Source organism: Marinobacterium arenosum (assembly GCF_019795155.1).
Lineage (GTDB): Bacteria > Pseudomonadota > Gammaproteobacteria > Pseudomonadales > Balneatricaceae > Marinobacterium_C > Marinobacterium_C arenosum.
In genome coordinates this window covers 1-57671 of the sequence record NZ_JAILYN010000007.1, presented here as the reverse complement: position 1 = coordinate 57671, position 57671 = coordinate 1, and the positions used below count along the sequence as shown (strand labels likewise).

Annotated in this window: 51 protein-coding genes and 2 tRNA genes (1 of these 53 running past the window's edge); 25 read left to right on the top strand and 28 right to left on the bottom strand. The window is 58.4% G+C overall.

Annotated features, from left to right (window positions below):
• Positions 1–3174: the 3' portion of a hybrid sensor histidine kinase/response regulator gene (locus tag K6T12_RS04990; protein WP_222220082.1), read on the top strand. It extends 753 nt beyond the left edge of the window; 3174 of the gene's 3927 nt are visible here — the last part of the coding sequence; its start codon lies off the left edge, out of view; it ends in the stop codon at positions 3172–3174.
• Between the two features lie 778 nt (positions 3175–3952).
• Here K6T12_RS04990 and K6T12_RS04985 read toward each other — a convergent pair.
• The 9 genes from K6T12_RS04985 to K6T12_RS04945 all read right to left on the bottom strand — a co-directional run bounded on the left by K6T12_RS04985 (position 3953) and on the right by K6T12_RS04945 (position 16824).
• The gene (locus K6T12_RS04985) at positions 3953–4621 is read right to left on the bottom strand and encodes a response regulator transcription factor (protein ID WP_222220079.1); all 669 of its coding nucleotides are present in this window, start codon (positions 4619–4621) and stop codon (positions 3953–3955) included.
• A 345-nt stretch (positions 4622–4966) separates the two neighbouring features.
• The gene (acs, locus tag K6T12_RS04980; protein WP_222220077.1) at positions 4967–6922 is read right to left on the bottom strand and encodes an acetate--CoA ligase; all 1956 of its coding nucleotides are present in this window, start codon (positions 6920–6922) and stop codon (positions 4967–4969) included.
• A gap of 179 nt (positions 6923–7101) precedes the next feature.
• Entirely contained in the window at positions 7102–8499 is a 1398-nt protein-coding gene (locus K6T12_RS04975) for a sigma-54-dependent transcriptional regulator (RefSeq protein WP_222220075.1), read from the bottom strand.
• Positions 8496–9614, bottom strand: a complete 1119-nt coding sequence (locus tag K6T12_RS04970) for a sensor histidine kinase (protein ID WP_222220073.1) — start codon at positions 9612–9614, stop codon at positions 8496–8498. The genes K6T12_RS04975 and K6T12_RS04970 overlap by 4 nt, the downstream gene beginning before the upstream one ends.
• 184 nt (positions 9615–9798) lie before the next feature.
• The gene (locus tag K6T12_RS04965) at positions 9799–11247 is read right to left on the bottom strand and encodes a sigma-54 dependent transcriptional regulator (RefSeq protein ID WP_222220071.1); all 1449 of its coding nucleotides are present in this window, start codon (positions 11245–11247) and stop codon (positions 9799–9801) included.
• Between the two features lie 278 nt (positions 11248–11525).
• On the bottom strand, positions 11526–11921 hold the full coding sequence (fliS, locus tag K6T12_RS04960) for a flagellar export chaperone FliS (RefSeq protein WP_222220069.1): 396 nt from the start codon (positions 11919–11921) through the stop codon (positions 11526–11528).
• A 22-nt stretch (positions 11922–11943) separates the two neighbouring features.
• Complete coding sequence (gene fliD / locus K6T12_RS04955) at positions 11944–14019, bottom strand: flagellar filament capping protein FliD (RefSeq protein WP_222220067.1); 2076 nt, start codon at positions 14017–14019, stop codon at positions 11944–11946.
• Positions 14020–14068: 49 nt separating this feature from the next.
• The gene (locus K6T12_RS04950) at positions 14069–14437 is read right to left on the bottom strand and encodes a flagellar protein FlaG (protein ID WP_222220065.1); all 369 of its coding nucleotides are present in this window, start codon (positions 14435–14437) and stop codon (positions 14069–14071) included.
• 95 nt (positions 14438–14532) lie between these two features.
• Positions 14533–16824, bottom strand: a complete 2292-nt coding sequence (locus tag K6T12_RS04945) for a flagellin N-terminal helical domain-containing protein (protein ID WP_222220063.1) — start codon at positions 16822–16824, stop codon at positions 14533–14535.
• A 273-nt stretch (positions 16825–17097) separates the two neighbouring features.
• Between K6T12_RS04945 and fliT the strand changes: the two genes are divergently transcribed.
• A complete protein-coding gene (fliT, locus tag K6T12_RS04940; protein WP_222220061.1) occupies positions 17098–17400 on the top strand; it encodes a flagellar protein FliT in 303 nt (100 codons plus the stop codon).
• Between the two features lie 438 nt (positions 17401–17838).
• On the opposite strand, the gene flgL is transcribed toward fliT, so the two are convergent.
• The 13 genes from flgL to K6T12_RS04875 form a co-directional block, all read right to left on the bottom strand.
• Positions 17839–19713, bottom strand: coding sequence for a flagellar hook-associated protein FlgL (gene flgL, locus K6T12_RS04935; RefSeq protein WP_222220059.1), 1875 nt, complete (start codon positions 19711–19713; stop codon positions 17839–17841).
• An 11-nt stretch (positions 19714–19724) separates the two neighbouring features.
• Positions 19725–21740 (bottom strand): flagellar hook-associated protein FlgK, encoded by a 2016-nt coding sequence (gene flgK / locus K6T12_RS04930; protein WP_222220057.1) that lies wholly within the window; start codon positions 21738–21740, stop codon positions 19725–19727.
• A 75-nt stretch (positions 21741–21815) separates the two neighbouring features.
• The gene (gene flgJ / locus K6T12_RS04925) at positions 21816–22901 is read right to left on the bottom strand and encodes a flagellar assembly peptidoglycan hydrolase FlgJ (protein WP_222220055.1); all 1086 of its coding nucleotides are present in this window, start codon (positions 22899–22901) and stop codon (positions 21816–21818) included.
• Between the two features lies 1 nt (position 22902).
• Positions 22903–23991: a flagellar basal body P-ring protein FlgI gene (locus tag K6T12_RS04920; protein ID WP_222220053.1), complete on the bottom strand. Its 1089-nt coding sequence runs from the start codon at positions 23989–23991 to the stop codon at positions 22903–22905.
• A 17-nt stretch (positions 23992–24008) separates the two neighbouring features.
• Complete coding sequence (flgH, locus tag K6T12_RS04915) at positions 24009–24683, bottom strand: flagellar basal body L-ring protein FlgH (RefSeq protein WP_222220051.1); 675 nt, start codon at positions 24681–24683, stop codon at positions 24009–24011.
• 21 nt (positions 24684–24704) lie between these two features.
• Positions 24705–25490: a flagellar basal-body rod protein FlgG gene (flgG, locus tag K6T12_RS04910; protein ID WP_222220049.1), complete on the bottom strand. Its 786-nt coding sequence runs from the start codon at positions 25488–25490 to the stop codon at positions 24705–24707.
• 27 nt (positions 25491–25517) lie between these two features.
• On the bottom strand, positions 25518–26261 hold the full coding sequence (gene flgF / locus K6T12_RS04905; RefSeq protein ID WP_222220047.1) for a flagellar basal-body rod protein FlgF: 744 nt from the start codon (positions 26259–26261) through the stop codon (positions 25518–25520).
• Between the two features lie 437 nt (positions 26262–26698).
• The gene (locus K6T12_RS04900) at positions 26699–28801 is read right to left on the bottom strand and encodes a flagellar hook-basal body complex protein (RefSeq protein WP_222220045.1); all 2103 of its coding nucleotides are present in this window, start codon (positions 28799–28801) and stop codon (positions 26699–26701) included.
• A gap of 10 nt (positions 28802–28811) precedes the next feature.
• Positions 28812–29558 (bottom strand): flagellar hook assembly protein FlgD, encoded by a 747-nt coding sequence (locus K6T12_RS04895; protein ID WP_222220043.1) that lies wholly within the window; start codon positions 29556–29558, stop codon positions 28812–28814.
• A 14-nt stretch (positions 29559–29572) separates the two neighbouring features.
• Entirely contained in the window at positions 29573–30007 is a 435-nt protein-coding gene (flgC, locus tag K6T12_RS04890) for a flagellar basal body rod protein FlgC (protein ID WP_222220041.1), read from the bottom strand.
• Between the two features lie 2 nt (positions 30008–30009).
• On the bottom strand, positions 30010–30411 hold the full coding sequence (flgB, locus tag K6T12_RS04885; RefSeq protein ID WP_222220039.1) for a flagellar basal body rod protein FlgB: 402 nt from the start codon (positions 30409–30411) through the stop codon (positions 30010–30012).
• 145 nt (positions 30412–30556) lie between these two features.
• Positions 30557–31408 (bottom strand): CheR family methyltransferase, encoded by an 852-nt coding sequence (locus tag K6T12_RS04880; protein ID WP_222220037.1) that lies wholly within the window; start codon positions 31406–31408, stop codon positions 30557–30559.
• An 18-nt stretch (positions 31409–31426) separates the two neighbouring features.
• Positions 31427–32365 carry a chemotaxis protein CheV gene (locus K6T12_RS04875; protein ID WP_222220035.1) on the bottom strand — a complete coding sequence of 313 codons (939 nt, stop codon included), beginning with the start codon at positions 32363–32365 and terminating at the stop codon, positions 31427–31429.
• A gap of 132 nt (positions 32366–32497) precedes the next feature.
• Here K6T12_RS04875 and flgA point away from each other — a divergent pair, with 132 nt between their 5' ends.
• The 4 genes from flgA to K6T12_RS04855 all read left to right on the top strand — a co-directional run bounded on the left by flgA (position 32498) and on the right by K6T12_RS04855 (position 34142).
• Positions 32498–33139, top strand: a complete 642-nt coding sequence (gene flgA, locus K6T12_RS04870; RefSeq protein WP_222220033.1) for a flagellar basal body P-ring formation chaperone FlgA — start codon at positions 32498–32500, stop codon at positions 33137–33139.
• Positions 33140–33245: 106 nt separating this feature from the next.
• Positions 33246–33560 carry a flagellar biosynthesis anti-sigma factor FlgM gene (gene flgM / locus K6T12_RS04865; RefSeq protein ID WP_222220032.1) on the top strand — a complete coding sequence of 105 codons (315 nt, stop codon included), beginning with the start codon at positions 33246–33248 and terminating at the stop codon, positions 33558–33560.
• Positions 33561–33569: 9 nt separating this feature from the next.
• Positions 33570–34046: a flagella synthesis protein FlgN gene (locus K6T12_RS04860; protein WP_222220030.1), complete on the top strand. Its 477-nt coding sequence runs from the start codon at positions 33570–33572 to the stop codon at positions 34044–34046.
• 19 nt (positions 34047–34065) lie between these two features.
• Positions 34066–34142: transfer RNA gene (locus K6T12_RS04855), tRNA-Arg, on the top strand.
• A 53-nt stretch (positions 34143–34195) separates the two neighbouring features.
• Here the strand turns inward: K6T12_RS04855 and K6T12_RS04850 are convergent.
• The 3 genes from K6T12_RS04850 to imuA are packed head-to-tail and all read right to left on the bottom strand — an operon-like array spanning position 34196 to position 39592.
• Positions 34196–37417: an error-prone DNA polymerase gene (locus tag K6T12_RS04850; protein ID WP_222220028.1), complete on the bottom strand. Its 3222-nt coding sequence runs from the start codon at positions 37415–37417 to the stop codon at positions 34196–34198.
• A gap of 23 nt (positions 37418–37440) precedes the next feature.
• Positions 37441–38889, bottom strand: a complete 1449-nt coding sequence (locus tag K6T12_RS04845) for a Y-family DNA polymerase (protein WP_222220026.1) — start codon at positions 38887–38889, stop codon at positions 37441–37443.
• A 1-nt stretch (position 38890) separates the two neighbouring features.
• The gene (gene imuA, locus K6T12_RS04840; protein WP_222220024.1) at positions 38891–39592 is read right to left on the bottom strand and encodes a translesion DNA synthesis-associated protein ImuA; all 702 of its coding nucleotides are present in this window, start codon (positions 39590–39592) and stop codon (positions 38891–38893) included.
• Between the two features lie 547 nt (positions 39593–40139).
• Between imuA and K6T12_RS04835 the strand changes: the two genes are divergently transcribed.
• The 4 genes from K6T12_RS04835 to K6T12_RS04820 all read left to right on the top strand — a co-directional run bounded on the left by K6T12_RS04835 (position 40140) and on the right by K6T12_RS04820 (position 43964).
• Positions 40140–41126: a phage integrase gene (locus tag K6T12_RS04835; protein WP_222220022.1), complete on the top strand. Its 987-nt coding sequence runs from the start codon at positions 40140–40142 to the stop codon at positions 41124–41126.
• 45 nt (positions 41127–41171) lie between these two features.
• Entirely contained in the window at positions 41172–41357 is a 186-nt protein-coding gene (locus K6T12_RS04830; protein ID WP_222220020.1) for a hypothetical protein, read from the top strand.
• Positions 41347–42405: an LPO_1073/Vpar_1526 family protein gene (locus tag K6T12_RS04825; RefSeq protein WP_222220018.1), complete on the top strand. Its 1059-nt coding sequence runs from the start codon at positions 41347–41349 to the stop codon at positions 42403–42405. The genes K6T12_RS04830 and K6T12_RS04825 overlap by 11 nt, the downstream gene beginning before the upstream one ends.
• 68 nt (positions 42406–42473) lie before the next feature.
• Positions 42474–43964, top strand: coding sequence for a YecA family protein (locus tag K6T12_RS04820; RefSeq protein ID WP_390879077.1), 1491 nt, complete (start codon positions 42474–42476; stop codon positions 43962–43964).
• A gap of 67 nt (positions 43965–44031) precedes the next feature.
• Here K6T12_RS04820 and K6T12_RS21815 read toward each other — a convergent pair whose 3' ends face one another.
• Positions 44032–44316 carry a helix-turn-helix transcriptional regulator gene (locus K6T12_RS21815; protein ID WP_390879076.1) on the bottom strand — a complete coding sequence of 95 codons (285 nt, stop codon included), beginning with the start codon at positions 44314–44316 and terminating at the stop codon, positions 44032–44034.
• Positions 44317–44469: 153 nt separating this feature from the next.
• Here K6T12_RS21815 and K6T12_RS04810 point away from each other — a divergent pair, with 153 nt between their 5' ends.
• The 10 genes from K6T12_RS04810 (at position 44470) to K6T12_RS04765 (ending at position 50828) form a co-directional block, all read left to right on the top strand.
• A complete protein-coding gene (locus K6T12_RS04810) occupies positions 44470–44712 on the top strand; it encodes a hypothetical protein (protein WP_222220221.1) in 243 nt (80 codons plus the stop codon).
• A gap of 28 nt (positions 44713–44740) precedes the next feature.
• Positions 44741–45250, top strand: a complete 510-nt coding sequence (locus tag K6T12_RS04805) for a hypothetical protein (protein WP_222220012.1) — start codon at positions 44741–44743, stop codon at positions 45248–45250.
• Between the two features lie 25 nt (positions 45251–45275).
• Complete coding sequence (locus tag K6T12_RS04800; protein WP_222220011.1) at positions 45276–45890, top strand: hypothetical protein; 615 nt, start codon at positions 45276–45278, stop codon at positions 45888–45890.
• 22 nt (positions 45891–45912) lie between these two features.
• Positions 45913–46227 (top strand): hypothetical protein, encoded by a 315-nt coding sequence (locus tag K6T12_RS04795; RefSeq protein ID WP_222220009.1) that lies wholly within the window; start codon positions 45913–45915, stop codon positions 46225–46227.
• 13 nt (positions 46228–46240) lie between these two features.
• Positions 46241–46453, top strand: a complete 213-nt coding sequence (locus K6T12_RS04790; protein ID WP_222220007.1) for a hypothetical protein — start codon at positions 46241–46243, stop codon at positions 46451–46453.
• A gap of 152 nt (positions 46454–46605) precedes the next feature.
• Positions 46606–46887 carry a major coat protein gene (locus K6T12_RS04785; RefSeq protein ID WP_222220005.1) on the top strand — a complete coding sequence of 94 codons (282 nt, stop codon included), beginning with the start codon at positions 46606–46608 and terminating at the stop codon, positions 46885–46887.
• Positions 46888–46903: 16 nt separating this feature from the next.
• Positions 46904–48124, top strand: a complete 1221-nt coding sequence (locus K6T12_RS04780; protein WP_222220003.1) for a hypothetical protein — start codon at positions 46904–46906, stop codon at positions 48122–48124.
• Positions 48117–48431 (top strand): DUF5455 family protein, encoded by a 315-nt coding sequence (locus K6T12_RS04775; RefSeq protein WP_222220001.1) that lies wholly within the window; start codon positions 48117–48119, stop codon positions 48429–48431. The genes K6T12_RS04780 and K6T12_RS04775 overlap by 8 nt, the downstream gene beginning before the upstream one ends.
• A gap of 4 nt (positions 48432–48435) precedes the next feature.
• Positions 48436–49326, top strand: a complete 891-nt coding sequence (locus K6T12_RS04770) for a zonular occludens toxin domain-containing protein (protein WP_222219999.1) — start codon at positions 48436–48438, stop codon at positions 49324–49326.
• 221 nt (positions 49327–49547) lie between these two features.
• On the top strand, positions 49548–50828 hold the full coding sequence (locus K6T12_RS04765) for a hypothetical protein (protein WP_222219997.1): 1281 nt from the start codon (positions 49548–49550) through the stop codon (positions 50826–50828).
• A gap of 106 nt (positions 50829–50934) precedes the next feature.
• Here the strand turns inward: K6T12_RS04765 and K6T12_RS04760 are convergent.
• Positions 50935–51021: transfer RNA gene (locus K6T12_RS04760), tRNA-Leu, on the bottom strand.
• A gap of 124 nt (positions 51022–51145) precedes the next feature.
• Between K6T12_RS04760 and queA the strand changes: the two genes are divergently transcribed.
• From queA to secF, 5 genes are all read left to right on the top strand, one after another.
• Positions 51146–52192, top strand: coding sequence for a tRNA preQ1(34) S-adenosylmethionine ribosyltransferase-isomerase QueA (gene queA / locus K6T12_RS04755; protein ID WP_222219996.1), 1047 nt, complete (start codon positions 51146–51148; stop codon positions 52190–52192).
• A gap of 14 nt (positions 52193–52206) precedes the next feature.
• A complete protein-coding gene (gene tgt, locus K6T12_RS04750) occupies positions 52207–53325 on the top strand; it encodes a tRNA guanosine(34) transglycosylase Tgt (RefSeq protein WP_222220210.1) in 1119 nt (372 codons plus the stop codon).
• 42 nt (positions 53326–53367) lie between these two features.
• Positions 53368–53697, top strand: coding sequence for a preprotein translocase subunit YajC (gene yajC / locus K6T12_RS04745; protein ID WP_222219994.1), 330 nt, complete (start codon positions 53368–53370; stop codon positions 53695–53697).
• Between the two features lie 75 nt (positions 53698–53772).
• Complete coding sequence (secD, locus tag K6T12_RS04740) at positions 53773–55626, top strand: protein translocase subunit SecD (protein ID WP_222219992.1); 1854 nt, start codon at positions 53773–53775, stop codon at positions 55624–55626.
• Positions 55627–55639: 13 nt separating this feature from the next.
• Positions 55640–56560: a protein translocase subunit SecF gene (secF, locus tag K6T12_RS04735; RefSeq protein ID WP_222219991.1), complete on the top strand. Its 921-nt coding sequence runs from the start codon at positions 55640–55642 to the stop codon at positions 56558–56560.
• 654 nt (positions 56561–57214) lie between these two features.
• Here the strand turns inward: secF and K6T12_RS04730 are convergent.
• On the bottom strand, positions 57215–57671 hold a 457-nt coding region (locus K6T12_RS04730; protein WP_222219990.1), incomplete at its 5' end, for an ATP-binding protein.

Sequence of the window (57671 nt, the reverse complement as noted above, 5' to 3'; positions counted from 1 at the left end):
GCGGTGATCTGCCTGCCGCGTCAATTTCACGTCACTATCGTCGAAAACACCCAGGCCAGCGACCTGAAATTGGCCCGCTGGCTGTTCCCGCTCTACCTGATCCTGATCTCGCTGTTCGTGCTGCCGATCTCCGCCGCCGGCAGCCTGCAGTTCGACAGCAATCAGGTCGACGCCGACACCTTCGTGTTGATGCTGCCGCTGGCCAACGCCTCGCCGGACCTGGCCACCTTCGCCTTTATCGGTGGTCTGTCGGCGGCCACCAGCATGGTGATCGTCGCCAGCATCACCCTGGCGACCATGGTCTGTAACGATATCGTGATGCCGCTGCTGCTGCGCATCTCGCGGCTGCGGCTGTCGGAAAATCGCGATCTGGGTGGCCTGCTGCTGAAAGTCCGCCGAATCACCATCTTCTGCCTGATGCTGCTGGCCTACTTCTACTACCGGATTCTCGGCGATCAGGGCAACCTGGCCTCGTTTGGCCTGCTGGCCTTCGCCGCGGTGGCCCAGTTCCTGCCGGCGATCATCGGCGGCATCTTCTGGAAAGCCGGCTCACGCCAGGGGGTACTGGCCGGCCTGATCGGCGGTTTCAGCCTGTGGCTCTATACCCTGTTGATCCCGACCATGACCGAGGCCGGACTGATCGCCGGCGCCCTGCCGCTGGATGACCGCCCCGGCTGGCTGATGCCAACCGCGCTGTTCGGTTTCGACCAGCTCGACCCACTAAGCCACGGCGTGTTCTGGAGTCTGAGCGTCAATATTCTGCTGTACCTGCTGGTCTCCCACTACACCAGTCTGCGGCTGGTCGACCGGATCCAGGCCAGCGCCTTCGTCGACGTCTACGATCAGAACCTGACCGAAACCCTGCGCCAGTACAACAATGTCACCGTCGGCGACCTGCAGGTGCTGGCCGAGCGTTTCCTCGGCCAGAGCCGAACCCAGCACGCCTTCTCCAGCTTCGCGCTGCAGCGCGGCGAAGAGCCGCCAATCTCCGGCGACCGGGCCACCCCGGAACTGATCCAGTTCGCCGAACGCCTGCTGGCCGGGGTGATCGGCGCCTCCTCGGCCCGGATCGTACTGGCTTCGACCCTGCGCGGCCGCGACATGCATATCGGCGACGTGGTGACTATCGTCGACGAGGCCTCCCAGGCGCTGCGCTTCAACCGCTCGCTGCTGCAATCCACCATTGAGAACATCAGCCTGGGGATCAGCGTGGTCGACCAGCAGATGCGGCTGGTCGCCTGGAACCGCCGCTATGTCACCATGTTCGACTACCCGGAGGGGCTGATCTGCGTCGGTCGTCCAATCGAGGAGATCTTCCGCTACAACGCCATCAAGGGCGAGTACGGTCCCGGCAACCTGGACAACCAGGTACAGCGCCGGATGCAGATCATGAGTTCCGGCAAGCCACACAGCTACGAGCGTCAACGTCCTGACGGTACCGTACTGGAAGTGCGCGGCAACGAGATGCCGAATGGCGGCTACGTCAACACCTACATGGATATCACCGACCACAAGAAGGTCCAGCAGGCGTTACGTGAGAGCGAGCAGAACATCCGTATCTACACCGATAACGTACCGGTGCTGATCGCTTACCTGGACAGCGAGCAGCGCTTCATGTTCGTCAACCGGGCCTACGCCGAGGCCTTTGAACTGGACCGCCACAATATCGCCGGCGTGCCCTGCTATGAGCAGTTCAGCGCCGCCGACTACGCGATCCGCCGCCCCTATATCCTGGAGGCGCTGAAAGGCCGTCGCCAGCGTTTCGAACTGGCGCTGCCGGTACGCGACGGCGAACGACGCTACGCCGAGGTCACCTATATTCCGCACATCGGCGAATATGGCGACGTACTCGGCTACTTCACCCTGTACCAGGACATCACCGAACGACGCAAGGCGGAAGAGGCGCTGCAGGAGACCAACGAGAACCTGGAACTGCGCGTCAAAGAGCGCACCCATGCGCTGTCGGTGGTCAACAAGGAGCTGCGCAAGGAAAACACCATCCGCGCGCTGATGGAGGACGAATTGCGTCAGGCCAAATCCGATGCGGAAGCCGCCAACCTCGGCAAGACCCGCTTCCTGGCCGCCGCCAGCCACGACCTGTTGCAGCCGCTTAACGCGGCCCGGCTGTTCACCTCGGCGCTGGCCCAGCAGAGCCACAGCGACGAGACCCGCCAGCTGGTCGACAACCTGGACGGCTCTTTGAAGGCGGCAGAGGAACTGATCACCGCGCTGCTGGATATCTCCAAGCTGGATGCCGGCGCGCTGGAGCCGTCGATCAGCGATTTCGCCATTGGCGACCTGATGACTCAGCTGAGTTCCGATTTCGACGCCCTGGCCAAGGACAAGCAACTCAAGTTCCGCTGCGTCGATTGCAAACTGGTGGTCCGCTCCGACCAGCAAATGCTGCGCCGCATCCTGCAGAACTTCCTGTCCAACGCCATCCGTTATACCCAGCACGGCGGCGTGTTGCTCGGCTGCCGCCGGCGCGGCGACCAGCTGCGCATCGAGGTCTGGGACACCGGCGTCGGCATCCCGCACAGTAAACTGCGCGAGGTGTTCGAGGAGTTCAAACGGATCGACAACCCGAAGCACAGCCAGGTGCAGGGGCTTGGCCTGGGGCTGGCGATCACCGAGCGGATCGCCCGTATGCTCGACCACCGTCTCGATGTGCGCTCCTGGCCGACCAAGGGCACGGTGTTCAGTATCGACGTGCCGCTGGGCGACCCGGCACTGGCCGCCAAGGCCCGGCCGGAGAAGCGCGGCTGGATCCGCAGTAAGGGATTGCACGGCATCCGGGTATTGGTGATCGACAACGAGCCGAAGATCCTGGAAGGGATGTCTGCACTGCTGCAGGGCTGGTCGTGCGAGGTGATCACCGCACTGTCGGGCGAGGAAGCGCGCGAGCTGTGCCAGGTGTCGCCGTTCGAGCCGGATATCATCCTGGCCGACTACCACCTCAGCGCCACCCATACCGGCATCATGGCATTGCGCGACCTGGCCGACCTCTGGTCGACGCCGGTCCCGGCGATCGTGATCACCGCCGACCGCACCGACGAGGTGAAAAGCGAAATCAACGACTACGGCGCCCAGCTGCTGACCAAGCCGATCCGGCCGGCGGCATTGCGGGCGATGATCAACAAGGTGATCGCCAGCGCCCGGGCGGTGGCTTCCTGACCCCTTGGGGCGCTGCTACAGAGCCCGTGCCGTAACAGCCCGCTCCGAGGGCGACCGATCATGGCACCAATACCGATGTAGCCTCCGACGGTCGCGGCTAAAGCCGCTGCTACAGGGCTCGTACCGTAGCAGCCCGCTCCGAGGGCGACACCCACCGGAATCGGCCAACCCCGTCGCGGTCGGTACCCAAAGGGCATGCCAAGCCCGCTGCTACAGGGTTCCGTGATCCGTAGCAGCCCGCTCCGCGGGCGACACCCACCGGAATCGGCCAACCCCATCGCGGTCGGTACCCAAAGGGCATGCCAAGCCCGCTGCTACAGGGGTCCATGATCCGTAGCAGCCCGTTCCGCGGGCGACACCCACCGGAATCGGCCAACCCCATCGCGGTCGGTACCCAAAGGGCATGCCAAGCCCGCTGCTACAGGGTTCCGTGATCCGTAGCAGCCCGCTCCGCGGGCGACACCCACCGGAATCGGCCAACCCCATCGCGGTCGGTACCCAAAGGGCATGCCAAGCCCGCTGCTACAGGGTTCCGTGATCCGTAGCAGCCCGTTCCGAGGGCGACCAATCATGGCTCCAATACCGATGTAGCCACCGACGGTCGCGGCTGAAGCCGCTGCGACGGGGCCCTCGTCGTGGCAAGGCGACAGTTTGCGCGAGATTCAATGGAGAGGTCGCAGATGCCGGCATTTAACCGCCTGCGGCAGTGGCGCCCCGGATGGCGCCGGACAAGGCGTGACAGGGGTACCAACGCGGCACCCCGAGATATTGAAAAGAATCAGCCGAGGTCGGTTTTCGGCGGTTCGACGCCCAGCCGCTGAGCGGCGATCACCGCCTGGGTGCGGCTGTGTACACCGAGCTTACGCAGGATCGCGGTAACGTGGGCCTTGATGGTGGCCTCGGAGACATTCAGCTCATAGGCGATCTGCTTGTTCAGCAACCCCTCGGTCAGCATGGTCAGCACCCGGAACTGCTGCGGCGTCAGCGACGCCAGCGCTTCGGCGAACTGCTGGTCCTCTTCGCTGACCTCATCCAGGTTTTCGGCAATCTCCTGCGGCAGCCACTCCTCGCCTTCCAGTACCGCCAGAATCGCTTCAGAGATGGTCTCCAGCGGTGCCGACTTCGGGATGAAGCCGGAGGCGCCGTAGTCGATCGCCCGCTTCATCACATGGCTTGCTTCGCTGCCAGACACCACCACCACCGGCATACCCGGGTTCTGGCCACGCAGGAATACCAGGCCGGAGAAGCCGTTGGTTCCCGGCATATGGATATCGAGCAGAACCAGATCGGCATCGGGGTTGTTCTCCACCGCTTCCTGTACCGCCGCCAGGGTGTCCGCCTCGACGGTTTCCACTCCGGGCAGGGCCTGTGCCACTGCCTGTTTCAGCGCGGCACGAAACAACGGGTGATCATCCGCGATGATGATTTTCTGCGCTAACTGCTGCATGCGTACTTTCTCCCTAGCCGAATACGGATATCCGACACAATCCTACGAAGCCACCCTATCGACAGGGCTCATTCATACCATAGATTCGGCATGGATTCGCGGTCCAGCAAAGTCGTCGAGCAACTCGCTTCCCGGCCCCGGAGATGGCCATTCTTCGGCAGGCCGGGACAACAAGGCTGGCCCGCCTCTGTTCAGTGTGAGCAAACCGGGCAAAATCGTCGACACTTGGACAGCCTTCTCGCCCGACCAGCCGAAGGGCATCATAGCACCTCTAAACGCAAAACTCCCCCCGAGCCCCATGGCACGGAGGGAGTTTAAACGACTAATCGTCAACAACCGTTTCGATCAGCTTTTACGGTTCATACGATGCTCGATAAGATCGTCGACAACCGACGGATCCGCCAGCGTGGAGGTATCGCCCAGGGCACCAAAATCGTCCTCGGCGATCTTACGCAGGATACGGCGCATGATCTTGCCGGAGCGGGTCTTCGGCATGCCCGGCGCGAACTGGATCAGGTCCGGCGAGGCGATCGGGCCGATCTCGCTGCGTACCCAGTTGCGCAGCTCCTTCATCAGTTCGTCGGACTGCTCGTAACCGGACTGCAGGGTCACGTAGACGTAGATCCCCTGGCCTTTGACGTCGTGCGGATAGCCGACCACCGCCGCCTCGGAAACCGCCGGGTGCGCAACCAGCGCGGATTCCACTTCGGCGGTACCCATGCGGTGACCGGAGACGTTGATCACGTCATCAACCCGGCCGGTGATCCAGTAGTAGCCGTCGGCGTCGCGACGGGCACCATCACCGGTGGTGTAGCAGCCCTTGAAGGTGGAGAAGTAGGTCTGCACGAAACGCTCGTGATCGCCCCAGATCGAGCGGCTCTGGCCCGGCCAGGAGTCCTTGATCACCAGGTTGCCATCAACGGCGCCCTCCAGCTCGTTGCCTTCGTTATCCACCAGCGCTGGCTGCACGCCGAAGAACGGACGGGTAGCGGAACCCGGCTTGGTATCGGTAGCGCCCGGCAGCGGGGTGATCATGATGCCGCCGGTTTCGGTCTGCCACCAGGTGTCGACGATCGGGCAGTTACCCTTGCCGATCACCCGGTTGTACCACTCCCAGGCCTCCGGGTTGATCGGCTCGCCGACCGAGCCGAGAATCCGCAGGCTGGACAGGTCGGCGTCGCCCATCACGTCGTCACCCTGCTGCATCAGCGCACGGATGGCGGTCGGCGCGGTGTAGAACTGGTTAACCTTGTGCTTCTCGATCACCCGGCCGAAGCGGCTGTTGTCCGGATAGCTCGGCACCCCTTCGAACATCAGCGTGGTGGCGCCGTTGGCCAGCGGACCGTAGACGATATAGCTGTGACCGGTTACCCAACCGACATCGGCGGTGCACCAGTAGATATCGCCCTCTTTGTAGTCGAATACGTACTCGTGGGTCATCGACGCGTAGACCATGTAACCGCCGGTCGTGTGCTTGAGCCCCTTGGGCGCTCCGGTCGAACCGGAGGTGTACAGGATGAACAGCGGCGCTTCCGCCTCCATCTGCTCGGCCGGGCACTCGGCGGACGCTTCGGCGACCAGCTCTTCGTACCAGCGGTCACGGTTGTCATCCCAGGCCACATCCTGGTCAACCCGCTTGACCACCACCACGCTCTGCACGTAGCGCGCCGCGGCTTCGTTGGCCAGCGCCTTGTCGACGTTCTCTTTCAGCGGCACCACCTTGCCACCACGCAGCGAGTAGTTGGAAGTGATCACCAGCTTGGATTCGGCCCCCTGGATACGAGCGGCCAGGGCATCCGGCGAGAAGCCGCCGAATACCACCGAGTGGACCGCGCCGATACGGGCGCAGGCCAGCATCGCCACCGCCGCTTCCGGAATCATCGGCATATAGAGGGTGACCACATCGCCTTTCTCGACGCCCTGTGCTTTCAGGGCGTTGGCGAACTTGCTGACCCGCTGGTGCAGCTCGCGGTAGGTGATCTTCTCGGATTCGCTCGGGTCGTCACCTTCCCAGATGATCGCGACCTGGTCGCCGCGGGTTTCCAGGTGACGGTCGAGGCAGTTGTAGGAAGCATTCAGGGTGCCATCCTCGAACCAGCGGATATCGACGTTGTGCGGGTCGAAGCTGGTGTTCTTGACCTTGGAGAACGGCTTGAACCAGTCGATACGACGGCCATGCTCGCCCCAGAAGGCGTCCGGGTCGTTGACCGACTGCTGGTACATCTGCAGATATTTTTCGTTATCACAATGTGCCGCTGCCGCGACCTCCGGCTTGACCGGATAGACCTTTACTTCACTCATGGTGATGCCCTTAGCTTGCTTGTTTTAATTATCGAATCCACTGCGTCCACTGATAATAGTTATTGTTTTAGACGACGCAATAAATGGCTGAACTGCATAGGGTTATACCGAACCGCTTCGCCACGCCTGAATTAGACATTGGTCTATCGCAATAACGGAGGGACCTTCCGGGTAAGTAATCACTTACGCAGCAGGCTATCCAGATCGATACCCGACTCGCGCATGCGAGCCAGTTTGTACCTTAAAGTACGAGGGCTGATACCCAGCTTGTCGGCCGCCTCTTTACGACTTCCGTTGGTGGCCTGAAGTGCGTCAATAATCAATTGGAACTCACGCTGGCGCATGCCGTCGCCCAACTGGCTGCCGGCCGAATCCAGATCGGCACTGCCGAGTGCCTCCTCGACGGCCGGTGCCGCTGCCACCGGGGCCAGCTGCTCGACCGGGATCGCGCCGGGCGTCAGGTGCAGGTCAGCCGGCTGGATCAACACACCGGGCTGCAGGATCAGCGCCCGCTGGATCACGTTATCCAGTTCACGGACGTTGCCGGGCCAGGGGTGGCTGGTCAGTGCCTGGACCGCCTCCGGCGACAGCGTCACCGCGCCGCGACGCATCTTGCGGCAGTACTTGACCAGCAGCCGCTCCGCCAGCGGTACGATATCCGCCGGGCGTTCGCGCAACGGCAGCCACTGCAACGGGAATACGTTCAGCCGGTAATAGAGGTCTTCGCGGAACTTGCCCTCCTGCACGTAACTCTCCAGCTGACGGTTGGTGGTGGCCAGCACCCGCACATCCAGCTTGATGGTCTGGCGACCGCCGACCCGTTCCACCTCCTGCTCCTGCAGTACGCGCAGCAGTTTGGCCTGCAGGCCGAGATCCATCTCGGTGACCTCGTCCAGCAGCAAGGTGCCGCCGTTGGCCTGCTCGAATTTACCGGGGCTGGCGGCATGGGCACCGGTGAAGGCGCCCTTTTCATGGCCGAACAGGATCGCCTCCAGCATGTTTTCCGGAATCGCGGCACAGTTCAGCGCCACGAACGGTTTGTCCGCCCGGGCCGACTGGTTGTGGATATATTGCGCCAGCACCTCCTTACCGGTACCGGATTCGCCGGTGATCAGCACCGTCGAATCGGTCTGCGCCACCCGGCAGGCCAGCTGCAGCAGCTGACGCGAGCTGTTCTCTTCGGCGATCGGTTCTTCAGCGGCGGTACCGGCAGCCAGGCCCACCGCAAACCGCTTGATGGTCGCCACCAGGGTATCGGCATCGAACGGCTTCATCAGGTAATCGACCGCGCCGTTGCGGATCGCCTCGACCGCTTTCTGCACCTGGCCGAAGGCGGTCATCAGGATCACCGGCAGGCCGGGATACTGCTGGCTCAACCGGGCCAGCAGCTGGTGCCCGTCCATACCCGGCATATTGACGTCGGTGACCACGATATCGACCATCCCCTGCTCCAACTGGGTGAGCGCTTGCTCACCGTCACCGGCCTCGCGGTAGCTCATACCGGCCAGTTCCAGGGTGTCGCCGATCGCTTCGCGCAATTCGGGATCATCTTCAACGATCAGTACCTTGATACTCATTCAGGATCCACTTGATAGATAGGTAGGGTCAGGGAAACCACAGTGCCGATACCCGGCTGCGACTGCAAGGCGAACCGGCCGTGGTGGGCGTGGGCCACCACCTGGGCCACCGCCAGCCCCAGCCCGGTACCGTGCGATTTGGTGGTAAAGAACGGCTGCAGTGCCTTCTGCCGGGTCGCTTCATCCATACCCGGCCCGTTGTCGGCGATGGTCAGCTGCAACATCGATTCCAGCCGCTGCATCCGGATCATCAGAGTGACTTGGTTACCGCCGGCCTGCAGGGCGTTTTCAATCAGGTTCATCACCGCGCCCAGCAGGGTCTCCTTGTTGCACTGGAACTGCAGCCCCTGTGCATCGTTACGCAGGTCACAATCCCCTTCGTGATAGGCCAGCGGTATATCGAGCTGATCGTCCAGATCGCGGAAGAACTGCTCGGTGCTGATACGGTCCTCCAGCTTGGTTTCACCGCGGGCGAACACCAGCATGTCGCGCACCTGCTGTTCAAGGTTCTCCAGTCGCGAACGCACCTTGCCGGTAAACCGGCTGCGCTGTTCGACGCTGAGATCGGGCCGGGCCAGATGATCCATATAGAGCAATGCCGCCGACAGCGGCGTGCGGATCTGATGCGCCAGCGACGCCATCATCCGGCCCATTTCGGACAGCCGCTGGTAGTGCGACAGCCGGTCCTGCAGCAAGCGGGTTTCGGTCAGGTCGGTCAGCAGCAACAGCTGGCCCGGCTCGGAGGTCAACGCACAGGTCGCCAACTGCACCCGCCGGCCGCTCTTTAACGAGATCTCGTGACCGTCGTCCGACTGCGGCGAGAAGCTGCGCTCGATCACCTGCGCCCAGATCTCGCCGACCAGCGGCGTACCCAGCATCCTCTCCGCGGCCGGATTGCAGTCGTAGACCCGGCCGCTGTTGTTGATCAGCAATACCCCGGCCGGCATCAGGTCCAGCAGGTGGCGCAGCCGTGATTCCGCCTGCTCGTTAGCGGTTTCCGCCTGCTGCTGACGGGTCGCCTGCTGATCGACCAGCGCCCTGAGGCGGCGGTTCTCGGCGATCAGCGCACTGACCTGGGCGTCGCTCAGCTTACTGGCGGCTAAAAATTCTGACATCTGTTTTTTCTTTAAACTTGCTTTGCTGTAGGGCGCCACCCGGGGCGCCATGCCGACTGCGGTTGAGAACGCCTGCCGGCGTTTTGGCCGGCCAGGTCCGGCCCTACATCCATCCCCTGTAGCGCGCCTCCTACGCTGGTCGTGCCAGCACTTGTGGGAGGCGCGCCCCGCGGCGAACAGAACATTACTTACGCTGGATACCGTACTTGCGCATCTTTTCCACCAGCGTGGTACGCCGGATCTGCAGTTTATCGGCGGCGCGGGCCACCACATGGTCGCTGGCTTCCAGCGCCTGGCGGATCAGCGACTGCTCGATCTGCTCCAGGTGCGCCTTGAGATCAACCCCCTCCTCCGGCAGCTGGTCCATTGGCACCGCCTGCCCCGCATTGATCGACTGCGGCACCAGCAGCGGCAACGATTGCTGGCCCGTTGCGGCAATGTCCGGAAGCGTCGCAGAACCGGCACCATAGCGAAATTTGGCCGGTAGTTCATCGATACCGATCACCCCGTCGGGGTACATGATCGCCAGCCGCTCGACCAGGTTGGCCAGCTCGCGCACGTTGCCCGGCCAGTCATGCTGCATCAGCGACTCCAGCGCCGATGGATGGAAGCGCAACCGCCCCATGCCGGCATCGTCGATCCGCTGCACCAATTCGTCCAACAGCACCGGCAGATCGTTCTGCCGTTCGCGCAGCGCCGGCATCTCGATCGGGAATACATTGAGCCGGTAATAGAGGTCCTCGCGGAACCCGCCGTCGAGGATCATCTGCTCCAGGTTCTTGTGGGTCGCGGCGATCACCCGCACATCGACGCTGATGGTCTTGATACCGCCGACCCGCTCGAACTCCCGCTCCTGCAGTACCCGCAGCAGCTTGACCTGCATCGGCAGCGGCATGTCGCCCACTTCATCGAGAAACAGGGTGCCGCCCTGGGCCAGCTCGAAACGCCCCTGCCGGCTGGACACCGCACCGGTGAAGGCGCCCTTCTCATGGCCGAACAACTCGCTCTCGAGCAGGTCCGGCGGAATGGCGCCGCAGTTGATCGGTACAAAGGGGCCATTGGCCCGGGTAGAACGGTTATGCAGGGTTTGTGCCACCAGCTCCTTGCCGGTGCCCGACTCGCCGGTGATCAGCACACTGACATCGCGGCCGGCCACCTGGGCGATCATCTGTCGCACCCGCTGCATCTGCGGGCTGATGCCGACCAGGCCATCCTGCATCGAAAAGTCGTCGCAGGTCGCCTGGCGCTGGGCACGGCAGGCCTGAGCGTAATGCTGCGCCTGGTAGAGCGCATCCATCAGCTCCTTATAACGGTAGGGATAGTGGATCTGGGCGCAGATCATCTGCTGCAGCGGCGCCGGCAGGGTCTCGACCTCGGCCCATTCGGCCAGGAACAGCACCGCCGTGCCGGGCTGCAGCTCCTGCAGTTCCAGCAGCATCTTCTCCAGCGACACCGGCAGCGAACTCTCGCCGAACGCGATCACCGCGCCTTCGGCCAGCGGCTCATTGCGGTCGCGCTGCAACCAGCTGACGAAGTCGGTGACCCGGCTGCGACAGCCTATGAACTCCAGCAACCCGCCCAGCTCCGTACGGCGCTGTTGGTTGTCGTCGATGACGACTATTTCCTGGCCCATTGCGTACCCATCACTGAAGACGTCAAATATTGGTCGCACTAGTATGCCTTGACGCCACGTCAAGTCAATTAATTGGCACGCAGATGGCCAGTGTCAGTAGGGTCGCATCTAGGCGACCAAACGCCGCCAGCCCCCCCCCTGCGGTGGCATCACCCCATGTGTGGGGGAGGAAACGCCCTACAGCCTGCTCCAACCAGGGAGGGCATATTTAGAAAGCCTCAAAATACAAAAAAGCGGCCGTAGCCGCTTTTCCAATACCTGATGTCTCGCGCAGAAATTTACTGTTTATGCTCGTCGGGCATCTCTTCCCAGCCCTGCTTCACAGTCAAAAGCAGATCCATAACTTCCTGAACTTTCTCAGCGCTGTTCTCACGGTTAGCCTGCAACATGGTACGAACGATATAGTCATACAGCGCATCAAGATTGGCGGCCACTTCGCCACCCTTCTCATGGTCCAGCATATCGCGCAAACCCATCACGATATCAGTGCTTTTGTTCAGCTGTTTTGTACGGCCCTCGATGTCGTTCCGCTCGATTGCGCCACGCGCTTTCGCCAGGGCTTCCAATGCGCCATTGAACAACATAAGAATTAGCTTATGCGGCGAAGCGGTCGCCACAGACGCTTTCAGATCGACACTTTGATACTGCTTAAGCGCGCTCAGATTAATACTCATATCTGCCAATATCCGGTAATAATTATTTGTACTGCGCCGTAAACGGCAGGTTAGCCAGCATACCTTCGAGAGAATCCCCGGTGGTCTTGAACTGTGCCAGTATACTTTCCATCGCTAGGAACTGGGCCATCAATCGGCTCTGCACCTTATCCATCCGGCGATCCAGATCTTCCTGATCGCTTTCTATCCCCGTGAGAGCCTTGTTGATGTTCGCCTCTCGCAGAGCGATCGGGGCCGGATTCTCATCAGTGCTCTTTTCTCTTAGCAGAGTTGAAGCTAGCAGGTCAAGCTCGCCCGCCAACCCCCGGGAGAAGTTAATACTGCTAGTGCCAAAACTTCCCGGCCCTACAGTAAATGTCAAACCATTTAACGGGTCGCCAATCTCAGGCAGTAAGACATCACCACTGCCAAATGCAGCTCTGCCATCGATGGTGCCAGCAACATCGGTACCATTGCTGGCAACCAGCGCATCGCTCAAACCGATATCGGTCAAGCTCGCACTGACACCGGAGAAACTGAAATTGTAGTCTGAACCATACTCGCGACTGTTGAAGGTCAGCTGGTTAGAGCCGGAATCGTAGCCGACCTCTATACGCTGATAGGCGTCCAAATTACTATCGCCATTGATCAGCGACTGCAGCTCCGACGCCAACTCATCCCCAGAGGCGTATACCTTATCCGGCAGCGTAAGCTCATTGGTGGTGGTACCATTTATCGTGAACTTGAATGTATGCGGACCGCCGGCACTGAGGTCCAGCGAAGTGATAGCATTTCCAGAGGCTTGCGCCTGAGTCGGCTCGGTGGTGATATTTAACTCGTAGGTGCCGGCCGAGACATTACCGGCATTGTAGCCTAACGACACAGCAACATTACTGTTGGTCGAACTGGTGTTCACCGAAAAGAGCTTGGCAATATCATCGAATCCGTCAGCAATTGCCCGCTCAAAGTCGGTTTTGCCATCGCTGCCCTCATCATCGACAAATTCTAGAGTGCCATCCTGATTGGTACGAATACCAATATAGGTCAGCATATTAATGTCGCTAATACCAGGGACCGCTGTAGCAATAGTTTTCCGCAACGACGACAAGATGCTCTTGGCTGTACCATCAGTCGACAGTACACCCGCTTGGTTCTCCTCCAGCTCCTCATCATCCTTCGCCAATTTAACGCCGGTCAGGTTCTTCATGGTTTCATAGAGTGCATTGTAAGCCTCCACGAAATCACGGATCGCTTGCTCGCCGGTAGCTTTGTCTTGAGAGATGGAAAAAGTGAACTTGTCGCCGGGACTTGCTTTGTTCAACGTAAAGTCGAGCCCTTGGATCACATCGTCGATATCGTTGGTATCCCGCTTCACAGTCAGGCCATTCAGCTCGATCTCGGCATCTGCACCGCCCTGGGTCTGCAGCATACTGCCGGCACCGGTCGCCTCGTTAAATGCGAACTGATCCAGATTGGCATCGCCGGTAACCGTAATCTCCATCTGCCGGCTCTCACCGGAGGGCGCGGTCAGCATCAGCTGGCTCTGGCCATCGGTAGTAATGATCGATGCCTGCAGATCTGAGTCGGAATCGTTGATCTTCCTAACCAGATCCTCTAGAGAATCGTCAGCATCCAACTCGACTGTCAGGCTATCCTCGTCGGCATTCACTGAGAACCCAACCGGACCACCGGCTTCGGTATAGCTGGTCCAGCTGCCGAAACGGATCGACAATTCGCCTGCCCCCAGTGCCGCACTGGTATCAGTAATCGCCCCGCTGGCCAAGTTCTGCGCCTGGGCTACACTGAGGACCTCTATCTGGTAGGTACCAGTCTGGGCGTTGGGCGACAGTGAGTTCGGCGTGATGACATCGGTTTCCGGAAAAGAGACCGAACGGGCATTGAAGGTATCGGGATTGGAGAGCGGTGAAAGTACGCTCTGAAATTCGCTGATGGCGCTTTTCACCAGGCCGTAGGCCGAGATCTGCGCTTCCAGCGTCTCTTTCTGTGAATTCAGCCGGTTCTGCTGAGGGGCTTTTTCGATCTCAACCAGCTGGTTAACCAGACTGGATACATCAATACCTGAACCACCTCCCAGTGCGCCTACGATATTGTTGCTCATTGCTCCCTCCCGGCGGCTAGATACTGAGCCCTCCTATTACCGGCAAGGCTCAGGCATGGTCATTGAAGATAACGCCAATTACCCCTTCCAGGTTCTTGGCAAAATTCAGCGTCTCTTCATTGGGTATCTGACGGATTACTTCGTCGGTCTGGGAATCCTTCACCTGGACCACCACCTTGTCGAGATCCCGATCGACACTGAATGACAGCGAACGCTGGCTGTCTTTCATCAATTCGTTGAGCTTTTCGATCGCCGCTTCAAGTTGCTCGACCGACAGCTCTTCTTTCTCGCCCGTTACTTCGGGGCTGTTCGAAGAGGCCTTCACCTCTGACACCGGCGTTAACGGCTCGACCGGCTGTTTCTGTTCCGTTTGCTGGGCCGCACTCTGCGCAGTGACAGTCGCGGCGGCTGTGTTCATAGCGTCGATTTCCATGACACACCCCCTGTTATATCCAAGAAAGCTGCCCCACCAGGGGCAGGGCAGCTTTAGCTAGTAACGTAGGATTATCCCACTTACTGCAGCAGAGACAATACCTGCTGCGGTGCAGAGTTGGCCTGGGCCAACATTGAGGTACCGGCCTGCTGCAGTACCTGCGCTCGGCTCAGGTTGGCGGATTCCTGGGCGAAGTCCGCATCCTCGATCCGGGAACGGGCCGCAGAGGCGTTTTCCGCTACGCTGGACAGGTTGTTGATGGTGAAATCCAGACGGTTGTTGACTGCACCAAGGTTACCACGGGTTTCGTTGATGGTATCCAGAGCATTATCGATAACATCAATCGCCTTCTGTGCGCTCGATGCGCTAGAGATATCGATGCTGCTGATAGAAGAACCGAAACCTGCACCACCAGTGCTGGCGTTCTGTTCAATCAGGCCGGTGTTGGCTGCACCGCTACCGCTCAGTTCGATACTGATCGGGTTACCGCTCAGTGATTTCAACTCCAGACCAGCTTGATTGTTACCAGCACTCAGCCCCAGACTATTGAGAACCTTAGAACCGTTGACATCACCTTCCGCAATGGTAAAGGCAGCATTAGAGCTCAGTACCAACTCACCCTGATCATTGACTGAGGCGAATACACCAGTGGTGCTCTGGGCGCCATTAATATCCGAAATGATCGCATCCATGGACGATACATCAGTCAAGACAACCTCGTTATCATTGATCTTGATAGTGTCGTTGTTTTGAATAGTGGTAGCAGCGGTTGTTGTGGAAGCTGCGGCAGATGCACCGATTGAAGCGCCCAAGCCAAAGTCGGTACCGAAGGTACTACCATTGGTAGTACCTTGGAACATGGTGATGTTGCCTTCGGAGTACAGATGCAGCTGGTTGTTTTCGTCGGCCCGTGCAGTAACCCCTGTGTCGCCAGTAGAGCCATTAATATCGGCCACGATAGTCGCCATATCAGTACCAGTGAAGGTAATTTCGGTACCGTTAATATTGATTTGGTCACCGATGGCGATAGTTACACCACCTGCCGGCGGGTACGCTGTACTGGTCAACTCTGTAGAGGTTTTGGTCAGATCTGCAGTGCCATCGGTTTCAGCTTTCAAGCTAGCAATGACACCAGTATCACCCGATGCAGCATTGATGTTATCCACTTTGCCCTGCAGAGTGTCGGTATTTTCGTGGTCAATCACGGTACCGTTGATTGTCAGCTCTCCATAGGCCAGCGCGGTGTTATTCAGCGCCCCGCCAACCACAGTACCGTCCGCCCGGGACTCCTGGAAGCCCAAGTTGGCCAAATCAGTCGCAGTGCCGCTGACGCCAGCTTCAACAGTAATATCGGAACCGTCATCAGAGCTCAGCGCGATCTGGCCGTGTGAAGTTGCGGTGATGTTACCGGTGATATCCGACAGGGTACCGCCACTGGACAGCGCAATGGTTGCACCAGTGTCGTTGGACAGAACCAGTTGGCCGTCGTCGTTCAACTCGGCCGCCACTTTACCGCCGGTCTTGTCGTTGATCGCAGCAACCAGCTCATCCATATTGTTGGTGTCCTGGATCACGTACTGCGTAGTGGAACCATCGGTATCGGTGATATCAATGGTCAGCTCAGCCGCTGCAGTGGTAACACCGTCACCGACGGAGGTCGCTTCGACGGTGTTAAAACCGGATGCGGTCACACCGTTGACATTGGTATTAATCTGATCGATCAGGTCGTCGAAAGTCTGGCTAGCGCCATCAAATGCACCGATGTTCTGGCCATTGATCAACACATCACCGTCGTCGATGGTGGTGGAGCCCAGCGCCTGGGCCAAGTGGGTACCGGCGACATCGGCAGAAGTAGAGCCCAGGCCCAGAGACTTGGAATCCATTGCACCGATTTCCATGCTGATGGTCTGGTTGGATTCGGAGCCCACCTGAATTTCCAGTTTGCCCTGCGAGCCATCCAGTACCTTCTGACCGTTGAAAGTTGTAGTCTCGGCAATTCGGTCCAGTTCTTCGGTCAGCTGCTTCAGCTCAGCGTTCAGGGTGTTTCGGTTCCCTTCGGTGTAGGTGCCGTTGGCAGACTGCACCGACAGTTCACGCATACGCTGCAGGATGTTGGTGGACTCGTCCAACGCGCCTTCAGCGGTCTGGATCATGGAGATACCGTCGTTGGCGTTACGCACCGCCTGGTTCAGACCGGTGATCTGAGAGGTCATCTTGTTGGCGATTGCCAGACCGGCCGCATCGTCCGCTGCCGAGTTGATGCGCTTACCGCTGGTAAGACGCTCCATCGCCTGGTTCTGCTCAGCCTGCGCAGTATTCAGGTTGCGCTGAGCATTCATCGACATGATGTTGGAGTTAATTACCATAGCCATGAGACTTTCTCCTTAGTGGTTCACCCGGCGCGCTGTCGGTACCGGCTGTAACGTATCTTTCGTTCATTTCGCCTGTCGGTCTGTTTTCTCCGGCAGGCTGTCAGAAATCTGTACTCAGGGTTATCGACCGGTTCAGATGCCTCTTTAGCGATTATTTTCCGTAAAGAAGCGATTTTTTTGCCGCGCCAACAACTGGTTGCTTTATGGTTAGCGGCCAGTACCCTTGGATGCTTAAGGACTTTTCGCAAACAATCGTCAAACGGGCGTTTAACCATGTTGCAGACCCTCGAACAGGCGCTGACCTTGACTCACCAACTGACCGAGCTTGCCGCCGAACAGAAGTGGTTGGAATTCGAGCAGCTGCAGCAGCAGCGCAGCGAGCTGATCGCCCGGATTGCCGATCAGGCACCGCCGCCCGAGGACGCCGGCCGGGTGCGTGAGTTGATTCACCAGATCCAGCAGATCGACCAGCAGCTGATCGCCCAGGCCCAGGCCCGCCGGCAGCAGGTGGTCGAAGAGAAGAAGAAGTTGAACCAGGGTGGCAAGGCGGCCAAGGCGTATCGGGCGTTTAAATAAGAACGACAGCAGCCGAGCCTTTCCAGCTTAGCCTCCGGCAGGCTGCTGTAGGACCGGACCCGGCCGGGTAGACCTGGCCGGCCTAACGCCGGCAGGCGTTTTGTTTCAACCGCCTGCGGCGGTGGAGCCCCGGGTGACGCCCTACAGGAGATCTGCCGTAGCAGCCCGCTCTGAGGCCGATATCTACGGTCCCTGCCAAGCCCCGTCGCGGTCGGAGCCCGCTGCTACAGGACGGCGCTTCGTAGCAGCCCGCTCTGAGGGCGACACCCACGGACCGTGCCAATTCCTGTCACGGTCGGAGCCCGCTGCTACAGGACGGCGCTTCGTAGCAGCCCGCTCCGAGGGCGACACCCACGGACCTTGCCACCCCTGTCGCGACCAGTACCTAAAGGGCATGCCTAGTGGTCTGCTACGGATTAGAAAGTCACCTGAAAAAACTTAACGGATATGATCGAACAGGCTCAGCGACTGCACCTTGCCGAACACCGTCTGCGAGGCCTGCAGCAGGGTCTGCTCCAACTGCAGCTCGGTGATCACTTCGGTCAGATCGGCATCTTCCAGATTGGACAGGGTGGTTTTGGTATACAGCTTAAAATCCTCGTTGGCGGACTTGATATCCTCCAGCGTGTTCAAGCGTGAACCGATCGCCGCAGTGGACTGGGTAATCCGTTCCTGCGCTTCATCGATACCATCCAATGCCGTTGCCAACGCATCATTCAATTCGTTTCGTTGTGTCTGACTAAGTACCGGAGTTTCCAACACTTCTGCAAGGTCCAGCGCGACATCGAGGATATTCTTCTGCTCCGGCTCGACCTTGATGGTCGACTGAGCCCTGGGCGGCACATTGATTGTCAGCCGCTCACCATCGACCAGGGTCCCGGTTTCCAGTTTCAGACCGGTATCGACCGCAACGCTGGGCAGTACCGGATCGGTACCGAGGTTCACATCCGGCAGCGCCGAAAGGTTGAAGGTGCCCAGAGAAACGCCACCGTCATCGAACAGCTCATAGGTACCAGCGCCGGTATCGAACACCACATCCATCTTGCCGCCAACCGGCATCGCGGTGGAGAAGGTTGCAAATTGCGCGGTATCGACAATCTCCACATCGGTCACATTGGAGACCTGCCTGGTGATCTCCGGGTTGGTGGTCGGCGCCTGCACGGTAAAGCTGTCACCGGTCACCGGCGTACCCAGCTGCACCTCGATACCGCCGTAGCTGATGGTGCCGTTATCGACATAGTTGAAGGTGGTCGTACCACCGATATCGATCGGCAGGCCGGTCACCGACGAGACCAGCTCATATTCCTTGAGGAGATCATCGGTGAAATTGATGGTCACATCGCCATACTGCTTGGCAAAGCTTTCCGCTGCAGTGCGGTCGGTCAACGACACCGCCTGGACGCCGCTAACCTCCGCAGAGGTTTCAAACTCCAGCGAATCAAGCGGCGGTGCTACCAGATCGAACTGCAACCCTTGGAAGTTCACCGCAACCGGGCCAGACGACAACGCCCCCCCCAGCGATTGGGCAGCCTGCAATTCATTGCCGCCACTGTCCAGGATACGGTAGCTGTAGGACAGCGGATCGGCCTGCTCGACACTGATCTCGAACTGCAGATCACCGGTCTGGTTCAGCTTTTGATAGTCCTTGAACTGAGTTTCAGCCGCGGTACTGGCAAACCGGGCATTCTGGATCGCCAGTTCAGCCTGACCATCGCTGTTTGGATCACTGTTCAGGCTTATCTGCAATGCGCCGGCGACCGACTCGAACAGCTCGAAGCCGGAGTCGCCGGCCGGCACCGTCAGCGTCGAACCGACCTGGATATGACGCTGGCCGTCGTCGCCGTTGTAGTCATAGCGGCCCAGTGCATTCTGGGTATAGGGCTGCTGGAAGCCTTTGTTGCCGGAAAAGATATACTCACCGGCGGCATCCTTGGTATTCATCAGACCGGCCATGCTGTCGACGATCTGGCGGATCTCTGCTGCGATTGAGGCCCGGTTGTTATCATTCAGTGCGGCATCGCCGGCCCGGATAGTCACTTCGCGCAACCTGTCCATGGCGGTATTGATATCACCCAACACCGTCTCTTCCAGCTCGATCCGGCGCTGGGTGACCTCGACGTTGTTCTGGTACTTTTCCAATTCGGATAGCTCGCGGTTCAGCTTGACCACCTGGGAGGATACCAGCGGATTGTCACTGGGCTGGCTGAACTTCTTGCCGGTGGCAACCTGGTTCTGCAGGTCGGCCAGGTTGCTCTGGTTACGCTGCATATTGCGTACGGCGTTGGCATATTGCTGCTGGGTGGAGATACGCATGACAAGCTACCTTAGAGGCTGTTCAACAGACTGTCGAAGATGGTCTGGGAGGCGCTGATCAGCTGTGCCGCCGCCTGATAACCTTGCTGGAACTGCACCAGCTTGGCCGCTTCTTCGTCCATATTCACCCCCGACACCGAGGCGAACTGGTTGACGGTGGACTGCAGCATCGCATCGCTGGCCGACAGGTTTACCTTGGCATTGGCGGTCTGACTGGAGACCGTTTCCACCAGCACATCGTAGCTCTGCTGGTAGGTGCCCTGCGGGGTCAGTTTCTGGCTCTGCAGGTTGGACATCGCCAGCGCGTTGCGGTTATCCGACACCCCGTCGCTGTTGTAATCGAAGGTGAAGCGGTCACCCGGTTTCGGCTGGTTGTTGATGGTGATGGTGTAGCCATCCATATCGATGCTGTCGCCGGCCGTGAAAGAGATATCTTTCATCGGACCGTAGCCCTGGTCATGGGGCACCGGGTTGTCCGGATCGCTGATATCGTACACCGTGTAGCTGAGCGGGTCGGTGTTATTGAATACCACCTCCACCGGCGGGGTCAGCTGCTGAGTGCCGGTCGTGAAGGTCGGCCGGGTGACATCGTCAACCTCCACCAGCGCGATACCGTTGCCCTGATTATTGGCATTTTCGGTAATCCGCACCGGACTGCCCAGCGCCAGTTGATCGGCCGCGTTGATCTGAACATCGAAATCGCGCGCACCGTAGCGGGCCGGCTGGATCAGATACTCGTTGTTCAACCGAAAACCGCCATCAACCTCCAGCTCAGTCCGAAAACCATCGACGCTGACAGTTAGCTCACCAGTACTCCAATCCACGTAGTAGCTGCCGTCGGTGACATCCTGCGGATCGGTCACCTGGGTCAGCTGCGACATCTTGATGACCTGGCCATCCGACTCGCGGGTGATGCTGAAGTCGCGGATCGAGGTGAACTTCAGATTGTAATCACTGGCCTCCACCTGGGTGATGTCGGTGATATAGACGTACTGCTTGCTGGGGGTCGGCCCCTTGTTTTCGTGGTTCGGCAGAATGCGGGCGCGGAGCGCACTGGGGTCGTTTATGTCATTGAACAGCTCCCCGCCCAGATTACCGTTCAGGTCGACGCCTTTCTGGTGCTGGGCATTCATCGTTTCCGCCAGTACCAGGCCGATTCGACCGATCTCGTTGATCGCGGGGTTCAGCATGCTATCGCGATAATCGATCAAGCCGCCCAGCTGGCCGCTTTTAATCTGGTCGGTTACTTCGACCGAATTGTTGCCGATCCGCACGCTGATCTCGTACTGATTGATGCGCGGGTTACCGGTCGAGACAACCATCTCGTTGGCATCGATGCCCACCACCAACGGCACCCCGCTGCCGATAAAGATGCTCTCGGTGACACCGCCGTTGTTACTGCTGACAGAGATTTCCATTATCTCGGACAGCGACTTGATCGCCTGGTCGCGCTGGTCATAGAGCTCGTTGGCCGGCGTCCCCTTGGCATCGGCCAACTGAATCTTTTCGTTCAGCTGGGCAACCTGCTTGGTCAATACGTTGACCTTATCGCTGATATCGGAGAACTGGTTGTTCAGCACATCGATCTGACTGTTCAGCGTATCGTCCAAGGTATTGAAGCGTCGTGCCAACGCCTCGGTATCTTCCAGGAACAGATTACGGTTGGGGATCGATGTGGGGTCGTCAACGATGTTCTGCATCGACGTGAAGAACTTATCGATCGCACCATCCAGACCGCTGGAAGCCGACGCCAGGATATTATCCAGCTGCGAAGAGTACAGCGCCTTCTGATCGTCGAAGTTGTAGGTGGAGCTATCCCCTCGCAGCTGCTTGGCAAGGAACTGGTCGACGATGCGCTCCACGGACGAGACCACCACCCCGTTGCCGCCCTCACGGGTGGCCCAGTTTGCCGTCTGGCGGTTGTAGCCCTCGGTGTTGACGTTGGCGATATTCTGGCCAACCACCGCCAGTGAGGAGCTGTTGGCATTCAATGCCTGGGTACCGATGTTCAGCAATCCGAAAGACATGGCATCCACCTACCTTGATTCGTCCGTGCCCACAAAAAAGGGGCCAATAACATTAGTTAAGTTAGCGACAAGCGATCAGGAATCTTGAGGCGTAATTCCCGCCAGCAGCAGCGGCCGGCGGGCAATCTCGATAATCTTGTCCGCATAGGCCGGGTCGGTCGCATAGCCCGCCTGCTGTAGCTCCTGCAAATAGGCTTCCGGGTCGGCCGCCTGATGCAGCGCCTGCTGATAGCGGGGGTTCTCCTTCAGGAAGGCGACATAGTCGTCGAAACTCTCCTGATAGGAGCCATAGGCGCGAAACGCCGCCTGTTCCCGTTGGGCGATACCATCCCGGTACTCCAGGGTGCTGACGCTGGCCCGCTCGCCATCCCAGCGGCGGTCCGCCTTGATGTTGAACAGGTTGTAGCTGTTGCTGCCATCTTCACGGCGCACCATATGCTTGCCCCAACCGGTTTCCAGTGCCGCCTGGGCCAGCAGCACCTGCGGTCTAACACCCAATTCAGCGGCCGCCCGTTCGGCCAGCGGGGTCAGTTCGCTGACGAACTGCTCGGCACTGTCGAAGCTATCCGGCAACACCTTCGCCACTGCGGCCGGTTCAGTCTTCTTCACCGGCACCGGCTGCAGTTCGGCAGAATCAGGAGCGGTGATATGGGGCGGTAGCTCCTGCTTTTGCGGCTGTTTTGATTCCACCACAGCGGCCGACTCGACTATACGAGCGATCAGTGCTGTGGGATCTGCAGCCGGCTCTGGCCGTGGCAGCTTAGCGCTGCCCACACCGGTGGAGGAGACAGTCTCTCCGGCATTATCCGCCGCCTGGCTGGCCGCCTTTTCTCCGCCGCCCGGCAGCGTCTTGGAAAGCTGGCGGACCATCACCTCCGCCAAGCCGACCCCCTGCTTCTTGGACAGCTCCAGCGTCAACTGGCTGTCGAGCATCTCCTGGTAAAACTGGACATCGTTGGAGTTCAGGAAGTTGTCCTTGCCGAACGCCTCGTTGGCCTGGCGCATGCTTTTCAGCATCATGTTCATGAACAGCTGCTCGAACTCCTGGGCGACAGCCTGCAGCGCCTCAGGGGTGTTGCGGTTGTCTTTCGACTTCAGTTTCTGCAGCTCGGCCAGATCGGTGAACAGCTTGCTGTCGGCGGCACTGGGGGTTTTCAGCATGTTAGATAACCACCAATTCAGCCTTCAGCGCCCCGGCCTGCTTCAGCGCTTCCAAAATCGCCATCAGGTCGCCCGGCGCAGCGCCAACCTGATTGACCGCTTCCACCAGATCCTGCAGCGAGGCACCCGGCGCGAACTCGAACATATGTCCGGAGCCCTCCTCCACTTCGATGGTACTGCGCGGCGTCACCACGGTTTCACCGCGACCCAACGGATTGGGCTGAGTGACATCGAAGTTTTCGGTGATATTGACGGTCAGGCCGCCGTGGGTGATCGCCACCGGCGAAACCCGCACGTTCTGGCCGATGATGATGGTGCCGGTGCGGGAGTTGATCACCACCCGGGCCGCTTCCTCGGCCGGCTGCACCTCCAGGTTTTCCAGGATCGACAGGAAGGAGACCCGCTGCGCCGGATCGCGCGGCGCCCGAACCCGGATCGAGGAGGCATCCATTGAGGAGGCGATCTGCGGTCCGAGCAACGCGTTGATCTGCTCCGCCACCCGACGTGAAGTGGTAAAGTCCGGGTTGTTCAGGTTGATCACCAGGCTGTCACCGTGGTTGAACGCGTTCGGCACCGTCCGTTCGACCGTGGCGCCGTTGGCAATACGGCCGACACTCGGCACATTCAGCGACAACCGCGAGCCATCGTTGCCTTCGACACCGAAGCCGGACACCACCAGGTTGCCCTGGGCGATCGCGTAGACCTGCCCGTCAGCCCCTTTCAGCGGCGACATCAGCAGACTGCCGCCACGCAGGCTCTTGGCATCACCGATCGCCGACACGGTGATATCGATCCGCTGGCCGGGCTTGGCAAACGGCGGCAGCTCGGCATGAATCGCCACGGCGGCGATATTTTTCGACTTCGGATCGACCGACGCCGGAATCGCCACGCCGAAGTTGTTCAGCATGTTGCGGAAGGTCTGCGAGGTAAATGAAGTTTTGTCACCGGTGCCGTCCAGCCCCACCACCAGGCCGTAACCGACCAACTGGTTGGAACGCACCCCGGAGACGCTGACGATATCCTTCAGCCGTTCTGCGCTGGCGGTCATCGATACCAGCAGCAACAGCATCAACGAAATCAACTTCTGCATCGCATGCACCTCGGTTGTTAGAACGGCCAGAGCGGGCTGATAAAGAACTTGCTGACCCAGCCCATTACATTGGAATCACTCACGCTACCGGTACCACTGTAGGTGATCCGGGCGTCCGCCAGCTTGGTCGACAGCACCGTGTTATCCGCCAGCACGTCTCGCGGCCGCACCATGCCGGAGATGCGGATATATTCGTCGCCCTGGTTCAACGTCAGCCACTTTTCGCCCCGTACCAGCAGCGTACCGTTGGGCAACACCTCATGCACGGTCACCGAGATATTGCCGCTGAGGCTGTTGCTCATGTTGGATTTACCTTCCCCTTCGAACTCGGTGGTGCTTTCCGGCAAGCTGAAGCTCAACGGGTTGCCAGCGATCGAAACCGCATTGCCCAGCACCGTTGGTTGCTGAAGCGTGGTTGAGCCGGATTTGTCGACCTCCGTCTTGGCGCTCTTGCTGGACTGGGTACTCTCGGTCAGCACAACGGTCAGGATATCGCCCACCCGGCGAGCACGACCTTCGCCATAAAGATCCATACTGGTGGCCGGGTTATAGATGGAACCGGTCACCGCCTGGGGTTGCACCAGGGCCTGCGGGCGTACCGGCGCATAGACCGGATTGTCCGGCTTCGGCGGCTTGTTGACACAGCCACTCAGCAGCAACACCGCCATTGTCCACAACAGGACCGCTCTCATCGTCTTCACCTCAATCCGCTATTACAGGTTCTGAGTCACGTAGGACAGCATCTGATCGGCGGTGGAGATCACTTTTGAGTTCATCTCGTAAGCCCGCTGGGTGGTGATCATATTGACCAGCTCCTCGACCGCGTTGACGTTGGAGCCCTCCAGCATCCCCTGGTTGATCAGGCCGGCACCGCCGTCACCCGGGTTGTTCAGGATCGGCGCATTGCTGGCCGCCGTCTCCAGGAACAGGTTCTGGCCCATCGCCTGCAGGCCGGCCGGGTTGATGAAGTCAGCCAGCTGAATCTGACCGATCTCCTGCGGATTCGGATCACCGGCGGTAATGACATTGACGAGACCGTCTGCCGAGACGGTAACCTCCACCACCTCCTCCGGCAGGGTGATGTTGGGTTCCAGCAGATAGCCTTCCGCCGTCACCAACTGACCGTCGGGGTTGATATGGAACTGGCCATTGCGGGAGTAAGCCAGGTCACCATTGGGCAGGCTGATCTGGAAGAAACCGCGCCCGCTGATCGCCAGGTCATAGGTCTCGCCGGTAACAATTGAATCGCCATCTTCGAACAGCTTCTGGCTACCGACCACCCGCACACCGCTACCCACCTGCAGGCCGGACGGCAACTGAGACTCTTCCGACGACTGGGCACCCGGCTGGCGGCGCATCTGGTACACAAGATCTTCAAAGGATGCGCGATCCTTCTTGAAGCCGACCGTACTGACGTTGGCCAGGTTGTTGGAGATCAGCTTCAGGTTGGTATCCTGGGCTCCCAGGCCGGTTTTCGCGACAAACAACGCACCGTGCATCTTGTACTCTCCTCAGGTCCTACGCGATCAGCTCAGGCGCATGATCTGGCTGGCGGTGGAGGAGTTCTCCTCCGCGGTCTTCATCATTTTTACGTGCATCTCGAACTGACGCGCGGTGGCGATAATGCTGGTCAGCTCCTGCACGGCATTCACGTTGCTGGACTCCAGATATCCGGAGCGCAATGCAACATTCAGATCCTGCGGCAGCGGCTGGCCGTTATCGGTTTGCATCAGGCCATCCGGCCCCTTCCACAGGGTACCCGGTTGCGGGTTGACCAGTTTGATCTGATCGACAACTTCAATTTCATCCGGACCGGCGCCCAGCGGGCGAATGGTGATGGTGCCGTTTTTAGCAATTTCCAGGCTTTCCATGTCCGGCAAAACGATCGGGATGCCGCCGTTGCCCATCACCGGCAAACCATTGCCAGTCACCAACTGGCTGGCGGCATTGATCTGCAGTTCGCCGGCACGGGTGTACCCCTCGGTTCCATCCGGTCGCAGCACCGTAATCCAGCCGTCCCCGTCGATCGCCACATCCAGTTTGCGGCCGGTATCGATCAGCGTGCCGGTGGTGGTATCGGTCGCCGGGCGCTCGCTCTGAGCGTAGACGCGGGAGGCATAGCCTTCACCAAACACCTGCATCGCGCGGGCTTGCGCCAGGTCGCTCTTGAATCCGGTGGTATTGGCATTGGCGAGATTGTTGGCGTGGGCACGCTGCGCCAGCATGTTCTCACGCGCACCGCTCATTGCCAGGTAGAGAACCTTATCCATCTCAACTTCCGCTTAAATTGGTCGGGTGGCCTTTGCCACTGCATCGTCATTTGATAAGAGAAAGCAAAGAGTGGGCCAATCTGTAGAAACGGGCCTGGCATGCCCCTGGGGCACCGATAGCGGAAGGATTGGCGTAGGCTGCAGAGGTCGCCCTCAGAGCGGGCTGCTACGACAGGTCCCTTTAGGGCGCCACCCGGGGCGCCAGCGATACCCGCCGATGGCACCGAGGGTTGAAACGCCTGCCGGCGTTTGGCCGGCCGGGTCCGGCCCTACAGGACCTCTGTACGGGGCAGCACCGTCGCAGGCGATGAAAACACGCCGGCACCTACCCGGCCAGACCTACCCGGCCAGACCTATCCCGCCGGACCTAAGACCGCAACGAAACAAGGGGCTGCAAAGCAGCCCCTTGGAGAGAAAAGACGGCAAATGCCAAGCGATCAGATCTGCAGGATCGACTGGGTCACCGTATTCAGGGTTTCCAGCGTCTTGGAGTTGGCCTGGTAATTACGCTGCGCTTCGATCAGCTTGACCAGCTCTTCGGACAGGTCGACGTTGGACTGTTCCAGCGCCGCCGACCGCAAGGTACCGCTCAGGCCGGTGCCCGGCGGGTTCAAACTGGCCTGGCCGGATTCCAGCGTCGCCACCCACTCGGTATCGCCCGCCGGTTGCAGACCGGACTGGTTTTCGAAGGTGGCAACCGCCACCAGCCCCAGGTTCATCAACTGACCGTTACTGAAGCTGGCCACCATCTCACCGGTTTCAGCAAAGGAGACGCCGATCAGGTCACCCTTGGTATAACCATCCTGAGAACCGCCCGGCTTGACGATATTGGCATCCCGGTACTGGGTCGAACCGGCGATATCCAGCTGGATACCTTTCAGGTTATCGATATCCGATTCCAGAATCGTATCGGTCGGGTTGGCCGGGTCAGCGCCCAGGATAGTGAGCTTCGGCACCGCACCGCCAGCGATCAGCGTTTCGCCGTTTACCTCAGACAGCACACCGGTGGTCGGGTTGAACCTGATCACCACCGGACCAACCTCGGTATTCTGAGCGGCAAAGCCGGCTTCGCCCGGATCGACCCGCTTACCCAAATTGAGCTGCTGATCGTCGTTCAGGTAGCCATACATCCGGTAGACACCCATGAAGCTGTTGTCACCCTTGACGTTGCTGGCAGGCGTGTTATCCGCCGTGGTGAACGGGCTGGTAGCGCCGCCGCTGACCGGTAGGATACCGACATCGCCAGACTCCTCCTCCCAGATGATATCGAAGGTATTGGTGGAGCTGTCATACTGAACCGCCTTGATATCCGGGTTCAGCTCCTTGATCGACTCGGCGCTGTCAGCGATCAGCTGGCCGATATCATCTGCGGTCATGCTGGTATCCAACGGAATCAGATAGCCGCCGATATCGAGATCAGTCGCCGCCAGCAGGGTGCCGTTTGCCGCATCAAAGATCGCCGCATTGGCCGCATCCAGGGTGTAGCTCTGCACCTCGTTGGCATCGCGGGTGGCCGGATAGCCATCGATGGTCAGGTTATTCGGCACCAGAACCGCCTGGGTAGCGAGATCACCGATGCCATCGGCGTCGGTATCTTCCAACCCCACCACACGCACGTCGCCGGTGGCGGACGAGTCGGCTTTCAGCTCGAAACTCAGAGTCCCGGTCGCCGGATCGAAGGTCATGCTGTCGACGTCGATACGCGGATCCTGCTGCTCCAGATCAAGCCGATATTGCGTATAGGTGGCGTTAGCCCCCCAGTCGATGTGGTTATCAGCGGTCAGCTGGGCAGCCAGGTCGGCAATTGCGATACCGGAAATGGTCGCCGGGAAAGTGCCGTCACCATTACCATCACCGGCGGTGGCGTCGTCATTTTCCATAACGGTGTACTCGTACACCTCGCGCACCGGCCGCTGCTCGGCAAAGTTAAACTTGATATTGTGCGAATTACCCAGGCTGTCGAAGGTTTCCACCGTGGTCGACCAGGTAAAGGAGCTGGCATTGTTCTTATCGTAGATCGGCGCCAGCAGCGAAGAATCAGCCGCCGAATCGATGTTGAACGACAACGCGATGTTCTCGGTGGCGTGCGGCGGGCTCTCTTTCTGGTCTACCGCCATATTGCGCAGCGGCAGCTGGTTGCCCTGGGCATCCAGGCCGTAGCCCTGCAGGTATTTGCCGTTCTTGGAGACGATAAAACCGTCCTTATCCAGCTCGAACGAGCCGGCACGGGTGTAGGTCACTCCGCCCTGGCCGTCGCTGAGCTGGAAGAAACCGCTACCGTTGATCGCCAGGTCCAGGTTGGAGTTGGTAAATTCGATGGTACCGCTCTTAAAGTCCTGCGCGATATCGGTGACCGTCACACCGGACCCGGCCACGTTACTGGAACCCGCGCCGACCACCGCATTGGAGTAAATATCACCGAACTCTGTGCGGGAGGCCTTGAAGCCGACCGTACTGGAGTTCGCAATATTGTTACCGACAACATCCAGCTCTGTGGTCGCAGACTTGATGCCCGTTACGGCTGTATTAAAACCTGCCATCTGCTCTTCCTCACGCTCCGACTTTTACAATTTCACTCATTTTGTAGCTGCCCGCGGGGGTATTCAGCTCCATCCCCACGCCACTGCCATTCAGGGACACACTGTTAACCGGCATATTCATCGCCACAGCCACGTCCTTATAAACACCGTCCTCATCAGGCACCTGGGCCACGAACTTGTACTCGCCCGGCGGGTACTGAACCACCTGAATCTTATCTCCATCCGGATCGCTCGGATCTACCGGCTGATCGCTGTCCACCATCGGCGATTGCCAATAGAATGGAGCCTCTCCCTTGTCCTGCGCCCCCATGTCCGCGGTGGTGATCAGGCTACCGCTGCTGTCGTACACCTTGACCCTCAGGTTCTCGGTGGCCTCATCCAGCACGGCATAGCCCTCCGCCCAGGCGTTGGCGCCATTCTGGCCGATCGGCACCGTATTACTCTCGACATAAACGCTCTTGCCAACCATTGAAGAGGCCTGCAATGCCTGCTGACTGCTCAACATGGAGCCGGTGAAACTCTCCATATTGCTGTTCAGGTTGTTCATGCTTTCAACCATCGACATCGACGAGATCTGCTGCATGAAGGCATTGGTATCGGTCGGCGCCGTCGGATCCTGGTTTTTCAGCTGCGCAATCAGCAGCTCCATGAACATCTCGTTGTCGGCGTTTTCCGTCTTCTGGGTGCTGTTTGCCTGCTCCCGCTGGTTGATCTGTTCGTAGACGTTTTGGCTACTGTTAATGCCATTCACAGCCATAACTAGTCTCCTCGTTACTGACCAAGCCGCAGGGTCTGCTGCAACATCTGCTTGGCTGTATTCATCATCTCGGCATTGATCTGGAAGGACCGCGATGCCGAAATCATATCGGCCATCTCTTCGACCACGTTGACGTTAGGGTAGTAAACATAGCCATTCTCATCGGCCATCGGATGGTCCGGACTGTATTCCTGGCGCAGCTCGGCATCGCTTTCCACCACCCCCAGCACCTGGACGCCCTGGCCCGGTTGCAGGCCATCGGCGTTATCGCGGATCTGTTCCGGCTCCGGCGAGCGGACACTGAACACCGTCTTACGGGCCCGGTAGGTTTCTTCCAGACTGGAGCTGACACTCTCGGCGTTGGCCAGGTTACTGGCGGTGGTGTTCAGCCGGATGGTCTGGGCACTCATGCCAGAGCCGGCAATACCGAATACGTTACTCAAAGACATCGTCATTCACCCTTAATCGCCGAGCTCAGCCCCTTGAACTTACGGTCAAGGAAGTTGAAGGAGGCCTGGTAATCCATCGCGTTCTTGGTATAGCGGGCCATCTCCTCCTGCACCTCGACGGTGTTGCCATCGACCGAGGCCTGATGAGGGATGCGGAACATCAGTTCGGCAGCATAATCCGGATCGGCAATGCCGTACTGGTGCGCGTTGTCGGTACGCGACATCTCCAGCGGCTTCTCCAGCTGCATCTGGCCTTCCAATACCGCCTTGAAATCAAGATCCCGCGCCTTGTAGTTCGGGGTATCGGCATTGGCGATGTTGTTTGACAGCACTTCTGCCCGGCGCGCCCGCAACAGCATCGCGTCGTCATGAATTCCCAGTGCTTTATCAAAGGTGATGGCCATCGGTTGCCTCCGTGTTCGTTACAACCACTTAAGCAAACTACAGGCCAAAATGAAAAAAGCCCGTTATTACGGGCTTTTTCGGTGGAAGCAAGAGTATGTGGCCGCCACCGGCGGCAGCCATTTGCCGCTTGAGCGGCAATCCGTTCTAGATCGCACGGTACATGATGCCGGGGCGGCAATGCACCATTTCGTACAGGTCGGACAGACCGGACAGTGATTCGGAGGCACCCAGGAACAGGTAGCCGCCCTTGCGCAGCACGCCGTGCATCTTACGCAGGATCTCCAGCTTGCGCTCAGTGGAGAAATAGATCAGCACATTGCGGCAGAAGATAATGTCAAACCGCCCCAGGCTGCCATACGGGCCCAACAGATTGAAATGCTGGAAACGGACCTTCGACTTGATCGCCGACTGTACCTCCCAGGAACCATCAGGGCGTTCATGGAAGAAACGATTCTTGCGCTCCGGCGACAAGCCACGCCCCAACGCCAGCATCTCGTACACGCCCGCCTTGGCCTGCGCCAGCACATGGGTAGAGATATCGGTGGCAACGATCTCCTCGCCCAAGCCGAACGCGCTGCGGTTCTGCTCTTTAAACTCCGACAGGATCATGCTCAACGAGTACGGCTCCTGACCGGTCGAGCAGGCCGCCGACCAGATTCTTAACTTGCCGACGGCGTTGTTCTCAACCAACTCGGGCAACACCCGGGCTTTCAACAGATCGTAGGGATGGCTATCTCGGAACCACAGGGTTTCGTTGGTGGTCATCGCATCGATGACCTGCTCCTTCAAACGGCTGCCGCCCGGTCGTGACAGACGGGACACCAGATCGCTCAGCGAACTGACCTGCTGCTCCTGCAATATCTTGCCGAGCCGGCTCTGCACCAGGTATTGCTTGTTCTCGGACAGCACAATACCGCAGCTATCCTCCAGAAAGCGGCTGAACAGAGCGAAGTCATTACGATCGATCGACAGCGGGCTCGATAAGCCTGAACTCATTAATCATCCAACCCTGTATCAATGAGCGCTGATGTCATCAATGCGGTTCACCACCACACTGGCCAGCTCATTGGGGTTGAACTTCGCCAGGAAGCCGTCTGCGCCGACTTTCTTCACCATCGACACGTTGAAACCACCCGACAGAGAGGTATGCAGGACAACGAACAGGTCGCTCATCCGCTCGTCTTCACGCACCATGGAGGTCAGCGTATAGCCGTCCATTTCCGGCATCTCGATATCGGAGATCATCATCAGGAAATACTCGGTCACGTCGATGCCACGCGACGTCAGTGAGTTGAGCAGATCCCAGGCGATACGGCCGTTGTTGGCCGAGGTCACCTTCAGACCCAGCGACTCCAGACTGCGCTGCATCTGGTTACGGGCCACGGAGGAGTCGTCGACGATCAGCACATGGTGCTGCTTGGCCTGCTCCTTGACCCGGTCGGTGGCCACATCGGCGCTGACTTCGGTCGACATCGGATACAGATCCGCCAGGATCTGTTCGACATCCAGAATCTCGATCAGCTTGCCGTCATGCTCGAATACCGCGGTCAGGTAGTTCTCAACCCCGATTTCGGTCGGCGGTGCCATGATCTGGTCCCACTGGGTATTGAGAATGCGATCGACCTTGCGGACCAGGAACGCCAGGGTGCGCTTATTGTACTCAGCAACCACCAGGAAGCAGCGCTGGCGGTCGGTCGCAGGAATCGAGGATCGGCCGATCGCCTCCGACAAGTCCAATACCGGAATGGTTTCGCCACGGATATGGGCCATCCCCTTGATCGCAGAAGTCTGTCGCGGTACTTCGGTCAACTGAGGGCACTGCAATACTTCACGCACCTTGAACACGTTGATGCCGTACTGCTGTTCCGACTCCAGCGCGAACAGCAGAAGTTCCAGGCGGTTCTGCCCCACCATCTGGGTACGCAGGTTTACACTATCTAGGATACCTGACATGATTTCTCGATCCTGTGGACTATTTCTTACGTCTTTGACGTCACCCGCCACCCCTGAACCCGAACTATCCAGAGCCGGACGGTGAACATCACAAATCTAGTACGAACCGCCTTGCAGATAGGCATGTTGTTGATGCCTTTATACAGTTTTGGGCAGGAAACAACCAGCGCAATTGAGCAGCAGGCGGCAAAATTCCTGCACCAACACTACCGCGAGCAATTTCCCGGCGCGCTAATCGAAGTCAACGTAAATCCTATTAATAACCTGGTCTCACGCAAGCGCTGCACCACGCCATTGCGATTTACCACCCCTAAAACCAGCAGCAGCCGGGTGGTGATCAAGGCCAGCTGCAACGCGCCGTTGTGGAGCCTGTTTATCTCGGCCAACGTATCCGCTTCGCGCAACGGCCTGACAGCCGCGGTACGCATCCGCCGTGGCGAACGGATCAGCAGCAAACACCTGCGGATCCAGTCGCTGGACATGATCCGTCATTCGGACAGCCTGGCCACACCGGAACAGGCGATCGGCAAGATCGCCAATCGCACGCTCAGCGCCGGCCGCATCATCAGCAGTGGCGACCTGCAGGTCGCCGCTGCAGTCAGCAAAGGCGACTCAGTCATTATCGAGGCCCAGCGTAATGGCGTGGTGATCCGCGCCACCGGCATCGCCCAACAACAGGGCCAAGTCGGCGACCAGATCCGGGTCACCAACAGCCGCTCCGGCAAGGAGGTGAAGGCGGAAGTCATCGGCAAGGGGTTGGTGCGTACGCCTTAAACAAAGGCTTTATGCTATAGTGGCTCTGCGAGCGGAATTTTTGTTAAAGTTCCGCCGAGGGACGCCGATAACCATAGCAACAGGACACCAGATCAAGGTCTTACCAATGGCTATCAACCCATTAAACCTGACCGGCCAGGCAGCCAATGTCCGCAGTCGAGTGAGCGAAAACGCGCAAACGACCCAGGGCAATAATGTACAGCGTCAGGATAACAATGTTGCTACGGCGCCTCAGGATACCGTCAAACTGAGCGGTGCGGCCCAGACTCTGCAGGGTGTTGAGCAGAAGCTGGCCAATACGCCGGATGTTGACCAGAAAAAAGTCGACCGCCTCAAAGCGGAGATCGAAAGCGGCCAGTACAAGGTGAACGCCGAAAAGGTCGCCGAAGGTTTCATGAGCTTCGAGAAGTTATTTAGCTAATCCTGATCAATGCCGAATCGATTTCAGAACCTGACTGAACTTCCGGCCCTGCTACGGCAGGGCTGCAGCTATTTGCAGCAACTGAGCGACCTGCTCGACCGGGAGCGCGATGTACTGACCAAGCCGGACAATGCTGAACTCGAACGGATCATGGCCGACAAGCAAACCCTGCTCGGTCAATTCGACCCGTGCAAACAGCAATGGTCGCAACTGATCTCCAGCCACGCCGCCAGCATCGACGACTTCTTTACCCTGCTGCCTGATGCGCTTAAACAGCACCTGCTACCACTGTGGCAAGAGTTGGAACGGTTGAACCAGCAGGTCAAGCAAGCCAACCAGCGCAACGGTCAGATTGCTAACGGCCGCCAGCGCCAGCTCGGTCAATTGCTTTCCCTGATGCAGGGCCAACGCAAGCAAGATCAACTGTACACCGACGGCGGTAACAGTAATAATTACCGCGCTCAAAATCGGCTCGGCAAAGCCTGAGTCGCCCCTCTGTTTTTGTGCCCCCGTAGCTCAATCGGATAGAGCGACCCCCTCCTAAGGGGTAGGTTGGAGGTTCGATTCCTCTCGGGGGTACCATCAATTCTTGCTGGTAGAACACCCACTAACTTCTCCTGCCAGCCTCCGGTCAGCTAGCGGAAATCCCGCGACTTCACTTTCAGCTGATCCCACCGGAAACTGATATCCCGCAGTCGGCCGGCCACCACGTGGATCACCTCCCCCTCCCGCTCCAATACCCCGGACACCTGCAGAATACGGGAGGTCAGCAACGCCGAGCGCTGCGCCTTGGCGGTCGCCTGCCAGACCACCAGGTTGATCTGGCCGCTTTCATCCTCCAGGGTGACGAAGGTGGCGCCGCTGGCGGTGCCGGGCCGCTGCCGGTTGGTGACCAGCCCAGCCACATGCACCAGCTGGCCGTGCCGACATGCGCGCAGCTGTGCAGCGCTCAGACAGCGTCCCAGCACTCCCTGCTCACGCAGCAGCGCCAGCGGATGGCGACCCAGGCTGAGGCCGAGGTGACGAAAATCCTCCTCCAGGTCGGATTGTTCACCCGGCGCCGCCAGTTGCACCCGCTCTGCGTCAGCGCTGCCGACCGAACCATCCGGGCCAGCCAGCTCCAACTGCGGCGGCTGTTCCAGCAGCTCCCAGCGCGCCTGGTAGCGGTGCCGGGAGAGCGGATTCAGCGCCCCGGCGGCGGCCAGCGCATCCCAGTCACCGCGACTGAGCCGACACAACCGCCGAGCCTCGGCCAGCGAAACAAAGCCCGTCGCCGGGCGTTGGGACAGCAGCCGATCGGCAGCGCTACGGGAGAGTCCTTTTACCAGCCGCAACCCCAGCCGCAGCGCCGATACCGGATTATGTCGTCCGCAGCAGGCGCTCTGTAGGGCGTCACCCGGGGCGTCAATACAACGCCTAGCGGCGTTTGGCCGGCCGGCTCCAGCCCTACAACAACCCTCTGTCGCAGCGGGCTTGGCACGCCCTTGAGCTACTGATTCCAAGGCATGATCCCAGCGGCTTTCATTGATCGACACCGGTAATACCTCTACGCCGTGCCTTTGGGCATCCTGTACCAGCTGGGAGGGAGAATAGAACCCCATCGGCTGGCTGTTGAGCAGGCCGCAGAAGAAGGCCGCCGGGTGGTGCCGCTTGAGCCAGGCGGAGACATAGACCAGCAGCGCAAAGCTGGCGGCATGAGACTCGGGAAAACCGTACTCGCCGAACCCTTCGATCTGTCGGCAGATCCGCTCGGCAAACGTGCGGTCGTAGCCCCGCTCGAGCATGCCGTCAATCAGTTTCTGCTGGTACTTGCGAATCTGGCCGCTACGCTTCCAGGCCGCCATCGCCCGGCGCAGCTGGTCCGCCTCGCCGCCGCTGAAGCCGGCGGCAACCATCGCCAGCTCGATCACCTGCTCCTGGAAGATCGGTACCCCGAGGGTACGCGCCAGCACCGCGCGCACCGCCTCGCTGGGATACTCCACGTCCTCGATGCCATCGCGCCGCTTCAGGTAGGGGTGCACCATATCGCCCTGAATCGGCCCCGGCCGGACGATCGCCACCTCGATCACCAGGTCGTAGTAGCTCTGCGGCTTCAGCCGCGGCAGCATATTCATCTGGGCGCGTGACTCCACCTGGAATACACCGACGCTATCGCCCCGGCTGAGCATCTCGTAGGTGGCCTTGTCCTCGCGCGGGATATCCTGAATCCGTAGCGGTCTGTCCGGAGTTTCGCCCAGCAACGCCAGGGTCTTGCGGATTGCGGTCAGCATCCCCAGTGCCAGCAGATCCACCTTCAACAGGCCGAGCGCTTCCAGATCGTCCTTGTTCCACTGGATCACCGTGCGCTCCGCCATCGCCGCATTTTCCACCGGCACCAGTTCCGCCAGCGGCCCCGCGGAGATCACGAAGCCGCCGACATGCTGGGAGAGGTGGCGTGGGAAATCGAGAATCTCCGCCACCAGCTCGACGAACTGGCGATAGAGCGGCGCCGGCCGCTCGCCACCCAACGCCGCCAGCTGTTTCAGCCAGGGGTTGCCGTGGTCACGTCGGTCGAGCCGACTGATCAGCCAGGCGAGATAACTCTCATCCATGCCCAACGCCTTGCCCACATCGCGGATCGCGCTCTTGGCGCGGTAGCTGATCACCGTCGCCGCCAGCCCAGCGCGGTCGCGGCCGTACGTGCGGTAGATGTACTGGATCACCTCCTCACGCCGCTCGTGCTCGAAGTCCACGTCGATATCGGGCGGTTCATTGCGCTCGCGGGAGATGAAGCGCTCGAACAGCAGGTTCACTTCGCGCGGGTCCACCTCGGTAATATGCAGGCAGTAGCAGACCACCGAATTGGCTGCCGAGCCGCGCCCCTGGCAGAGGATGTCGCGACTGCGGGCGAACTGCACGATATCGTGGATGGTCAGGAAGAAGTGGGCATAGCCAAGCTCGCGGATCAGCTGCAACTCCTTGTCGATCTGCGCCTGCACGTTGGCCGGCACACCATCGGGAAAACGGCTGCGGCAACCCGACGCCACCAGCTCAGCCAGGTACGCGTCCGCCTGTTGCCCCGGCGGTACCAGTTCGGCCGGGTATTCGTAGCGCAATTCGGACAAGTCGAAACGGCAGCGCTCGGCGATGGCGAGGGTCTGTTCACGCAGCTCCGGCGGATAAAGGCGGCGCAACTTATTCAGCGAGCGCAGGTGGCGCTCGCCGTTGCAAGCCAGCGCCTGACCCGCCCGCTGTACCGTGGTGCGCAGGCGGATTGCAGTCAGCAGATCCTGCAGGCGCTGCCGCTGCGGCAGGTGCATATGGACATCGTTGGCGCAGACCAACGGCAGGTTCAACCGCCGCGCCAGCCCCTGCAGCTGTCGGAACTGCTGCTGGTCGTCGGCCTCCAGCAGCCGCTCCACCAGCAGCCAGCAGCGTTCGGGGAAGCAGCCAGCCAGACGACGGCCGTGCCGGTGCGCCTGCACCTCGTCGCGCGGCGGTCGGAACAGCAGCAGGCAGCCATCCAGCCCCGATTCGAAGTCGGACCAATGAATTTCATAACGGCCCTTCCCGGCCCGCCGCCGGGCCTTGCTTATCAGGCTGCAGAGCTGGCCATAGGCGGTGCGGTCCGGCGCCAATAGCACCTGGCAGCTGTCGTCCAGCCGGAACTCGGCACCAACAATCAGCTTCAGATTATGCCCGGGCGGCAGCTCACGACAGGCCTGCCAGGCCCGCACCACCCCGGCAACGGAACACTCGTCGGTCAGCGCCAGCGCGCGATAGCCCAGCTCGGCCGCCCGCTGCACCAGCTCCTCCGGGTGGGAGGCGCCACGCAGGAAGCTGAAGTTACTCAGGCAATGCAGCTCGGCATAACTCATCGGCAGACCCCGCTCAGCCCCACTCAGCCATACCAGCCGTGCAGGTACCAATCACCACAATCGTCGCGGAACAACCAGCCCAGCCGGCCATCCGACCAGCGGCCAATATAATAATCGCGCCGCACCGGCAGGCCGTCCCACCAGCCGCCACTGATCCGCTCCGGCCCCTTCAGCAATTCGACTTGCCGCTCCAGTTGCGCCTGGGCCAGTCGCTCCGGCTGGCGCAACAACCAGGCCGGCCGCCCCTTTGGCACGGCGACCACCTCCAGATTGGCAGTTCCCTGAGTGGTCCAGCCCTTCTCTGGCCGGTGATCGGGATAAAGTGCCAGCGGCTGCACCGCCTGTTCGCCGAGCCGAACCCGCAACCGACTGAGCAGCTGCGCCGGACGCTCCCGTCCCTGGGGCGGACTGAACAGGTCGACGGTTTCCGCATCCAGCTCGCGGAACTGCTCGACCAGCAACTGCATCGCCAGCACCGGCTGTTGTAGCCGCAGCTGCTCGAAACGCAGCCTGCATAGTTCCAGCCAGATTCCCGCCTCACTGGCACCACCGGCATGACAGATCTCGAGCAATTGCTGTTCGCCATCGCGTGCCACCAGCAGCAGCTGCAGCTGTTCCGCCTGCAGGCCTCGCAGCCGCAGATAACCCTGCAGGGATTCCAATATCGGCCGCAACGGAAACAGCAGCGCCTGGCTGCTCTCCAGCTCGCGGCTGAATTCCAGCAGGCGGACGAACTGTGGCGGCGGCAGAAAGGGCGACTGGGGGTCCGGCGTGCGGCCGACCAGGCGGTCCAGGTGATCCAGCAGGTGAGGCCCGAAGCGGTTACTGAGCGACTCGCGCGGCAGCTGCAGCAGCTGGGCCAGCCGCTGCAGCCCCATGCCGTTCAGCTGTTCGGCCATGCGCGCAGGCAGCTCCAGCTGATTCACTGGCAGCTCCTGCAACTGTTGCAGATGAGCGTGTTTATCGGCCAGACAGAGCTGGCGCCCCGCCCGGGCCAGCAGCCGGGCGGCCTGCGGGGTGTGGCCGGTGGCACGACAGGCACCGTAGCCCAGCCTCAGCTGCTGCTGTTCCAGCCGTTGCCGGAACGATTCCAAACCGCCGAAATAGTGCAGCATGCTGGCGATCTCCAGCAGCAGGCCGTCTGGCGGATACAGACTGATCTGGGCGCTGAAGTTGCCGGCCCAGAAGGCCAGGGATTCCAGTTGATAACGGGCCTGCTCGGGGTTCGGCTTCAGCAGCTGCAGTTCCGGACAGATGCTGTAGGCCGTCGCCGGCGCCATGCCCTGCTCCACCCCGGCCCGAACCGCGTCACCATTGCACAGCCGCAGCTGCCGGCCCGCGTCGTCCAACAGGGCGGCGGCGCCCGGCGCAGCGACGCCCGACAGATTCAGCTGGCACTCCAGCGCCAGCAGCGGGAAGTGCAGATAGAGCCAGAGCGGTTCGCGCCCGGTCGACGCTCGGGAGGCGGTCATCTCAGTCCACCAGCCGTAGCTCGGGCCGTTCCTGGTGGATGGCGGGCAGGATCCGCTCTTCGCCCAGCAAAAGATGCATGGCCGGCAGCGCCCAACCGCCGCGACGCTTGAGGATGGTCACCTCCGCCCCCGATGCGCGGTTCTGCAACAACAATCGGCAAGGTGCCGCGCTGCTCTGCTCACGGCAGCCGGCCGGTCGGAACAGGAACCCGGCCGCCCCGCCCTCGACAGCAGCCACCTGCAGCCGGCGGATCGCCTTTTCCTGGCCGGTCGGCAACCAACCCAGCACCGCGCTGCAGCAACCGCTCTTCAGTGCCTGCTCAAGGCACCAGAGCCGGTCACGCCGGCTGTTGCTGCGCACCACCAGCACCCGCGCCAAGTCCACCCCCGCTTCGGCCAGTGCCGGTGCATAGGGGATGTGTGGCGGATCGACCCACAGCAGCCAGCCCGGTTCCCGCTCGTCCGCGCCTTCGCGGCAAAGCTGAGCCAGCGCCGGCAATAGCAACCGCAGCTCGCCGCCCCCTTCCCGGCGGTACAACAGTTCGACCAGCTGGCCGCGCTGCCAGCCACTACCGGGCAACGCCTGGTCCAGTTCCGGATAGCCGGTACTCAGTGATACCGCCTTGTCACTTGGTTGGCGGTACGCCTGCCAAACCACCCCTTTCTGTAGCAACGAATGCAGAGAACCTGTTTCCACAGCCATAACGCATCCAAAAATACTGCTTATTTATACAGTATTTTTATTGAAAGTCTGACTGACTGCAAGCGATCAAGCAGACCTCTCGCTCTGCTCTGCGCTACCGGCAAAGACCACCAACTGGCTGCATCCGGTGCCGGGCATAAGTGGTATAAACAACATTGCGGTCAACCTGCGTTGACTGAGGATGCGCAAGACGAAGCAAAGGGGACAGAATCGGGCAGGAATAGACAGGGAACAACAGGAATATTTCAGGCACAAAAAAAGCGGCCACCTTTCGGCTCCGCTTTCTTCTGAAGCCCCATATTACAAGGCTTCTAGATTGATCATCGATGAGATGATCGACATGGTACCAGTGGCCGGACTCGAACCGGCACGCCCGTGAAGGCAACGGATTTTGAATTCTATATTGGATATTGAATGGTTTTTCACAAACCATATAAATCAATGTGTTACGAGGCATTTGATCAGTGAAAAGCTGTCGATAGCACACAAAATAGACAGAAAAATCAGACTGCGTTGACATTCCGTTGACCAACGACAGAATGTGACTATGGCGATAAGGAAAACAGAATCCGGCTGGAAAGTGGATATCCAACCGGGGGGCAGGAGTGGCCTGAAACGATACCGGAAGACCTTCCAGACCAAAGCGGAAGCCTTGGCCTATGAAGCGTTCATCCGAAGGAAGTATATCGAGGGCGAGCCCTGGGGACTGAAGAAGAAGGATCAGACCCGGCTATCAGAGCTGATCGATCTATGGTTCTCCCTGCACGGCAAACAGCTCAAGGACACTGAGAACCGGCTGAGAATTCTCAAGGGCACTTGTGAACGCTTGGGCGACCCTCTGGCCGTCGATCTCTCCCCTTCCATGTTCACCCGTTACCGGGCCACCCGTCTAACCTCGGTGAAGCCAAACACGGTCAACCATGAACAAGCCTACCTATCGGCGGTTTATGGGACTTTGGTCAAGTTCGGGGAGTGGAAGCACGGTAACCCTCTTGCTGGCCTACCGAAAATCAAGCACGATGAGGCCGAGCTATCCTGGCTCAATCACGAACAGATACAACGGTTACTCAGCCACATGGATGAAATGAGAAACAAGGACGCTGCATTGATCACCCGGCTTTGTCTATCGACCGGGGCCCGTTGGTCAGAAGCCGAAAACCTCAAGCGCTCCCATGTACTCCCCGGCCGGGTTCATTTCGTCGGTACCAAGTCTCGAAGAAATCGATTCGTCCCGATCTCCCCTGATCTTGAACAGGATCTACGCCGACGACTGAACAAGGGACCGTTCGACAGTTCTTACAACACCTTCACCACCGCACTGACGAAAGCAGAAATCGACCTACCCAGAGGCCAGCGTACCCATGTGCTACGCCATACCTTCGCCAGTCATTTTGTGATGAACGGCGGGAATATCCTCACCCTGCAAAAGATCCTTGGGCACTCTGATATCAAGATGACGATGCGCTATGCTCATCTAGCTCCCGAGCATCTGAATGAGGCGGTAAGAATGAACCCTATATCTAAGATGACATAATTTAAAAGAGGGATATAAAGCCTCCATATTAACAAAGGAAACTCAATGGACTTTTTATTAGACAATAAAGAATGGTTGTTTAGCGGAGCCGGCATATTTGTCATATCATTAATAACTGGTCTTTTTATTAGCAACAAATTAAAAAACAAGCAAATTCAAAAATCAGGATCCAATTCAAGAAATTACCAGTCTGCTAGAGATATAAATATAGGAAAAACTAATGATAAATGATAAGAATCAAAAACAACAAGGCGGGGATTGCTCAACAAACCTACAAGGACAGTCCATTGTCATTAACCAAGGAATTAGCTACTCAGATGCAAAAGAAATAGCTCTTGATGTATATAAATCTAACTTTTTACAGCTTTCACAAGATGCAGCTGCAATAGCAATAGGTAGAGCCGAAGAGTTAACAGATAGCTTTTTATCAAAACTAAAAGAGGAAAACGAAGAGGCAATAAGCCAAATGAACCAGCCAGGTATGCAGGCTGCACTGTATGAAGCTCAAAAACAATATGCAAAGACAGGTGATAAAGATTTAGAAAATCTTCTTGTAGATATATTAGTTGAAAGAGCCTCAACCCCTGAAAGAAACATTCATCAAATAGTATTAGATGAAGCATTGCAAGTTTCGGCCAAGCTAACCACCGAACAGATGAATACACTAACAATAAACTTTTTAATTACGCAAACAACAAAGCAAGGACTTTTAGAGCCAGATGATCTTGTAAAATATTTGGAACAAGTAATCTTGCCATTCACAAAAGACATAAAAAATTCAGATTCTTGCTACCAACACCTAGCATACACCGGTTGTATCGGATTGATGGACACAAGCTTTTATAAACCATTAGAGCAAATATTACTAGACCAATACACTGCATTTCTTTGCAAAGGTTTTACCCTGCAGGAGTTTGAGGATATATTTGAAGATACTGATCCGGCTTTAGACCTTATTATGAAATGCTTTATATTTGAAGACAAATATCAATTTAGAGCTATAGATAGTATAGCCTTTAAGAAAATGATGGAGGGGAAAAATATAGATCCAAAATCTGAGAAAAAGCTTTTAAAGCTTTATGAATCTAGCAAAATGGAAAGTGAGGAAGCGAAGAAATACATATTAAGCAAAAGCGAAAAACTAGAGCATCTATTCAAAGAATGGAAAGACACAAATCTATCTAAATTTAGACTCACAACAGTTGGCATTGCAATAGCCCAGGCAAACTTCAGAAAAAGCACGGGTGTAAAGCTAACCTTAGGGACATGGATTACATAAGCTTAAGCTCCAATTAACCTTAATGTATCTCCATCACATTAAATAAAGAAAAGGTCACATTGCAAACGATGCTTTCACAAATAAAAAAACAAAAAGGACAGAACAAAAGTGAGAGATACCTTGCTAGATTAGCAGATAGCACCTTCTTTGGATTATGGAGCTACCCAAACGTTTACACTGATGAAGGATTTAAAAAAAACAAACAAGGCGATGAGCTTTGCGATTTATTAGTAGTATTTGAAAATAAGGTTTTGATATTTTCTGATAAAGAAATATCATTCAATAAAGAAATTGATGTTGAAGTAGCCTGGAAACGCTGGTTAAAAAGGTCTGTTATAAAATCCGCATCTCAGCTTCATGGTGCAGAATCATTTATTAAGTCGAACCCGTCACGCTTATATTTAGACAAAAAATGCAAGCAAAAATTTCCAATCCACCTAGATTCTTCAGATATTGAAGTATACTTGATAGCAGTAACAAAAAATAGCACAACCCCAGCAATTAATTATTTTAACTCTATAGACAAAGGAAGTTCTGGAACTTTATTGCACTGTTATTACCACACAATGGAAGATTGTTTGGAGAAACCTTTTGTACTAGGCGACATAAATCCTAACAAGACGTTTGTTCATGTTTTTGATGAGCTAGCTTTGGATTTAATCTTTAGTAAATTGGATACAACTTATGACTTCATTTATTACTTAAAAACAAAAGAAAAAGCCATTAGAAGTGGAGTTTTACTTTCAATAGCTGGGGAGGAAGAACTTTTAGCCTACTACTTGAGTAATACCTCAAAGAAGCTAGTCGGAGACATTCCCCTACCTTTGAAAAACAAAGAAAATGCTTTGCTAGTGCTTTCCGAAGGGGGGTGGGAAAGGTTTCAGAGCTCTGAATATGACAAGTTTCTTCGCTCAAATAAAACCAAGAGCCAATACTGGGATAAGTTAATTTCCATTTTCTCAAAGAGCATTTTGGATGGTACGGTTGATCCAGAATTAAATCTTCCTTTTAAAACACACGAGGAAGCATTGAAATCATTGGCTTCTGAGAACCGAGTTTCAAGAGGCATTTTATGCGAGGCATTTTTAGACAAATTCAATTCCGTGCCTGAAGAGGCAAGAAGCTCTCGTTTGGTATTTTCACCTCTTTACCCCAATAGGCTCTATATATTTCTATTTTTCCCACGATACGAAGAGATTGATTACAAAGAATACCGAGAATCCAGAAGAAACTGCATGAAAGCATATTTGCTTGTCGCAAAATACTTAAATCCGAAAGTAGACGATATAGTGATACTAGCAACAGAAACTAAAAACTCTAACGGTCGCTCTGAAGATATCATGTCAGTAAAATTTAGTGAGCCACTGACTCAGGACCAAAAAGATAAAGCAAAAAAAATAATGGATGAGCAATCTGTCTTAAATCAAAGTAAAAAATTCAATTCAAGAGAGCTTTCAGCTGTACAAAGGCCATACTTAAATATGAAATTAAAGATAGGAAGAAATAATCCATGCCCATGTGGATCGGGAGTCAAGTACAAGAGATGTTGCGGGAACTAATTCAGTTACCCATAAACGCCCCCTCCTACCTACATCAATCGGAACCATCTTCCCCTTATCTTCAGCGCTACTTGGTATCCGTCCCTGTTTCTCGGTAGTCGTCTATGATCTGCTCCAGAGGTGGCCTAATCTGTCCGATATCCGGCTTAACTTCGCCGATGGTTAACCAGAAGGTGTACTGGGGATAGAGCTTGCATAGCATCTGCAGGATGGAAGATGCAGGGTCTGTTCCCTTGTTCTCGATGCTCTCTAGCGTTCGTTGAGAGATCCCTAGACGTTCTGCGAACACCTTTCGTCCCAATCCCTCACTATCCCTGAGACAACGAATTTTTTTCGAGAGATCGCTTGACATACCCATATCTGCGTATAGACTCATATTTAAGCTACGCATATATGAGTAACCCATAATGCCGTAGCCACCTAAAGCATAGTCGATATTGTTGTCTGCCCCTTCGGCGCCAACCAGAGAGGGGCGAGCATAACCATCAAGTATACAGGTGTCGTTATGGAAAACGCAGCGATTGCCGAGCTTCAAAAGCTCACGAACCTGGGAGTGGGGCCGTTTGTACATCCCCGCCGTATGGCCCAGCTCATGGGCTGCTCTTACGCCCAGATCATCAAGGGAATGAATCGAGGTGTGGTGCCGGTGGCACTGCCCTTCGCCCAGGGCTTCGGAAAAGAACGCCCTACCCGTTACGTGGATATGCTCCGCTGGATCGAACAGGTCCGGTCACAACGCCCCTATTAGGGAAAGCTAAGCCAAGGAGGCCGCCAACATGCTTACGCAATTGGAACGGCGCATCCGGGGCAGTATCAGGGATGCCAAGCACGTTTGCCGTGCAAAGCTGGTTTCAGGCCAGCACCTTCAATTTCTCAAAGCCGAGTACAACCAGATCTGCCGGGATTGGGCCGTGCATATCTGCGGCTATCCAAAGCCCGACATCACCCGTCTTCAGCGTCTGCTGTTCCGGCTGCGCCGCTGGTTAACCCTGGCCGAGTCTCGCCACTTCCGCACCTCTGCCCTGGACATCTATTCCGATCATCCGGCTTCGGTCCGTTCGCTGGCGTGGTTCCGCTACCGCTGTGGCGAAGAGGGGATTATTCACCGTCTGCGCAGTGAGGGCGTTATCCACCCCCCTAAGCGTTACCGCTGCCCGCTGACTCGGGACATGTTCTTGCCTGGGGCGCCGGTCGACGCAAACGAGCCGTACCCGTTTGTGTCGGGCGGGGGCCTAACGGCGGCGGTAGCACTCCGACAAGAACCCCGGCGCTCATTCCGCTGTTAACGCACCCAACTAGAGGACGGACCCCATGTACGGCATAGAGGGAAAACCGGGACGTTTCTGCCGCTGTGGCTGGTGCGAAATGGAATACGGCCAGCACCGGCCCTACGGCGGTTTTGTGCCCTTCCTGGACCCGATCTATCACCCCGGCCTGAAGACCCTGTACGGCATCGAGTGTTGCGCGCATTGCTACCGCTGGCTGTGCAATACCGATGTCGGCCAGCGCTTCGAGTGGGCGGTGCACTGTGGCCGGAAGCTGGGCGACGAGATTCAGCCGTCTAACTTCCCCGGCCTCGATGTCTGGCAAGCGTTGTCTGTCGGTTGCTATCCGACTGCCTCGCCGCTGTGCCGTCTGGCTCCGTCCTCTGTGGATAACTCCGCTGCTGCCTTTCCCCCTGTCCAACCCCGCGAAGCGGCCAGACCGTCCAACCATCTGCGCCGCCTCGGTCGGCTCAAGGGGGTTCACCTCTGCCGCACCGATTGGGCAGAGACTCGCGGCGCTCCGTACTACGACCCGGCCCGCTGGTACCGGCCCCAGTTTCAACCCGTGGCACCCGACGATGCGGAACTAGCTGCCCGCTCGGGACTGCCGACGAAAGCGGGACGCAGAAAACCTAGCCTGCGTCCCTTCCAACTCCGCTAGGTAACTACTCGAGGATACGACCATGAACACCACTATGACCAACGTCCGCATCGTCGCCGCCAAGCGCTTCAAGATGGACAACGGCACCTCCGGCGCGCAGTTCTTCTGCCTGGGCGAGAACAAGGACGATGAAAACTACATCGGCAACGAAGTGATGAAGATGTCCGGCGACTTCGAACTGCTCGACCGGGTACGGGGTAACGTCCCCGGCTCCTTCGATGTCGATGTTGAACTGGTTCGCGGCGCGCAAGACAAGATGTCCTTTCGCGCTATCGCCTTTAAGCCCGTTCCGGGTCCCGCTGCTGGGAAGAGTTCTTCAGCTGCGGGCAAGGACTAAGGAGGGCTGAGCCATGCGACTGCTAAGAAATAGCACCGCCTTCGCCCTGGGGCTGCTGTTGGCGGTCGCCAGCTCCCTGCTACTGATCCCCTCGGCCCATGCGGTCGAGGATCAAGTCTTCCGGGATGAGGTCGCCATTATCAGCGAGGAAACAAACAGCATCATCGTGCAATCGACGCTCGGTCTTGCCTATTGCCTTGGCTGGGTGGCGGGCTCGTTCCGGTAGGGGGAAAACGTGATGACCTTGGAAACCTTCCTGAGTGAATACAGCGGCCACATTCTGGGCGCCTTCGCGCTGGGCTATGGCTCCTCGATTCTCATCACGTACTTAAAAAAGCTCTTCGAGCAACTGTGAAATCCATCAGAGAGGAAACGACCATGAAAAGCGTCGACAAAAAACTGATCAACAACGAAGCCCTGAAGTCCCGCTTTGCCACCCTGCTGCAGCGGTCTACCGCTGCCCGTATGGCGGTTGTCACCATGCTGGCGACTGCCGCCGTAGATGCTAATGCGGCGCTACCGGCTGCCATCGGTACCGAACTGGCTAACGTACAGGCTGACGGTCTGGCCTTGGCCGATCTGGTGTGGCCGGTGGTGATCACCCTGTTCGGCGCGCTGGTGCTGTTCAAGCTGTTCAAGCGCTTCGGCTCGCAGATCTAACCGGGAGGGTAGGTCTATGTCCGTCCAGCACGGGCGCAAAGGGCGGGCCTTCGTGCTCGCCCTTTTATACGTCCTGATTCCAAACGTTGGTGAAGCCTTCGATTTCAGCGTCAACGCCCGCGAAGTCACCGGTGCCCGCTGGAACGGCCAAGCTGCCGATGTCGAATACTCCGCCCAAGCCAAACTGCCCGGCGGCAACCGCCGCTATAAGAAGATCCGGGCGCAATACTCCGCCAATCGCATCGTGCAGATCGCCAAGAAGTCGCGGGCCCTGAATCCCGGTGCGGCGGCCTTCAACTTCGCCATCATCGGCGCAATCTCGGCGGCAGGTTGGTTTATCGACGACCTGACCGGCCAAGTGCTGACCGGCAACCCTGGTACGGGTTCCGGCTCCGGCCAAGCGGGCCACTTCTACATTGCCAACCCCGGTTACACCCCTTCATCTGAATACCTGCCCAGCCCCGAAGCCGCGCTTGAACAGTGGTGCGGGATGACCGGCCATAGCAACTGTTATCTCGTAAGCCCAACGATGGGTAAATACACTCATAGCGGCAACGGCATTGAATACAATCTCACCATCGGCGAATACAGCTGTACCAACTACAGCCAAGATTGGCTGGATACCTACGCCCCCAACAGCGGCTGTACCGTGGCTCCCCCGGAACCGGTCACCGAAGAGGAGCTGCAAGAAGCGCTGACCGAAGCCATCGAAGAACTGTCCCCGGCTGAACTGCGCCAAGCGTTCGAAACCATCGCTAACAACCCGGAAATGTTCCCCGAACTGGCAACGGCCCTGCAGGACTGGACCCAAGCCATCGAAGACGAAACCGGCCTCGATGGCAGTGAGATAGACGAAGACCCGACCGACGAATCGGAAGACGCCCAAGATGTGTTGGACGTGCGGGTGGTCGAACCGGTACAGATCGACGAAACCGATGTGCCGACCGAACGGGAAATGGATGAACTGCCCGACGATCTCTACAAGGACATCACCAACTACGCCGACAACCTACCGGACCTGCCTAGTATCCCAAGACCCGGTATCGGCCTGGACCACTCCAGCAGCTGCGAGACCCTGACCCTCAGTTGGCGAGGCACCTCGGTGGTGTTCCCCAGCACTGACCAATGCCAGAAGCTGAACGCCATGAAAAGCATCATGGAGTGGTTCCTGTCGGTGGTCACGCTCTTTGGTTGCTGGTACATCATTCTCGGCAAGCGAGGTGTCCCCAATGCCTAAGCTAGCGGAACTGATCGGCTTCCTGTTCAACAAGCTGTTGGGGCGCTTCGTCCAGCATATAGACGCCGGCATCGTCATGCGGCTCACCCTGGTCGGTGCCTTCGTCGGCGTGGTCGGGGTGGGGTACGCCACCGTATCCGGCATCATCGGCGGGCTGTCGTTCATCGTCAGCGACGACCTGGGCCGCGCCATGTCCTGGGTGGTGCCGGACAATGCCGTAGCCTGTATCGGCGCGTTAGTCTCCGCCTCGATAGCGAGGGCCACTATCGACTTTCACGGCACCCTACTACAAATGCTCAAGGGATAGAGCCATGTATTACCGCATCCTGACCGGCACGTTAGGGGCCGGTAAAACCGCCACCGCCGTTTACCTCGCGGTCACCCGCTACCTCAAGAAGGGCCGTATCGTCTGCACCAACGTCGACTTCTACCCGGAACACTTCAAGAACAAGCATGACAAGTCGATGCGGATCTACCGGCTACCCGATCACCCCACCGCCGACGACCTCAAGAACCTGCCGATCGGCAACAAGGGGCTGATCATCGGCCCAGACGGCAGCTATATGCCCGGCCCCAACTACAACGCCCGCGAAAACTCCCTGCTGTTGCTCGATGAGCTGGCCCAGAACATGAACACCCGCGACTTCAACAAGAAAGGACGGCTAGAGCTGATCTCCATCGCGGTGCTTCTGCGCAAGATGGGCTACGACACCCTGTTCCTGGTGCAAGACATCGAAATGCTCGACAAGCAGATCAGAAACTCGGTCGGCAACGAAACCGGCTTCGGTATCAATATGGGGGTGGTGCCAATACCGATTATCGGCAAGCTGTGGCGGATCTTCACCGGTGACGCGCTCTGCTTCCCGTCCTCCACCATCCGAACCAAGTTCTACCTCGGCCACTCCAACGCCAAGGGCAGCCTGAAAACCTCGGTGGTGCACTTCAACATCAACAGCGTGAAGCGGGTCTACAACACCGCCCAGAAACTCAGCGAAGAGTATGCGCCGTCCTGGGCCATCAAACATCACGGCACCGCGGGAACCCACTGTCTGCTGACTCCATACCACCTCAAAGGCTACAAGCTGCCGCCACCGCCCACGCTACTACAGCGCCTCAACAAAGCGTTCTGCCTGCTGATCTTCAGCATCAGCCTGCTTGTTCAACCCTTCACCCCTAAACACTGGTGGGAGTTCCAACGATGAGTATCGCCCTAGTGTATGTCGGCTTGGCCTTGATGCTTTGGCTCAAGCTCTGCCAATCCAACGACGACGATGAAAGCTAACGGCCCGTAGCCCCGGCTGACGCGCAGCAGGCAGCAGGGGCGACGGGCCGGGGCCGTCCGACACGGCCCTGTAGCACGTGTCAAAAAATCTAACCAACGTTCACATAGAGTGGACAGATACGAAGAAAGGGAAATCAGATCATGAAAAAGAAAATGCCCGGACGTTATCTATCACCTGACCAAGGTGGGATTATGCAGGAGTCCCCGGAAGGAAGAATTTTCTGTTGGCCTGGTCAGATACAAGACCTCAGCTCGATACAGCTGCTCCGTTCAACAGTCGACACGGTACGCCAGCTCTACCGCTGCCAGCTCGACATGAAGGTCTACGAAGAGATTTATGCTCTGTACGAAGAAGGTATCAAGAAGACGCAGACTATCCATGTACACGGCTATGAGTTCGCGGTCTGCAACGGCGGTAGCTCTGGTTATAAGATCCGGCTCCAGAACAACGAGATTGGTCTGATCGTGTTCATCAAGTCACGCCATGCCAAGATCGAGAACACCTCCAGCCATATCAAGGTCGAGTGCTCACCTAAGTTCCTGCTGAAGTACGCCCCGGAAGACGCCCAGAACCTGATGGACGGTATCGCCTATTGGCTGTCGGTTGGACCGATAGAGCATCAAGGTGTCGCGGTGCACCTCGCCCTGGACTTCCAAGGCTGGCAACCTGGGGCTGACTTCCTCGACCGGCTCACCTGTCGCGCTCGGCGTTGTGCCACCCGTGACGGCCTGGACAGTTTCACCTTCGAAGCCTCAGACGTGGCGCTTAGATACGGTGGCTTGCAGTCGATCACAGTCGGTTCGGTTAAGTCCCTGCAGATGTGCCTGTACGACAAGACCAAGGAAGCCCATGCATCCGACAAGCTCGACTTCTTCCGCTCCCAATGGGAAGGCGAACAATCGGGGATCTTCCAGCACCTCGGCGGTAGCTATGACCCTGACAAGCCCGTCCAGCGTCTGGAAATGCGTTTCCATCACTCGGTGCTGAAACAGTTCGAGCGGGGCTCTGACGTGGGTCTATCGAACTACCTGGAAGCCTTCGACCACCTCAAAGGGCTGTGGCAATACGCCTTGGACAGTATCCGCCTCGACTTCAATACCGCTTGGGTCGATCCGATCTGGTGCCTGTTGCATGATGATGTGGGTTTCGAACGCGCCTCCGAGAAGGTGCTGAAACGAGCGTACAAAACGCCGGGACTCGGCAACGAAAAGAACGTGGCGCTTTTTCTGGGAAACTTCGTATCCATCATCGCCAGAAACGGGATTACGGTTGATCAAGCGTGGAACTGCCTGAAGGCGTCTGGCTGCTGGGAGGATATCTTAGGCTACTATCAGAACAGGGGAATGAGTCAGTCGGATCTGTATAGCTGGTTGGCTCTTTCGATCAAACAACGAAGGCTTGTCGGAAAGGCTGCGGCCTGATTTTTTTTGGCTCTGCGTTGACACTTCGTTGACCACTTAGGAATGACAACAAACAACGCTTAGGGGGATGTGCTTTGTAAACCCGTTTAGAATCAAAGGGTTCACATGGTACCAGTGGCCGGACTCGAACCGGCACGCCCGTGAAGGCAACGGATTTTGAATCCGTCGTGTCTACCAATTTCACCACACTGGCACATCGTGAGGCCGGTATTATAGGCGGCCCGGCGCATCCGTCAATGCTCTGTCTACGCTGACCTGAAAAAAAGCTGATTTTCCGGTACACTTCGCCGCTTCCTCAACCTCACTTTTTTGGTTTCATGCAGGTTAAAGACTTTCATTTTGAACTACCGGACGAGCTGATCGCCCGCTATCCGCTGGCGCAACGCTCCAGCAGCCGGCTACTCTGCCTTGAGGGCAACAACGGCACGCTGGCGCACCGTACCTTCAGCGACGTGATCGAGCTGATCGAGCCCGGCGATCTTATGGTGTTCAACAACACCCGGGTGATCCCGGCGCGGTTGTTCGGCCAGAAAGAGAGCGGCGGCAAGGTCGAGGTGCTGATCGAGCGAATCCTCGACCAACAGCGGGTACTGGCGCATGTGCGCTCCAGCCGCTCGCCGAAGGCCGGTGCCATCCTGCTGCTGGAGGGCGGCCTGCGTGCCGAGATGACCGGCCGCCACGAGAACCTGTTCGAACTGCGCTTCGAGCTGGAAGGTTCGCTACTGGAGGCGCTGGAGCAGCACGGTCATATACCGCTGCCGCCCTATATGAAGCGCGAGGACGAGTTGTCCGACCGCGAGCGCTACCAGACGGTATACAACAGCCAGCCGGGCGCGGTGGCGGCACCGACCGCCGGCTTGCACTTCGACCAGCCGCTGCTGGACAAACTGGCCGCCAAGGGCGTGCAGACCGCATTCGTCACGCTGCATGTCGGCGCCGGCACCTTCCAGCCGGTCAAGGTCGACAAGATCGAAGACCATATCATGCACAGCGAGTATATCGAGGTGCCGGAGTCGGTGGTCGAGGCGGTCAAGGCAACCCGCGCCCGCGGTAAGCGGGTCATCGCGGTGGGCACCACCAGTGTACGCAGCCTGGAGAGCGCCAGCCGCAGCGGCGAGATCGAACCGTTCTGCGGCGAGAGCGATATCTTTATCTATCCGGGCTATCAGTTCCGCTCGGTGGACTGCCTGATTACCAATTTCCATCTGCCGGAGTCGACGCTGCTGATGCTGGTCAGCGCGTTCGCCGGCTATGAACACACCATGCACGCCTATCAGGTGGCGGTCGAGCAAAGTTACCGCTTCTTCAGCTATGGCGATGCAATGTTTATCACCCGTAAAGACGGGAGTTCGGAGACGAAATGAGTCGACAGTGTTTTATGAAATTCGAGCGGGTCGCCACTGAGGGCAAGGCCCGCCGTGCCCGCCTGAAGTTCCCGCGCGGCACCGTGGAAACCCCGGCCTTCATGCCGGTCGGCACCTATGGCACCGTCAAGGGGATGCTGCCGCGTGATATTGAAGCAACCGGCGCACAGATCCTGCTGGGTAACACCTTCCACCTGATGCTACGGCCGGGTACCGAGATCATCTCCCAGCACGGTGACCTGCACGATTTCATGAACTGGGACAAGCCGATCCTGACCGACTCCGGCGGTTTCCAGGTGTTCAGTCTCGGCGCTATGCGCAAGATCACCGAGCAGGGCGTCACTTTCCAGTCGCCGGTGGACGGTTCCAAGGTGACCCTGACACCGGAGCGTTCGATGGAGGTACAGCGCGCGCTGGGCTCCGATATCGTGATGATCTTCGACGAATGCACGCCTTACCCCGCCCCCCAGAAAGAGGCGGAACTGTCGATGCGGATGTCGCTGCGCTGGGCCGAGCGCTCCAAGCAGTCCCACGGCGACAGCCCGTCGGCGCTGTTTGGTATCATCCAGGGCGGCATGTACGAGCACCTGCGTGACGAGTCGCTGGAAGGGCTGACCGAGATAGACTTCGATGGCTACGCGATCGGCGGCCTGTCGGTCGGCGAGCCGAAAGAGGAGATGATCAAGATCCTCGACCACCTGGCCTACAAGATGCCGGAAGACAAGCCTCGTTACCTGATGGGCGTCGGCCGGCCGGAGGATATCGTCGAGGCGGTGCGCCGCGGCGTGGACATGTTCGACTGCGTGATGCCGACCCGCAACGCGCGCAACGGCTACCTGTTCACCCACACCGGTATCGTCAAGATCCGCAATTCGGCCAACAAGGCCAGCACCGCGCCGGTCGACGAACAGTGCGACTGCTACACCTGTCAGAACTTCAGCCGGGCCTACTTGCATCACCTGGACAAGTGCAACGAGATCCTCGGTTCACAGCTCAATACCATCCACAATCTGCACTACTATCAGACCCTGATGGCTGGTTTGCGTCAGGCTATTGAACAGGGTAAATTGAGCGACTTTGTAGACAACTTTTACCATCAGCGAGGGCTCGAAACGCCGCCGCTGGAAGCGTAAGAACATCCATATTTTTCATAGAGTTATTAGGAGTTAAGCCGAATGAGCTTCTTTATCTCCCCGGCATATGCCGAAGGCGCTGCAGGCGCTGCGGCTCCGGAGATGTTCAACATCCTGTTCCTGGTCGGCTTCGGTCTGATCTTCTACTTCTTCATGTGGCGCCCGCAGGCCAAACGCGCCAAGGAACATAAAAACCTGGTCGGCGGCCTCTCCAAAGGCGACGAAGTGGTCACCAGCGGCGGCATCATCGGTAAAGTGATCCGCCTGGACGACGACTACGTGGTACTGGAAGTCAGCGAAGGTACCGAACTGAAGTTCCAGAAACTGCACGTTGCAGCCGCGCTGCCGAAAGGCACGATCAAAAACATCTAAGGCTGCGGATACAAACGCCACTGCACAGTTCAGTGGCGTTTTTCTTTTCTTGCTTGAAGGATCCGGGCACCGACCATGCTCAATCGATACCCCCTGTGGAAAACCCTGCTGATCGTACTGGTGCTGGCACTGGGCACGCTGTACGCAGCACCGAACCTCTATCCGGATGACTATGCGATCCAGCTATCCGGCAGCCGTGACGCCTACCAGGTCGACCAGCCGCTGCTCGACCGCGCCAAAGAGGCACTGGAGCGCGAAGGGATCAGTTTCACCAGCGTCGAACTGGACGAACGCAACGGCCTGATCCGTTTCGCGGACAGTGAAACCCAACTGAGGGCCAAGGCGGTGGTCGCCAATGCCCTGGGCAGCAACTACGTGGTGGCGCTGAACCTGGCACCGACCACGCCGGACTGGCTGACCGATATCGGTGCCGGGCCGATGAAGCTGGGCCTTGACCTGCGTGGCGGGGTGCACTTCCTGTTGGAGGTCGACCTGCCGACCGCAGTTGCCCAGAAGCTGGAAAACTACGCCGCCGAGATCAAATCCAAGCTGCGTGAGGAGCGGCTGCGCTACCGTAGCCTGGAAACCCGCGCCGACGGCTCCCTGGCGGCCAAGTTCGCCCAACCCGAGGTGCGCGACGAGGCGTTGTCGCTGCTGCGCAAGGAGTACCAGCAGTTCCTGGTGACCACTGACGATCAGGACGATGCCTACTACGTAGTGGTCAACCTCAGCGAAGCGGCAATCCGCGAGATCGAGGACTACGCCCTCAAGCAGAACCTGACCACCCTGCGCAACCGTGTCAATGAACTGGGTGTGGCCGAACCTCTGGTGCAGCGTCAGGGCCGCAACCGCATCGTAGTGCAGCTGCCGGGCATTCAGGACACCGCGGCCGCCAAGCGGATCATCGGTAAGACCGCAACCCTGGAGTTCCGCCTGGAGGCCGCGCCGCGGGCGCCGAAGGCCACCACCGAAACTTACGATTTCCGCAGTGAGCCGGGCCGCACCGCAACGCTGGAGAAGGACATCATCATCAAGGGTGACAACGTCTCCAACGCCGCCGCGACCTTCGACGAGAACGGCATGCCGCAGGTGTCGATCACCCTCGATTCCCAGGGCGGCGAGCTGATGGCACGCACCACCCGTAACGCGGTCAAGCGCCGCATGGCGGTACTGTTCGTCGAGCATAAGCAGCGCACCGTCTACAAGACCGTGGACGGACAGCAGGTCGAGCAGCGGGTGCCGTACGTCGAGAAGAACATCATCTCGCTGGCCACCATCCAGACGGTACTGGGCAACCAGTTCCGCATCACCGGCCTGGACGGTGCCGGAGAGTCCTCCGAGCTGGCACTTCTGCTGCGTGCCGGCGCCCTGGCGGCGCCGATCTACTTCGTCGAGGAGCGTACCGTCGGGCCAAGCCTGGGTGCCCAGAACATCGAACTGGGTGTGACCTCGGTACAGATCGGCTTCGCACTGGTGCTGATCTTCATGGCAATCTACTACCGGGTGTTCGGCCTGCTGGCCAACGTCGCCCTGACACTCAACCTGGTGCTGCTGGTAGCGGTGATGTCGATGCTGTCGGCCACACTGACCCTGCCGGGTATCGCCGGCATCGTGTTGACGGTCGGTATGGCGGTGGATGCCAACGTACTGATCTTCGCCCGCATCAAGGAGGAATTGAAGAACGGCCTGCCGCCGCAGTCGGCAATCCACGCCGGCTTCGAACGCGCCTTCTCGACCATCTTCGATGCCAATATCACCACCCTGCTGGCCGCGCTGATCCTGTTCGCGATGGGTACCGGTCCGGTGAAGGGCTTCGCGGTTACCCTGTCGGTCGGTATCTGTACCTCCATGTTCACCGCCATCCTGGTGACCCGTCTGCTGGTCAACCTGGTCTACGGCGGTCGCAGCATCAAGAAACTGGCGATCTGAGGGGGATGACCGAATGGCGAATACAGTGAAAATCTACAACTTCATGGGCCTGCGCAAGGGCGCGGCCGCGCTGTCGATCCTGCTGCTGGTGATCTCCATCGGCTCACTAGCGGTCAACGGCCTGAAATTCGGCCTGGACTTCACCGGCGGTAGCCTGGTGGAGGTCGGTTACGAACAGCCGGCCGACCTGAACCAGATCCGCGACCAGCTGGCCGCCGCCGGCTACGACGATGCGGTGGTGCAGACGTTTGGCTCTCCGACCGATATCCTGATCAGGCTCGGCCGCGACCATGACCCGCAACTGGGTGACAAGGTGGTCGCCGCGCTGCAACAGGACAGCAGCCAGACCCTGACCTTACGCCGCAACGAGTTCGTCGGCGCCCAGGTCGGTGAAGAGCTGCGTGAACAGGGCGGTCTCGGCATGTTGCTGGCGCTGTTCATGATCATGGTCTACGTGGCGTTCCGCTTCCAGTTCAAGTTCTCCGTCGGCGCGGTAGCAGCGCTGGCCCACGATGTACTGATCGTGCTGGGCTTCTTCTCGGTGCTGCAGATCGAGTTCGACCTGACCGTGCTGGCGGCGGTGCTGGCGGTAATCGGTTACTCGCTGAACGACACCATCGTGGTGTCCGACCGAATCCGCGAAAACTTCCGCATGATGCGCAAGGGCACCCCGATCGAGATCATGAACAACTCGCTGAGCCAGACCCTTGGCCGCACTCTGGTGACCTCGTTGACTACCTTGCTGGTGCTGGTGGCGCTGGCGGTGTTCGGTGGCGAGATGATCCACGGCTTCGCGGTGGCGCTGCTGGTCGGCGTGCTGGTGGGCACCTACTCCTCCATCTACGTGGCCGCCAATGTGCTGGTAATGATGGGGATCTGCAAGGAAGACTTACTGCCGCCGGAGAAAGAGGAAGAGGTGGACGACCGGCCCTGATTGTTCTTCAGACAGTCAAAACAACAACAGCGGGCCCTGCCCGCTGTTTTTTTAATCCACGCAGTTAGGCTGCTCTGCCACTATCACGACCGTCATCCACTGCAGTGCGCCGTCACAGCCCCTCTCTCCCGCTCAAGCTATAGGGTTAGATTCGCCAAGCCCCCGCATGACGCCTAAGTTTCGCCCAGAGGCGCCAGTCCCTTTTTCCAAGTTGCGATATACCCCGAAGTCCTCTGCCTTATCACGATGCAGTTCGGCTCAGGTATGCCCTTTATTGCATACCGCAAGAATATTGCGGTCCCTGTACAGATAGCGGGCGTTGGCCGATATCAGAACCGACTTGGCTTGAGCGAGCTGCGCCCCCAACCGACGTAGCCTAGGCGAACGGCCTGGCGCCTACGGTGGAAATAAACGGATAGGATCAGCACTCGTAGCGTTATAGCAACAAAACCAGCCTAATCGGAAGCGGGGTTTCTCACATGAAGCAGCACTCGCCGGGAAACCGATTCCAGCCAGGAAATTCCCCAGGAAACTGCCACGAAAATAACGTCCACTGCTGGTTGCCGACGTCGGGTGCGTATTCCGGCGAAGTTGAACACCGATTCCGGACGAACGTGAACACCTGATTTCTCAACGCATCACGCCCAGACGTTTTTAGCCCAGGTGTTCATCTTCGGTCAACTGGCCGAGGATTTTCCGCATCGATTCACCCTTCAGCTGTAACCGGTGGGCGTTGTGCATCAACCGGTCGAGGATGGCGTCTGCTAGGGTGCTGTCGCCGATGCTGGCGTACCACTGATCGGTCGGCAGCTGGCTGATCACCAGCGTCGAGGTCTGGCCGTGCCGGTCGTCCATAATCTCCATCAAGTCATTGCGGTGGGCCGGTTTCAGCGGCTCCAGTCCCCAGTCGTCGATCATCAGCAACCGAACCTTTGCCAAGTATTTGAGCAGCTTGTGGTAGCTGCCGTCGGCCTTGGCTTGGGTCAGCTCCAGCAACAGCCGAGAGAGCCGGTAGTAGCGCACGCTGTAGCCCCGCAGGCAGGCGCTGTGGCCCAGCGCGCAGCCAAGGTAGGTCTTGCCGCTGCCGCAGGGTCCGGTGATCAGCAGGTTC

Bases quoted from the DNA above. Each gene is read 5' to 3' on its own strand.
- K6T12_RS04985 (WP_222220079.1), bottom strand. From the start codon at position 4,621: ATGCAGCAGTTAGCGCAGAAAATCATCATCGCGGATGATCACCCGTTG.
- acs (WP_222220077.1), bottom strand. From the start codon at position 6,922: ATGAGTGAAGTAAAGGTCTATCCGGTCAAGCCGGAGGTCGCGGCAGCG.
- K6T12_RS04975 (WP_222220075.1), bottom strand. From the start codon at position 8,499: ATGAGTATCAAGGTACTGATCGTTGAAGATGATCCCGAATTGCGCGAA.
- K6T12_RS04970 (WP_222220073.1), bottom strand. From the start codon at position 9,614: ATGTCAGAATTTTTAGCCGCCAGTAAGCTGAGCGACGCCCAGGTCAGT.
- K6T12_RS04965 (WP_222220071.1), bottom strand. From the start codon at position 11,247: ATGGGCCAGGAAATAGTCGTCATCGACGACAACCAACAGCGCCGTACG.
- fliS (WP_222220069.1), bottom strand. From the start codon at position 11,921: ATGAGTATTAATCTGAGCGCGCTTAAGCAGTATCAAAGTGTCGATCTG.
- fliD (WP_222220067.1), bottom strand. From the start codon at position 14,019: ATGAGCAACAATATCGTAGGCGCACTGGGAGGTGGTTCAGGTATTGAT.
- K6T12_RS04950 (WP_222220065.1), bottom strand. From the start codon at position 14,437: ATGAACACAGCCGCCGCGACTGTCACTGCGCAGAGTGCGGCCCAGCAA.
- K6T12_RS04945 (WP_222220063.1), bottom strand. From the start codon at position 16,824: ATGGCTATGGTAATTAACTCCAACATCATGTCGATGAATGCTCAGCGC.
- fliT (WP_222220061.1), top strand. From the start codon at position 17,098: ATGTTGCAGACCCTCGAACAGGCGCTGACCTTGACTCACCAACTGACC.
- flgL (WP_222220059.1), bottom strand. From the start codon at position 19,713: ATGCGTATCTCCACCCAGCAGCAATATGCCAACGCCGTACGCAATATG.
- flgK (WP_222220057.1), bottom strand. From the start codon at position 21,740: ATGTCTTTCGGATTGCTGAACATCGGTACCCAGGCATTGAATGCCAAC.
- flgJ (WP_222220055.1), bottom strand. From the start codon at position 22,901: ATGCTGAAAACCCCCAGTGCCGCCGACAGCAAGCTGTTCACCGATCTG.
- K6T12_RS04920 (WP_222220053.1), bottom strand. From the start codon at position 23,991: ATGCAGAAGTTGATTTCGTTGATGCTGTTGCTGCTGGTATCGATGACC.
- flgH (WP_222220051.1), bottom strand. From the start codon at position 24,683: ATGAGAGCGGTCCTGTTGTGGACAATGGCGGTGTTGCTGCTGAGTGGC.
- flgG (WP_222220049.1), bottom strand. From the start codon at position 25,490: ATGCACGGTGCGTTGTTTGTCGCGAAAACCGGCCTGGGAGCCCAGGAT.
- flgF (WP_222220047.1), bottom strand. From the start codon at position 26,261: ATGGATAAGGTTCTCTACCTGGCAATGAGCGGTGCGCGTGAGAACATG.
- K6T12_RS04900 (WP_222220045.1), bottom strand. From the start codon at position 28,801: ATGGCAGGTTTTAATACAGCCGTAACGGGCATCAAGTCTGCGACCACA.
- K6T12_RS04895 (WP_222220043.1), bottom strand. From the start codon at position 29,558: ATGGCTGTGAATGGCATTAACAGTAGCCAAAACGTCTACGAACAGATC.
- flgC (WP_222220041.1), bottom strand. From the start codon at position 30,007: ATGTCTTTGAGTAACGTATTCGGTATTGCCGGCTCTGGCATGAGTGCC.
- flgB (WP_222220039.1), bottom strand. From the start codon at position 30,411: ATGGCCATCACCTTTGATAAAGCACTGGGAATTCATGACGACGCGATG.
- K6T12_RS04880 (WP_222220037.1), bottom strand. From the start codon at position 31,408: ATGAGTTCAGGCTTATCGAGCCCGCTGTCGATCGATCGTAATGACTTC.
- K6T12_RS04875 (WP_222220035.1), bottom strand. From the start codon at position 32,365: ATGTCAGGTATCCTAGATAGTGTAAACCTGCGTACCCAGATGGTGGGG.
- flgA (WP_222220033.1), top strand. From the start codon at position 32,498: ATGCCTTTATACAGTTTTGGGCAGGAAACAACCAGCGCAATTGAGCAG.
- flgM (WP_222220032.1), top strand. From the start codon at position 33,246: ATGGCTATCAACCCATTAAACCTGACCGGCCAGGCAGCCAATGTCCGC.
- K6T12_RS04860 (WP_222220030.1), top strand. From the start codon at position 33,570: ATGCCGAATCGATTTCAGAACCTGACTGAACTTCCGGCCCTGCTACGG.
- K6T12_RS04850 (WP_222220028.1), bottom strand. From the start codon at position 37,417: ATGAGTTATGCCGAGCTGCATTGCCTGAGTAACTTCAGCTTCCTGCGT.
- K6T12_RS04845 (WP_222220026.1), bottom strand. From the start codon at position 38,889: ATGACCGCCTCCCGAGCGTCGACCGGGCGCGAACCGCTCTGGCTCTAT.
- imuA (WP_222220024.1), bottom strand. From the start codon at position 39,592: ATGGCTGTGGAAACAGGTTCTCTGCATTCGTTGCTACAGAAAGGGGTG.
- K6T12_RS04835 (WP_222220022.1), top strand. From the start codon at position 40,140: ATGGCGATAAGGAAAACAGAATCCGGCTGGAAAGTGGATATCCAACCG.
- K6T12_RS04830 (WP_222220020.1), top strand. From the start codon at position 41,172: ATGGACTTTTTATTAGACAATAAAGAATGGTTGTTTAGCGGAGCCGGC.
- K6T12_RS04825 (WP_222220018.1), top strand. From the start codon at position 41,347: ATGATAAATGATAAGAATCAAAAACAACAAGGCGGGGATTGCTCAACA.
- K6T12_RS04820 (WP_390879077.1), top strand. From the start codon at position 42,474: ATGCTTTCACAAATAAAAAAACAAAAAGGACAGAACAAAAGTGAGAGA.
- K6T12_RS21815 (WP_390879076.1), bottom strand. From the start codon at position 44,316: ATGTCAAGCGATCTCTCGAAAAAAATTCGTTGTCTCAGGGATAGTGAG.
- K6T12_RS04810 (WP_222220221.1), top strand. From the start codon at position 44,470: ATGGAAAACGCAGCGATTGCCGAGCTTCAAAAGCTCACGAACCTGGGA.
- K6T12_RS04805 (WP_222220012.1), top strand. From the start codon at position 44,741: ATGCTTACGCAATTGGAACGGCGCATCCGGGGCAGTATCAGGGATGCC.
- K6T12_RS04800 (WP_222220011.1), top strand. From the start codon at position 45,276: ATGTACGGCATAGAGGGAAAACCGGGACGTTTCTGCCGCTGTGGCTGG.
- K6T12_RS04795 (WP_222220009.1), top strand. From the start codon at position 45,913: ATGAACACCACTATGACCAACGTCCGCATCGTCGCCGCCAAGCGCTTC.
- K6T12_RS04790 (WP_222220007.1), top strand. From the start codon at position 46,241: ATGCGACTGCTAAGAAATAGCACCGCCTTCGCCCTGGGGCTGCTGTTG.
- K6T12_RS04785 (WP_222220005.1), top strand. From the start codon at position 46,606: ATGAAAAGCGTCGACAAAAAACTGATCAACAACGAAGCCCTGAAGTCC.
- K6T12_RS04780 (WP_222220003.1), top strand. From the start codon at position 46,904: ATGTCCGTCCAGCACGGGCGCAAAGGGCGGGCCTTCGTGCTCGCCCTT.
- K6T12_RS04775 (WP_222220001.1), top strand. From the start codon at position 48,117: ATGCCTAAGCTAGCGGAACTGATCGGCTTCCTGTTCAACAAGCTGTTG.
- K6T12_RS04770 (WP_222219999.1), top strand. From the start codon at position 48,436: ATGTATTACCGCATCCTGACCGGCACGTTAGGGGCCGGTAAAACCGCC.
- K6T12_RS04765 (WP_222219997.1), top strand. From the start codon at position 49,548: ATGAAAAAGAAAATGCCCGGACGTTATCTATCACCTGACCAAGGTGGG.
- queA (WP_222219996.1), top strand. From the start codon at position 51,146: ATGCAGGTTAAAGACTTTCATTTTGAACTACCGGACGAGCTGATCGCC.
- tgt (WP_222220210.1), top strand. From the start codon at position 52,207: ATGAAATTCGAGCGGGTCGCCACTGAGGGCAAGGCCCGCCGTGCCCGC.
- yajC (WP_222219994.1), top strand. From the start codon at position 53,368: ATGAGCTTCTTTATCTCCCCGGCATATGCCGAAGGCGCTGCAGGCGCT.
- secD (WP_222219992.1), top strand. From the start codon at position 53,773: ATGCTCAATCGATACCCCCTGTGGAAAACCCTGCTGATCGTACTGGTG.
- secF (WP_222219991.1), top strand. From the start codon at position 55,640: ATGGCGAATACAGTGAAAATCTACAACTTCATGGGCCTGCGCAAGGGC.